At 57.7% G+C, this 57,671-nt stretch carries 49 protein-coding genes and 1 tRNA gene (2 of these 50 running past the window's edge); 29 read left to right on the plus strand and 21 right to left on the minus strand.

Translation table 11 applies throughout. The features are described 5' to 3' along the window. The 5 genes from K5D32_RS08865 to K5D32_RS08885 all read left to right on the plus strand — a co-directional run. Nucleotides 1–583 carry the final stretch of a diguanylate cyclase gene (locus tag K5D32_RS08865; protein WP_221599924.1) on the plus strand. Its footprint begins 899 nt before the window's first position, so the window shows 583 of its 1,482 coding nt (coding positions 900–1,482); the start codon falls outside the window, past its left edge; it ends in the stop codon at nt 581–583. Continuing rightward, nucleotides 580–810: a cysteine-rich CWC family protein gene (locus tag K5D32_RS08870; RefSeq protein WP_221599926.1), complete on the plus strand. Its 231-nt coding sequence runs from the start codon at nt 580–582 to the stop codon at nt 808–810. Before K5D32_RS08865 ends, K5D32_RS08870 begins: the two co-directional genes overlap by 4 nt. A 41-nt stretch (nt 811–851) precedes the next feature. Beyond that, nucleotides 852–1,544, plus strand: coding sequence for a pseudouridine synthase (locus K5D32_RS08875; RefSeq protein WP_221592521.1), 693 nt, complete (start codon nt 852–854; stop codon nt 1,542–1,544). Nucleotides 1,545–1,851: 307 nt separating this feature from the next. Continuing rightward, on the plus strand, nt 1,852–2,733 hold the full coding sequence (locus K5D32_RS08880) for an alpha/beta fold hydrolase (protein WP_221576143.1): 882 nt from the start codon (nt 1,852–1,854) through the stop codon (nt 2,731–2,733). Nucleotides 2,734–2,891: 158 nt separating this feature from the next. Then, nucleotides 2,892–2,965: transfer RNA gene (locus K5D32_RS08885), tRNA-Gly, on the plus strand. A gap of 2,136 nt (nt 2,966–5,101) precedes the next feature. On the opposite strand, the gene K5D32_RS08890 is transcribed toward K5D32_RS08885, so the two are convergent. Together K5D32_RS08890 and K5D32_RS25925 are read right to left on the minus strand one after the other, a co-directional pair. Next, the gene (locus K5D32_RS08890) at nt 5,102–5,362 is read right to left on the minus strand and encodes a DUF6429 family protein (protein WP_221599928.1); all 261 of its coding nucleotides are present in this window, start codon (nt 5,360–5,362) and stop codon (nt 5,102–5,104) included. 75 nt (nt 5,363–5,437) lie between these two features. Beyond that, nucleotides 5,438–5,563: a hypothetical protein gene (locus K5D32_RS25925; RefSeq protein ID WP_260407314.1), complete on the minus strand. Its 126-nt coding sequence runs from the start codon at nt 5,561–5,563 to the stop codon at nt 5,438–5,440. Between the two features lie 177 nt (nt 5,564–5,740). Between K5D32_RS25925 and K5D32_RS08895 the strand changes: the two genes are divergently transcribed. After that, on the plus strand, nt 5,741–6,802 hold the full coding sequence (locus K5D32_RS08895; protein WP_221576145.1) for an SDR family oxidoreductase: 1,062 nt from the start codon (nt 5,741–5,743) through the stop codon (nt 6,800–6,802). A gap of 111 nt (nt 6,803–6,913) precedes the next feature. Here K5D32_RS08895 and K5D32_RS08900 read toward each other — a convergent pair whose 3' ends face one another. The 4 genes from K5D32_RS08900 to yiaY all read right to left on the minus strand — a co-directional run bounded on the left by K5D32_RS08900 (nt 6,914) and on the right by yiaY (nt 11,175). Next, nucleotides 6,914–7,948: a DUF4118 domain-containing protein gene (locus K5D32_RS08900; RefSeq protein ID WP_221599930.1), complete on the minus strand. Its 1,035-nt coding sequence runs from the start codon at nt 7,946–7,948 to the stop codon at nt 6,914–6,916. A gap of 115 nt (nt 7,949–8,063) precedes the next feature. Further along, complete coding sequence (locus K5D32_RS08905; RefSeq protein ID WP_221599932.1) at nt 8,064–9,578, minus strand: sensor domain-containing diguanylate cyclase; 1,515 nt, start codon at nt 9,576–9,578, stop codon at nt 8,064–8,066. Nucleotides 9,579–9,692: 114 nt separating this feature from the next. Then, on the minus strand, nt 9,693–10,016 hold the full coding sequence (locus tag K5D32_RS08910; RefSeq protein ID WP_025261606.1) for a DUF2025 family protein: 324 nt from the start codon (nt 10,014–10,016) through the stop codon (nt 9,693–9,695). 10 nt (nt 10,017–10,026) lie between these two features. After that, entirely contained in the window at nt 10,027–11,175 is a 1,149-nt protein-coding gene (yiaY, locus tag K5D32_RS08915; protein WP_221599933.1) for an L-threonine dehydrogenase, read from the minus strand. A 237-nt stretch (nt 11,176–11,412) separates the two neighbouring features. On the opposite strand from yiaY, the gene K5D32_RS08920 reads away from it, so the two are divergent. Beyond that, nucleotides 11,413–12,312 carry a DMT family transporter gene (locus K5D32_RS08920; RefSeq protein ID WP_221576149.1) on the plus strand — a complete coding sequence of 300 codons (900 nt, stop codon included), beginning with the start codon at nt 11,413–11,415 and terminating at the stop codon, nt 12,310–12,312. On the opposite strand, the gene K5D32_RS08925 is transcribed toward K5D32_RS08920, so the two are convergent. The 3 genes from K5D32_RS08925 to K5D32_RS08935 all read right to left on the minus strand — a co-directional run bounded on the left by K5D32_RS08925 (nt 12,305) and on the right by K5D32_RS08935 (nt 14,975). After that, a complete protein-coding gene (locus K5D32_RS08925; RefSeq protein ID WP_221599935.1) occupies nt 12,305–13,522 on the minus strand; it encodes an SAM-dependent methyltransferase in 1,218 nt (405 codons plus the stop codon). The two genes, K5D32_RS08920 and K5D32_RS08925, sit on opposite strands and share 8 nt — an antisense overlap. Nucleotides 13,523–13,633: 111 nt before the next feature. Next, complete coding sequence (locus K5D32_RS08930) at nt 13,634–14,251, minus strand: TPM domain-containing protein (RefSeq protein ID WP_025261610.1); 618 nt, start codon at nt 14,249–14,251, stop codon at nt 13,634–13,636. Nucleotides 14,252–14,264: 13 nt separating this feature from the next. After that, nucleotides 14,265–14,975, minus strand: coding sequence for a YgcG family protein (locus tag K5D32_RS08935; RefSeq protein WP_221576151.1), 711 nt, complete (start codon nt 14,973–14,975; stop codon nt 14,265–14,267). 260 nt (nt 14,976–15,235) lie between these two features. On the opposite strand from K5D32_RS08935, the gene bglX reads away from it, so the two are divergent. From bglX to K5D32_RS08975, 8 genes are all read left to right on the plus strand, one after another. After that, the gene (bglX, locus tag K5D32_RS08940) at nt 15,236–17,542 is read left to right on the plus strand and encodes a beta-glucosidase BglX (RefSeq protein ID WP_221599937.1); all 2,307 of its coding nucleotides are present in this window, start codon (nt 15,236–15,238) and stop codon (nt 17,540–17,542) included. A gap of 77 nt (nt 17,543–17,619) precedes the next feature. Then, nucleotides 17,620–19,389 carry an ATP-binding protein gene (locus tag K5D32_RS08945; RefSeq protein WP_221599939.1) on the plus strand — a complete coding sequence of 590 codons (1,770 nt, stop codon included), beginning with the start codon at nt 17,620–17,622 and terminating at the stop codon, nt 19,387–19,389. Continuing rightward, nucleotides 19,383–20,705 (plus strand): sigma-54 dependent transcriptional regulator, encoded by a 1,323-nt coding sequence (locus tag K5D32_RS08950; RefSeq protein WP_221599941.1) that lies wholly within the window; start codon nt 19,383–19,385, stop codon nt 20,703–20,705. The genes K5D32_RS08945 and K5D32_RS08950 overlap by 7 nt, the downstream gene beginning before the upstream one ends. Nucleotides 20,706–20,783: 78 nt before the next feature. Further along, nucleotides 20,784–22,478: a molecular chaperone HscC gene (locus K5D32_RS08955; protein WP_221599943.1), complete on the plus strand. Its 1,695-nt coding sequence runs from the start codon at nt 20,784–20,786 to the stop codon at nt 22,476–22,478. Nucleotides 22,479–22,483: 5 nt separating this feature from the next. Next, nucleotides 22,484–24,082: a J domain-containing protein gene (locus K5D32_RS08960; RefSeq protein ID WP_221599945.1), complete on the plus strand. Its 1,599-nt coding sequence runs from the start codon at nt 22,484–22,486 to the stop codon at nt 24,080–24,082. Between the two features lie 183 nt (nt 24,083–24,265). Beyond that, nucleotides 24,266–25,594 carry an MFS transporter gene (locus tag K5D32_RS08965; RefSeq protein ID WP_025261617.1) on the plus strand — a complete coding sequence of 443 codons (1,329 nt, stop codon included), beginning with the start codon at nt 24,266–24,268 and terminating at the stop codon, nt 25,592–25,594. Between the two features lie 355 nt (nt 25,595–25,949). Then, complete coding sequence (locus tag K5D32_RS08970; protein WP_221592510.1) at nt 25,950–26,498, plus strand: phage infection protein; 549 nt, start codon at nt 25,950–25,952, stop codon at nt 26,496–26,498. A gap of 106 nt (nt 26,499–26,604) precedes the next feature. Then, nucleotides 26,605–27,228: a flavin reductase family protein gene (locus tag K5D32_RS08975; RefSeq protein WP_221576158.1), complete on the plus strand. Its 624-nt coding sequence runs from the start codon at nt 26,605–26,607 to the stop codon at nt 27,226–27,228. Here the strand turns inward: K5D32_RS08975 and K5D32_RS08980 are convergent, their stop codons facing one another. After that, nucleotides 27,229–27,468 (minus strand): hypothetical protein, encoded by a 240-nt coding sequence (locus K5D32_RS08980; protein ID WP_025261621.1) that lies wholly within the window; start codon nt 27,466–27,468, stop codon nt 27,229–27,231. It abuts the gene before it with no gap. A 175-nt stretch (nt 27,469–27,643) separates the two neighbouring features. On the opposite strand from K5D32_RS08980, the gene K5D32_RS08985 reads away from it, so the two are divergent. Together K5D32_RS08985 and K5D32_RS08990 are read left to right on the plus strand one after the other, a co-directional pair. Continuing rightward, a complete protein-coding gene (locus tag K5D32_RS08985; protein WP_162883700.1) occupies nt 27,644–27,814 on the plus strand; it encodes a hypothetical protein in 171 nt (56 codons plus the stop codon). Nucleotides 27,815–27,954: 140 nt separating this feature from the next. After that, entirely contained in the window at nt 27,955–29,403 is a 1,449-nt protein-coding gene (locus K5D32_RS08990) for an MDR family MFS transporter (protein WP_260407323.1), read from the plus strand. Between the two features lie 3 nt (nt 29,404–29,406). Here the strand turns inward: K5D32_RS08990 and K5D32_RS08995 are convergent, their stop codons facing one another. Next, on the minus strand, nt 29,407–30,537 hold the full coding sequence (locus tag K5D32_RS08995) for a DUF3396 domain-containing protein (RefSeq protein WP_221576160.1): 1,131 nt from the start codon (nt 30,535–30,537) through the stop codon (nt 29,407–29,409). A gap of 469 nt (nt 30,538–31,006) precedes the next feature. Next, nucleotides 31,007–31,639, minus strand: coding sequence for a TetR family transcriptional regulator (locus tag K5D32_RS09000; RefSeq protein WP_221576161.1), 633 nt, complete (start codon nt 31,637–31,639; stop codon nt 31,007–31,009). Nucleotides 31,640–31,876: 237 nt separating this feature from the next. Here K5D32_RS09000 and K5D32_RS09005 point away from each other — a divergent pair, with 237 nt between their 5' ends. The 3 genes from K5D32_RS09005 to K5D32_RS09015 are packed head-to-tail and all read left to right on the plus strand — an operon-like array spanning nt 31,877 to nt 37,632. Next, nucleotides 31,877–33,037 (plus strand): efflux RND transporter periplasmic adaptor subunit, encoded by a 1,161-nt coding sequence (locus tag K5D32_RS09005; RefSeq protein WP_221576162.1) that lies wholly within the window; start codon nt 31,877–31,879, stop codon nt 33,035–33,037. A 3-nt stretch (nt 33,038–33,040) separates the two neighbouring features. After that, nucleotides 33,041–36,175: an efflux RND transporter permease subunit gene (locus K5D32_RS09010; RefSeq protein WP_221576163.1), complete on the plus strand. Its 3,135-nt coding sequence runs from the start codon at nt 33,041–33,043 to the stop codon at nt 36,173–36,175. Beyond that, entirely contained in the window at nt 36,172–37,632 is a 1,461-nt protein-coding gene (locus K5D32_RS09015; protein WP_221576164.1) for an AdeC/AdeK/OprM family multidrug efflux complex outer membrane factor, read from the plus strand. The genes K5D32_RS09010 and K5D32_RS09015 overlap by 4 nt, the downstream gene beginning before the upstream one ends. Before the next feature lie 58 nt (nt 37,633–37,690). Here the strand turns inward: K5D32_RS09015 and K5D32_RS09020 are convergent, their stop codons facing one another. From K5D32_RS09020 to pcaR, 5 genes are all read right to left on the minus strand, one after another. After that, complete coding sequence (locus tag K5D32_RS09020) at nt 37,691–38,995, minus strand: MFS family transporter (RefSeq protein ID WP_221576165.1); 1,305 nt, start codon at nt 38,993–38,995, stop codon at nt 37,691–37,693. A gap of 85 nt (nt 38,996–39,080) precedes the next feature. After that, nucleotides 39,081–40,292: a 3-oxoadipyl-CoA thiolase gene (gene pcaF, locus K5D32_RS09025; RefSeq protein WP_221599949.1), complete on the minus strand. Its 1,212-nt coding sequence runs from the start codon at nt 40,290–40,292 to the stop codon at nt 39,081–39,083. Continuing rightward, nucleotides 40,289–41,068: a CoA-transferase subunit beta gene (locus K5D32_RS09030; protein ID WP_232924482.1), complete on the minus strand. Its 780-nt coding sequence runs from the start codon at nt 41,066–41,068 to the stop codon at nt 40,289–40,291. The genes pcaF and K5D32_RS09030 overlap by 4 nt, the downstream gene beginning before the upstream one ends. Continuing rightward, nucleotides 41,068–41,925, minus strand: a complete 858-nt coding sequence (locus K5D32_RS09035; protein WP_221576167.1) for a CoA transferase subunit A — start codon at nt 41,923–41,925, stop codon at nt 41,068–41,070. The genes K5D32_RS09030 and K5D32_RS09035 overlap by 1 nt, the downstream gene beginning before the upstream one ends. A 151-nt stretch (nt 41,926–42,076) precedes the next feature. Continuing rightward, a complete protein-coding gene (pcaR, locus tag K5D32_RS09040; RefSeq protein ID WP_221576168.1) occupies nt 42,077–42,919 on the minus strand; it encodes an IclR family transcriptional regulator in 843 nt (280 codons plus the stop codon). 796 nt (nt 42,920–43,715) lie between these two features. On the opposite strand from pcaR, the gene K5D32_RS09045 reads away from it, so the two are divergent. Both K5D32_RS09045 and K5D32_RS09050 read left to right on the plus strand, forming a co-directional pair. Then, nucleotides 43,716–43,913, plus strand: coding sequence for a hypothetical protein (locus tag K5D32_RS09045; RefSeq protein ID WP_025261633.1), 198 nt, complete (start codon nt 43,716–43,718; stop codon nt 43,911–43,913). A 210-nt stretch (nt 43,914–44,123) separates the two neighbouring features. Continuing rightward, nucleotides 44,124–45,596, plus strand: a complete 1,473-nt coding sequence (locus K5D32_RS09050) for an inorganic phosphate transporter (protein WP_216703940.1) — start codon at nt 44,124–44,126, stop codon at nt 45,594–45,596. Nucleotides 45,597–45,638: 42 nt separating this feature from the next. Here the strand turns inward: K5D32_RS09050 and K5D32_RS09055 are convergent, their stop codons facing one another. The 3 genes from K5D32_RS09055 to purU form a co-directional block, all read right to left on the minus strand. Then, nucleotides 45,639–47,117: a helicase HerA-like domain-containing protein gene (locus tag K5D32_RS09055; protein ID WP_221599951.1), complete on the minus strand. Its 1,479-nt coding sequence runs from the start codon at nt 47,115–47,117 to the stop codon at nt 45,639–45,641. 111 nt (nt 47,118–47,228) lie between these two features. Next, nucleotides 47,229–47,405, minus strand: a complete 177-nt coding sequence (locus K5D32_RS09060; protein ID WP_221576170.1) for a hypothetical protein — start codon at nt 47,403–47,405, stop codon at nt 47,229–47,231. Nucleotides 47,406–47,476: 71 nt separating this feature from the next. Next, the gene (gene purU, locus K5D32_RS09065) at nt 47,477–48,328 is read right to left on the minus strand and encodes a formyltetrahydrofolate deformylase (protein WP_025261636.1); all 852 of its coding nucleotides are present in this window, start codon (nt 48,326–48,328) and stop codon (nt 47,477–47,479) included. Between the two features lie 347 nt (nt 48,329–48,675). Here purU and mvaT point away from each other — a divergent pair, with 347 nt between their 5' ends. Then, nucleotides 48,676–49,053 (plus strand): histone-like nucleoid-structuring protein MvaT, encoded by a 378-nt coding sequence (gene mvaT / locus K5D32_RS09070; RefSeq protein WP_025261637.1) that lies wholly within the window; start codon nt 48,676–48,678, stop codon nt 49,051–49,053. 79 nt (nt 49,054–49,132) lie between these two features. On the opposite strand, the gene sbcB is transcribed toward mvaT, so the two are convergent. Next, nucleotides 49,133–50,569, minus strand: a complete 1,437-nt coding sequence (gene sbcB / locus K5D32_RS09075; RefSeq protein ID WP_221576171.1) for an exodeoxyribonuclease I — start codon at nt 50,567–50,569, stop codon at nt 49,133–49,135. 128 nt (nt 50,570–50,697) lie between these two features. On the opposite strand from sbcB, the gene K5D32_RS09080 reads away from it, so the two are divergent. The 6 genes from K5D32_RS09080 to hmpA all read left to right on the plus strand — a co-directional run. Continuing rightward, a complete protein-coding gene (locus K5D32_RS09080; RefSeq protein ID WP_221599953.1) occupies nt 50,698–51,423 on the plus strand; it encodes an RDD family protein in 726 nt (241 codons plus the stop codon). Further along, nucleotides 51,420–52,400 (plus strand): stage II sporulation protein M, encoded by a 981-nt coding sequence (locus K5D32_RS09085; RefSeq protein ID WP_221599955.1) that lies wholly within the window; start codon nt 51,420–51,422, stop codon nt 52,398–52,400. Before K5D32_RS09080 ends, K5D32_RS09085 begins: the two co-directional genes overlap by 4 nt. After that, a complete protein-coding gene (locus K5D32_RS09090; protein WP_221599957.1) occupies nt 52,387–53,976 on the plus strand; it encodes a DUF4129 domain-containing protein in 1,590 nt (529 codons plus the stop codon). Before K5D32_RS09085 ends, K5D32_RS09090 begins: the two co-directional genes overlap by 14 nt. Next, on the plus strand, nt 53,973–55,202 hold the full coding sequence (locus K5D32_RS09095; RefSeq protein WP_221599959.1) for a DUF4350 domain-containing protein: 1,230 nt from the start codon (nt 53,973–53,975) through the stop codon (nt 55,200–55,202). The genes K5D32_RS09090 and K5D32_RS09095 overlap by 4 nt, the downstream gene beginning before the upstream one ends. 244 nt (nt 55,203–55,446) lie before the next feature. Next, on the plus strand, nt 55,447–56,367 hold the full coding sequence (locus K5D32_RS09100) for an Abi family protein (protein ID WP_221592505.1): 921 nt from the start codon (nt 55,447–55,449) through the stop codon (nt 56,365–56,367). Between the two features lie 283 nt (nt 56,368–56,650). Beyond that, a protein-coding gene (hmpA, locus tag K5D32_RS09105; protein WP_221599961.1) for an NO-inducible flavohemoprotein crosses the window boundary here: on the plus strand, nt 56,651–57,671 show its 5' portion. The gene runs 167 nt beyond the window's last position; only the first 1,021 of its 1,188 coding nucleotides appear in the window; it begins with the start codon at nt 56,651–56,653; the stop codon falls past the right edge of the window.

Consider the following 57,671-nt stretch of genomic DNA (forward strand, 5'->3'; position numbering starts at 1 on the left):
CATCTGCCTGATCGTGACGCTGGTGATTGTCGGGCTCCTGCATCGCATCATCATCAGCTACCAGCAAAAGCTTGAAGCCCAGGCCACCCTAGACAGCCTGACCGGTCTGCCCACTCGCCGGGGCTTCAACCTGCTGGCCGTGAATACCCTCAAGGATACCCAGCGCGAAGCCATCCCCTTGACTGCATTGTTACTGGACCTGGATCGCTTCAAGCGGCTCAATGATACGCACGGCCATCTGGCAGGCGATGAGGTGCTGGCCGGTTTTGCCAATGACCTGAAAAGCTGCCTGCGCCAGTCAGACATCATTTGCCGCTGGGGTGGTGAAGAGTTCATCATCCTGCTCAAGGGCAGCGACACCAAAGGTGCCCAACGCATCGCCGAAAAAATCCGCGAACTGGCCGAGCAGCATGTGTATGTCTTTTCCGGCATGCCGTTGCAGATTACGGTCAGTGTCGGGCTGGCCGAACTGCAAAGCGATGATAACCTGCAAAGCCTGATCGCCCGTGCCGACCTGGCGCTCTATCGCGCCAAGCTCAACGGCCGCAATCAAGTCTGTATAGAGAACCCTGTCCCGGCATGAACACAGCAACGACAAATACAAACCCTGGCCTGTGCCCGGCATGTGGCTTCAGCAATAGCTGCACACTGGCGGACCCGCGCACGGTTGATCAGGCATGCTGGTGCTTTTCGCAAAGTATCGACCCGGCCGTGCTCCAGGCCCTGCCAGCCGAACTCCGCAACAAGGCCTGCCTATGCCCGCGCTGCGCCGGCGTCGCAGACAGCCTGCAGGCCAAACCGCTTCGATAGGCGTACCATGCGCGCTCCTTGCCCATCGCACCCTCCTCGTCATGCGCCTTGATCGCTTCCTCAGCAACCTGCCCCGCTTCAATCGCCAGCATGTACGCCTGGCGCTGGCCAGTGGGCGAGTCAAAGTTGACGGCCAGGTGACTGGCGACCCGCATCATGAAGTGCGCGAATTCAGCCGTGTGGAGTTCGACAGCGAGTTATTGCAGGCCGGCAAGGCAGCGCGTTATTTCATGCTGCACAAACCGCGTGGTTATGTGAGTGCAACGGTCGATGCACAACACCCGACCGTGCTCGACTTGCTGGATGAACCCGACAAGCATGAACTGCACATCGCCGGTCGGCTGGACTTCAACACCACCGGCCTGATGCTGATTACCAATGATGGTCAGTGGTCACGTCGCCTGACCCAGCCGCAAACCAAACTGCCCAAAGTGTATTACGTCGAGACAGAGCAACTTATCGACGAACGGTACATAGCGAAATTCGCCGAGGGTTTTTACTTTGCCTACGAGAACATCACCACCCAACCTGCCACTCTGACACTGCTCGGACCTCGCTGTGCCAGGCTCAGTATCGTGGAAGGCCGTTACCATCAGGTAAAACGGATGTTCGGTCATTTCGACAATAAAGTATTGATTCTGCATCGAGAAAGCATGGGGCCTCTGGCCCTGAACCCCGAGCTAGAGCCCGGCAGCTATCAGGCATTGAGCAGCGCACAAATTCACTCGATCTGAAAAAGTCACTACCATTCGGCGGAACGGCCCGATCAATTACGAACGGCACTTGCGGGTTCCCGGATCCCCTGCTTGAATCCAATCGTCAGTCCACATGTGACTGGCAAGTCAGCAACGCATTCTAAGAAACCTTTTGCCGTCTCGAACCCTCGGGTTCACGACAAATTGCCCGCCAATAACAATACCTGTCGAACAGATCGTTCGGATCGACATGGGCCTTCAAGGCTAATGCCTACCTGTCACCAAACCGTGCAATTTTTTATTTGCGCTAGCGCATACGCATATCTGTAAGTCAGGAGACATACATATGAGGCCAGAAATCGCCGTGCTTGATATACAAGGACAGTTTCGGGTTTACACGGAGTTCTACCGCGCAGACGCCGCGGAAAAAACCATCGTCATGGTTAACGGCTCGCTGGCCACTACCGCTTCTTTTGCCCAGACCGTTCGCAATCTGTATCCACAGTTCAACGTCGTGCTTTACGACCAACCCTATGCGGGGAAATCCAAGCCGCACAACCTGCATGAAAAACCCCTGACCCGGGAAATGGAAGGCCAGATCCTGCTGGAGCTGATCGACCACTTCAACGCCGAACACGTCATGTCGTTTTCATGGGGCGGAGCCGCCGCCATGGTTGCCCTGTCGCACCGGCCAAAACGCATCGAGAGCGCCATCATCAGTTCGTTCTCACCGATCCTCAACGAACACATGCGTGACTACCTGAACCGCGGCGTGAAGCACCTGGGCGCCCACAACCGCTACGAAGTGGGCCACCTGATCAACGACACCATCGGCAAACACCTGCCATCGCTGTTCAAACGCTTCAACTATCGTCACGTCAGCAGCCTGGACCTGCACGAATACGATCAGATGCATTATCACATCAGCCAGGTGCTGGAACTCGACCCGAGCAATTACCTGACCGCTGCGAAAAACATCAACGTACCTGTGTTGTTCATGAATGGAGCCTGGGACGAATACACTGCAGCGGATGACGCGGTGCTCTTCGCCAAGTACGTGCAGAACTGCAGCTTCAGCACCATCGAAGCCGCCGGGCACTTTCTGGACATGGAACACAAAGCCGCCTGCCGCGACTCCAAAAAGGCACTGATGAGTTTCCTGCAACCTGTCGTAGAACCCGCTCGCCACGCCTACAGCCAGACTCAACACCATGCCTTCGCCTTCTGAGCCCGGCGCTCGACAGAGCCGAGGAACCATTCGCCAACGCAGGGAAAGCAGCAACTGGCGAATGGTCTCCCTGGGCGCAGTGCAGCCACAAAGCGCGGCTGGATGAATTTAGCGCTTTAACTCGCCCCGAGCATCTGGTACAAAGTCAGCCGCTCAGAGCGGGTATAGTTTAGTGGCAAAACGAAAGCTTCCCAAGCTTTAGTTGAGGGTTCGATTCCCTCTACCCGCTCCATTTTTCTTCAGTATTTCCGGGCTTTTTTGCCGACTTCCCTCTACATTCTTCAAGCTCGTCAATCCCTGCTCGCCCCTGCTCCATTACCTCCCAAAAGCCCCAAAAATTTGGTGCCCTCCGACTCCGCCCACATGACGCCTTGGGACACATATCTCCCCGGTGGCCATCCAATCCCCCCTAAAAACTCACAGTGCAATGCCCTACGAACTCAAAGTCACTCAGATTTCATGATGATGTCAGGCTTGAGAGATCAGGATATTGAAGAGGGAGTGAGCGGACTGGCCCCCTAGGAGTAAGCGAAACCGAATGAACTGAGCCGGGGATTACTAGCCCAGCCTCGCGAGCCGAGGGAGAACTCCCCCTCGACTTATGCAGCGTTAGAAATCAAATACCAACTGGCCAGGGTAGTTACGGAAGTGGGCACAAACATCCTCCCATCTGCCGAACCTAAACCGCTGGTATTGATGGACGAACACTCGGTCAGTTTGAGCACGATGCATGCGTCGGAAGCGCCTCATGAGCGCCCCTCCTTCTTACGTCTTACCCGCAATCGCCAAGCCTTCAGACCATACGTATGGGCATGGGCATCCAGCACACGCTTGCCACAGCGTCGGTACCAGCAGAAAAAACCCTGCTCGGCATCCTCATCCGTCGCAGCAATTTGAGGCTGTATCTCTTTGTCCATCGTGTAACCCTTTTACAAGAGTCAGCGGACAAGGTAGGGCCTTAGATATAACCGGTACAACTTGACCATTTAGCCGAACAGGCCTAAAACATTTGTGCGTCTGCATACCGGTGCGTACACTCGCGCCCCACCTCCTGTCCTAACCGACTTGTGGTAATGCAACCTTCAGTTTTCAGTTTCTCAGGCCGGATCTGTAGGTCGCGTCGAATGCCTCACCACTTATGTGGTGGGGCGTTTTTTTGCTGTCTAAACATACAGCGATCGCATGGTATCCGACTTTATCCACAACGCACAAGCGGATGATCTGTGGATATCTTTAGATATCTAAAGATATCCGTCAGAAAACACAAGATATGCTATGCATGGTAAAAAATGCAACTCCACTAAACGTGTATATTTTTCAACTTCTTGTGGATAACTTAGGAAATCCAAATCTGCAACCCCCTGTTTACAGGCAAACTGTAAATACATGATCAAAAATTGAGCACCACCCTCCTGAGCTTACGCCTTCGTTAAAAACACTATATGTTGTGTTCGTTCGTGTTGTCTCATGTTCGTTCATGTTGCTTTGTGTTTGCCACACTCAACCCGTAGCGGCTGGAGGCGCATGTTGGGCGAACGCCGCTCAATCGCGTCTCGAGCGGGCTCCCAAAAGAGGCGCATTGGCTGATGACCTTCAACTATTGATAGCGATCAATGATGTGTCGCTTGAAAGCAAAGTGAAGGACCGCTCGTTTTTCTCAGTACCGGCAGTTACTCCTCTGCACGTGACAAGCCGATACACCTTAAGCTGCCTATTCGCCTAACCTGTTCATTGCAAGCTACACTTGGGTTAGCGCTCAAAGAAAGCTGATGAAACAGAAGATCCGCTCACAAAAAATTTATTAATATAATCCCCCCAAATAGAGTATTACGTTACTACACAACACTAATTCCATCGACCGGAGTAAAGTTCCCCCCCTCTAACGACTCCACTTCTCTCCAGTGCTTTCGGTTTTCTTACCAAACTCCCATCTTAGCTCTAAACCCTGAAAACAGAGCCTAATAATTTGCACGCTGAAAGCACTGTATTATGTTTTTCGTCTGCTTCCGATGGCGAGAAAGCCTGGTTCAAGGATAGAAAACGGATTGGCTGAAGACTTGATTTAATTTTCCTCACAAATTGAAATCCGTAAAACTGGTGGGTATACTCATTTCAAATTCAAAGAATTTTACAATAATTATTAAGCTTCCATAAAAAATTAACATCATGAATTAAAAAGATTTTCTGTAGGAGCGCGCTTGCCCGCGATCGAGTGCGAAGCGCTCCCAAATCTACGACTGCTAACGCAGCCGGTCGCGGGCAAGCGCGCTCCTTGTGTTTGCTGCGCTGCAGCGCGGTGTCAGAGACACGGCGGAGTCTCTTACGAAAATTCCATTTAATTCATGATGTTGTGTTTTTTTGATGAGGGTCAAGTTTCAGGGCTTGATATCTGCCCCGCTTCAACACTCCCCCCAAATAACCGGTCAGCTATCTGCCGACCTCTCTCCAAGCCTTCAACCGTCAACCAGATCGATTTATTCCTGTTCACCGGATTACTGATGAAACCGTGTTCATGCAATCGATTCATAACATCGAAATCGAACCCTTTCCATGCATTACCGTGATCGAAACTGAAAGTTGCCAACAGGGCAAGCACGGCGTCCTCAATCAGTTTTTCATCGTACTTCATGATCGTTGCTCCGCTCATATTCAAAAATAATATCGAGTGTGTGACGGGCATCTATCTGCTGGCACAACAACGACCTCAGCATGCCCCAGGCGGAATGCCGTTCTTGTTGAAGTCCTTCAGTCGTTCCCTTTCCTCCTCAGTGGAATGCGCGGGGGTGTCGTTCTCGGGTTTTTCCTGTTGTTTCTGCTTCTCGTCGCTCATGATTTGATCTCCTTTAGCCATCAGTCCAGACAGGTTTTACGCTTGGTATTCAAAAGAGCCTGACAAGTGGATAACAGTTCCTGCGGATTGCCCCGTTACAGAGAAACCGACGGGTATCGCCTTTGAACTTTTCCGGAACGATGGGTTTCAGACACCTGAATTCTTGGAGAAAACCTTATGACCCAGACAGCATTGGTCGTCGGTGCCAGCGGCATCGTCGGTAGCGAAACCACTCGACTCCTGATTGAAAACGGCTGGCAGGTTGCGGCGCTTTCGCGCAATCCATCCCCCGAGAAAGGCGTGATCCCGGTCGCAGCAGACCTTCAGGACCCCGCATCGCTGCGCTCGGCGCTGGCAGACCTGAAACCCACGCATGTATTCATCACGACCTGGTCACGGCAAGCGACCGAAGCCGAGAACATTCGGGTCAACGCTGCCATGGTCCGCAATGTGCTGGATGCCGTTCGCCCAGCCGCAAGCGTGAAGCACGTGGCGCTGGTCACAGGCCTGAAGCATTACCTCGGCCCTTTCGAGGCCTATGGCAAAGGCAGCCTTCCACAGACGCCATTCCGTGAGGATCAGGGTCGTCTGGACATAGAGAATTTCTACTACGCGCAGGAGGATGAAGTGTTCGCCGCCGCCGAAAAGGACGGTTTCACCTGGAGCGTACATCGCCCGCATACAGTCACAGGTGTCGCCGTGGGCAACGCGATGAACATGGCGACAACCCTCGCCGTCTACGCCACCATCAGCAAACACACCGGACGCCCGTTCGTGTTTCCCGGCTCACGGGTGCAATGGGACAGCCTCACTGACATGACCGACGCCCGGCAACTTGCCAGACAGCAGCTCTGGGCCGCGACTACACCGGCGGCGGCCAATCAGGCGTTCAATATCACCAACGGGGATGTCTTTCGCTGGAAATGGATGTGGGGCCAGATCGCCAGCTACTTCGGCCTGCAACCGGCCGACTTTCCATCAGCACCAGCCCCGCTCGAAACACAAATGGCCAACGACCAGAGCGCCTGGAGCCAGATCGTTGCCGAACATGATCTGCGAGAAGCCGATATCAACCGCCTGATATCGCCATGGCACACCGATGCAGACCTTGGACGCCCCATCGAAGTGGTGACCGACATGTCGAAAAGCCGGGCGTTGGGCTTCAGCGCCTACAAGGCCAGTGATCAGGCCTTTTTCGATGTCTTCGACAGATTGCGTGCGGAGCGTTTGATACCCTGACTGATAAGTTAAGGCGTACATATCACATTGTGGGAGGGGCCTTGGGCGCCACTTTCTTGCTGTCGTGGCGCAGGCCCCCCCCACACAGTGGAACCGCCATCACTGCCTGCATCAACTCTCCACCACCGGAAAACTCAAGACTGTCGTAACCCCGGTCTGATTCCCTGTGCCCACTACAAGCTCGCCACCCAATTGCGCTGCCAAAGCCCTGGTGAGTTTGCGCCCCAATCCTTTGCGTTGCGACGCGGGATCGCTGGTTTCGTCAGGCAAGCCGATGCCGTCATCTGAAACCGTCAGTACAAACTGTTGGTCAGTACGACAAAAATCCACTGTGATTTTACCTGCGCGCCCATCCGGAAACGCATGCTTCAAGGCATTGGTAATGAGTTCATTGGTGATGAGCCCCACAGACCCGGCACGATCCAGAGGCAGCCTGAGGGGCTGAGCCTCAACGGACATTTCAACGGGCCGGGTTTCGGCCATGCTGTAATTCACCCCGGCGACCAGGTCCTGGAGGTATTCATTCATGTCTACGGACATTTCACCATCGTGGTGAGCCAGGCGATCATGCATGGAGGCGACGACGTTTATCTGACCGGCCGCCTGCCTGAGGGCCGAGGCGACGTCGGGAGCCGAGTGGACGGCTTGCAGGTGCAGGGTGGCGATGGTGCGCTGCATGTCGTTTTTAACCCGATGCCCGAACTCGACGAGCAGCAACTGCCGTTCGCGCTCACCTTTCTCGGCCAGGGCACGCGCCTTCTCTGCATCCTCATGGGCGATGGCCGTCTGACGTTGTAATTGCTCGCTTCGCAGGTAGGCATTGCGCAGTGCCGAGCCCATTACCGTAATAAGCACGCTGGTCAGGATGAACAGCGCGAGGCTGAAGGCGGCATTGGGTGCAGCAATACCCAGATTGCCAATCGGAGGAAGGAAGAAATAAGCAGCGATAACTGAACTCAGGGCTGTGGCAAAAAAACCGAAACGCCGTCCGAAAAAAATCGCCGAGAACAGAATGGCCGGCAAGAAAAACAATATGGGCAACGGTGGAACAGCGGTGAATACTTTTGCTCTCAACAAATAAGCGACCCATACGATCAGCAACGTGACTGCCCATTTAAGGGGCTGGGGCACATCCAGACGAATCAATGCGTGTACATCAAACCGGGTAACAGACATTACGTGTTCCTGAATAACCTGACTGACAAAACTCCCTTTCGTGACCGCTCAAACAAAGACTGAGCACAGCGCCATGATGCAAGGATCACCCTGTTTCAACCCGATTACGTCCCTGACTCTTCGCCCGATACAACAACCGATCCGCCATGCCCAGACTTGCAGCATAGCTTTCACCCTCAGCCAACCGTGAAGCAACCACACCGCCACTGATGCTGACGACATTCAAAGGGCTGCCCGAATGTTCAATGCCCTCGGCAAATATGGCTAACCGTATGTTTTCGGCCACATTCAATGCACCTGCCAGGTCTGTATCCGGCAGCAGGACGACAAACTCCTCACCGCCATAGCGTGCGAGAAGATCGGCAGGGCGGCGGATATTGGCTTGTATAAGGCGCGCAACCTGTTTCAGGCATTGGTCGCCTGCGACATGGCCGTAGGTGTCGTTGTATTGCTTGAACCAGTCGATATCGAGAAGAATCAGCCCGATACTTTGTCCGCTGCGCCGGGCCTGGGCTTCTTCTTTCTGCAACGCTGCATCAAAACATCGTCTGTTGGCCACATTGGTGAGGCTGTCTGTTTGCGCCAGGATTTCAAGTTCGCGGCGGGCGATATTCAGCTCTTTTTCAGCGTTCAGCAGTTTCTGAACCTGGCTGTAAAGTACAACCCCCAGCAAAGTCAGTGCTGAAGTGATCAAGCCGACAATCGCGAACGAGCGATAGGCGTATGTCCACCAGTTGGCGAAGACGTAATCGTACGAAAAGCCCGCAGCCGCCACCATGGGCAGGCCTTGAAGACGCCGATAAGCATATATGCGCTCTATATCATCCACTACGGAAGTCATGATGGCGGTGCCACTGTCGCTTGTGCTCAAGTACTTGCTGAATATTTCACCCTTGGAAATATTGGTCACCACCAGGGTGCCAACGGCCGGGCGACGGGCCAGCAAGTCGCCATTTTCAAGGGCGAGAAAGATGACGCCTGTGTCATCAACTTCCATACGCTCGAAAAAACGCTGGAAATAAGCGGCTGAAATCGTGGCCAGTGCAACGCCGGCAAAACGACCATCCGGGTACTGGATACGGCGACTGACCGGAATCACCATTTCTCCGGTCGTGCGACTTGTGATGATCGAACCGATATGAATCGAGTCGTCGTTGTTTTCACGGTGATAGATGAAGTAGTCGCGGTCGCTGTTATTTTTCTTGCTGACATTTGGCGAAAAGGAGTTGGCAACCCAGTTTCCGTACTCGTCGTAGATGAAGAGCCCCTGGATGCTCTTCATGACGGCAGTGTCCTCGGACATGAGCTTGTGCAGGCGCAGTTGCTGAGCCCGGTTCATGTCCTCGCTTTCTACCCGTTCAACGATATCGCGCAGCTTGTAGTCAGCCTGACGAATGGTGTCCTGAGCCTGTTGCTCGGCAGCATTCACGATATTGGCAACGTCCATTTCTGCATCGGCCAGACGTTCATCAGCCGATTGTTTCATCTGCCAGGCAGTGGCCAACATCAGGGAAGAGCAGACCAAAACGATGAAACCTATGAGTGCTGCCGACAGGCCTCTAGGTGTAAGTCGTGCCGATACGAAAGGTATGGGCTTCATGGTTTCTCGTCATGTTTTTGGCACATCCGTGCTTTCTTGCACATTTCGTACCGAAGGTAATGACGAAAATCGTAGGACACGACCCTGTCGCTGGCAAGCCGCCGACCTCAGCCACTACACCTTCACCCAGCGCTCCACCTTGATCTCCGGTAAATCCTGGCGGCGCATGTAAACCCGCAGCGGTTCGGTGATGTTCAGGCGGCTGTCGATGTTCTGGTCGAGCAGCAGTTGCAGGCGCTCGCGGCTAAGGCTCATTTGTGCGCCGCTGCCCACGCTCCAGACGAACTCACTGGTTGGGGTAATGCTGTCTTGCGTGACGTCCATGCCGAAGGCGTCTTCGCTGAAGCGCACGATGAAATGCTTGTGCTTGTGGTGGTAGCCCACAAAGCCTTCAAGTTGCTCGGCCGCCGCGCAAATATCGCTGGAAGTGGTGCTCATCGTGGTGTCCTCAAAGAGCCTGACGGAAGATGCCTTCAATCTGTTCCTGAGTAGCCGGGCGCGGGTTGGTGAGGCCGCAGGCGTCTTTCAGGGCATTGGCGGCGAGCGTCGGTATGTCCTCCTCTTTCACACCCAAGGCCACGAGGCCCGAAGGGATTTCCACCGAAGTGGACAGCTTGCGGATCGCCGCAACTGCCGCACGCGCGCCATCCTGTGGGGACAGACCGCGAATGTCGGCGCCCATGGCATGGGCCACATCGGTCAGGCGAGCGGCGCTGACCGTTGCGTTGAAGCTTTGTACATGAGGCAGCAATACGGCGTTGCAGACGCCATGGGGCAAGTCATAGAAACCGCCTAACTGGTGCGCCATGGCATGCACATAACCCAGCGAAGCGTTGTTGAACGCCATGCCCGCCAGGAATTGCGCATAAGCCATGTTTTCCCGGGCGACGATATCCGTACCGTCAACGACCGCCTTGTACAGGTTGCCCGCGATCAGGTTCATGGCTTTGATCGCACAGGCTTCGGTGATCGGGGTTGCGGCAGTCGACACGTAGGCTTCGATGGCGTGGGTCAGTGCGTCCATGCCAGTGGCGGCGGTCAGGGATTTGGGCATGCCGACCATCATTTTCGGGTCGTTAACCGACAGGATCGGCGTAACGTTGCGGTCGATGATCGCCATTTTCACGTGGCGCCCTTCGTCGGTAATGATGCAGAAGCGAGTCATCTCGCTGGCCGTACCGGCAGTGGTGTTGATCGCAATCAGCGGCAGTTGGGGTTTTTCCGAGCGGTCCACGCCTTCGTAGTCGCTGATATGCCCGCCGTTGCTGGCGCACAGAGCAATGCCCTTGGCGCAGTCATGGGGTGAGCCACCGCCGAGGGAAATCACGAAATCGCATTGGCGCTCTTGCAGCAGCGCGAGGCCTTTTTCCACGTTGCTGATGGTCGGGTTGGGCTTGGCACCGTCGTACACCACCGCATCGATGCCCTGCTCCACCAGCAGACCCGCGACCTGAGCTGCGATACCGGCCTTGGCCAGCCCGGCGTCGGTGACAATCAGAGCCTTGAGGAATCCGTATTTACGGATGGCTTGCATGGCTTCCTCAATACAACCGGAGCCAATGATGTTCACGGCGGGAATGAAAAAGGTGCTGCTCATGGCTGATCCTCGTCTCTGGCTGGCTCAGATGAAGGGGTCCTGAGCCTTGGGTTTGCCAGTAGCTTCGGCCTTCCGGCAGACGGCAGCCTTGATCCAGCTCAATGAAGCTCAACTGCAGGCTACCGGTGGTCGCAACTGTACGGTTGAATCAGTGCATAGCTGTAGCCGTACGATCCGGCTGACCTGTGGCTATATGCCCATTCTGTATACAAAAAACATTAGAAATGGATTGGGATCATGTCTTCTCGTGAAAACACCGGTATGGCTCTGGGCCTGCTGGGCGTCATCATTTTCAGCCTGACGCTGCCGATGACTCGCATCGTGGTGCAGGAACTTCACCCACTGCTCAACGGCATCGGTCGTGCGCTGCTGGCGGCGATTCCGGCGGCGGCCCTGTTGTACTGGCGTCGTGAAAAATGGCCGACCCGGCAACAGCTCAAAGGCCTGGCCCTGGTCGTTCTGGGCGTCATCATCGGCTTTCCGGTGCTGTCGGCCTGGGCCATGCAGACCTTGCCCGCCTCCCACGGTGCGCTGGTCAACGGTATACAACCGCTGTTTGTCGCGATCTATGCGGCGTGGCTTTCCCATGAGCGTCCATCCAAGGCATTCTGGGGCTGCGCGGCACTGGGCAGCGCCTTGGTGCTCGCTTATTCACTGATGAGTGGCGCTGGCGGCATTCAGGTCGGGGACCTCTGGATGCTGGCTGCCGTTGCTGTGGGCGGGCTGGGTTACGCGGAAGGTGGCCGACTGGCCAAGGAAATGGGCGGCTGGCAGGTGATCTGCTGGGCCTTGGTGCTGTCGAGCCCCTTGCTGATCGGCCCCTTTATCTATTTCGCCGCACAACACCAAGGGCCCGTGTCTAGCGGAACCTGGTGGGCCTTTGCATATGTGGCGTTTTTCTCGCAGTTCCTGGGCTTCTTCGCCTGGTATTCAGGGCTGGCGATGGGCGGGATTTCGCGGGTCAGTCAAGTTCAACTGCTGCAGATTTTCTTCACCATCGCCTTGTCGGCGATGTTCTTTGGCGAGCATGTCGAACCCATTACCTGGGTCTTCGCCGCTGCCGTCATTGCCACGGTGATGCTGGGGCGCAAGACCTCGGTCATTGCGCCGCCAAAACCGGCCACGTCGCTCAGCTGAGAAATCCGTCTGCCTGGAGCAAGGTTTCCAGGCAGTGCTCGGTAATGCTGTAGAACGCCTTGAGTTCCTGGATGCGCGCCAGCAACTGCGCCGGGTCAACAGGCTCAGCGCGCTTGACCGCCAGGATCATCTTGTTCTTGTTGGTGTGCTCCAGCGAGATGAACTCGAACACCTTGGTTTCGTAGCCACAGGCCTCAAGCAGCAAGGCGCGCAAACTGTCGGTGACCATTTCAGCCTGCTGCCCCATGTGCAGGCCGTATTGCAGCATAGGGCGCAGCAAGGTCGGGCTCTGGATCTGCAGGCGGATCTGTTTGTGGCAGCACGGCGAACACATGATGATCGACGCACCGGAGCGAATGCCCATATGGATGGCGTAGTCGGTGGCAATATCGCAGGCGTGCAGGGCAATCATCACATCCAGGGCGCTGGGAGCCACGCTGCGAACGTCGCCATGCTTGAACACCAGGCCTGAATGCTCAAGGCGCTCGGCAGCGGCATTGCACAGGTTGACCATGTCTTCGCGCAGTTCAACGCCGGTCACCTGGCCCTGGGCCTGCAAGGTGTTGCACAGGTAGTCGTGTATCGCGAACGTCAGGTAACCCTTGCCGGAACCGAAGTCCGCCACCTTGACCGGCTGATCGAGCTTGAGCGGCGATGAAGTCAGGGCGTGGGAAAACACTTCGATGAACTTGTTGATCTGCTTCCACTTGCGCGACATGGCCGGGATCAGCTCATGCTGCTTGTTGGTCACACCCAGATCGGTGAGAAAAGGCCGGGTCAGCTCAAGGTAGCGTTTCTTTTCCCGGTCATGACCGGCCGATGGGGCTTCACGCTCCTGCTGGGCCTTGCTCTTGAACAGCGTGCTCTTGCCCTTCTTGCCGAACTCCAGTTGTACCTCATCGGTCAGCGACAGCAAATGTGCATTCTTGAACGACTCAGGCAGCAGGCCAGCAATGACATCCACGGCCTCGCGCAACGGGAAATTCTTGGTGATGTCGCGGGTTTTATAGCGATACACGAACGACAGGCAGGGCTGATCCTTGACCGTCAGCGGCTTGATGATGACCCGCTGCAACTCGGTTTCGGAGCCCACGTATCTGGCCAGAACCAGCTTGATGAGGGAGTTCTGGGAAAGGCTGGTATCCAGCAAACCCAGAAACTGCGCGCGATGATCCGGCGCGGGTTTGGAGGAAGTGACAGTGGCTGACATCGAAAAACGCCTCGGGCGGCTGGAGCTGAACAGGAAGCGGGCTATTTTAGGCGGGTTGAGCGCTCAGGGTTAAGAAATATGTAGGCCACCGGCACTCATGTACCAGCGGCCTTATCCCAGGACCACCAGCCGGTTGGTCAACTCGCTGCGTTCACGGGTCACCGGCACATGATCGGCCAGTAATTCGCCGCAGGCATGAATACAGCCCAGGAAGCCCTGCAATGCCTGCCCGTCCCTGATCTGCTGGGTAAAGACATCGACCATCGCTTTCCAGGTGTCGCTGTGCAGGCGAGTGGCAATGCCGTGATCCACCAGAATTTCGACGTAACGCTCGGCCTCGCAGACGAACACCAGGATCCCGGTGCCTCCCGTCGTCTTGTGCAGGTTCTGTTCGAGAAACAACCGACGTGCCAGATTCCCCGCCCGCCAGCGCCGGACCGAAGTGGGAACAAGATGACTGGTCACCGCCGGAATGCGGCACAGCAGGGCCACAAGAATGAAAGTGCTCATCTGCGCCAGCAACAGTTCGTTGGCACTCAGCATATCGGTGAAGAAATTGATGATGCCCGGCAGCAGCAAACCGATCAGCCCGGCCCATACCAGCGGCATGTAGGCGTAGTCGTCGGCCCTGGCCGCCAGGACCGTGACCAGCTCGGCATCGGTGCGCAGTTCAAGGCGGTCGATTGCTTCTGCAACCTGCTGTTGTTCGTCTGTATTGAGTAAAGCCATTTCCAGAGTCCTGTTACCAGTTGCCCGAGGCGCCGCCGCCAAATCTGCGATTGCCGTTTGCCGAACCTTCACGCGAGCTTGCGCAGACAAGCACTGCCCGTCTCAGGCAGGCGAACACGATGAGCAACACCACGACAATCAATCCACCGGCAATCTGCCAGGCCACATCGCTGCTGGCCTGCACATCATAGACACTGAACTCGGTGGATGGCTCGGGCTCTTCGGGCACATGCCCGCCCAGCGCCATGACCATGGCCCGGGCGCCGCGCTCGATGCCCGTGGCAAAACGGCTGCGGTTGAACTCCGGCAGGATCAGCATGTTGATGATGAGCGAAGCCTGGGCGTCGGTCAGACGATCGTCCAGAGCGGAGCCCGCCTCGATCAGGACACTGCGCTTGTCGCGCACGACGATCAGCAGGGCACTGTCGTCCCGGCCATTGCTGCCCAGGCCCCAGGCGCTGCCCAGTCGTGAACCGAAGTCCGCGAGGGTCGTGCCTTGCAGGTCGACCACAGTCACCAGCACGACCCGTTCTCCGGTCGCCTGCTCATGGGCCTGGAGCATTTTCGCCAGACGCACCGTGGCCTGACTGTCGAGCATCTGCGCCGAATCAACCACATTGCCGGTCATGGGCGGGAACACAAGAGCGACCTGTTCCGCCTGGGCCTTTAATACGACGCCCCACAACACCACTGCATAAAACACATGCTGTAACACAAGCTTCAACACCTGACCTCCGGTGATTTTTGTTCTATTGGATGGCCACTCCTTAGCCAAAATAGAAGTTCCCCGGCATAATCCCTCGCCAACGCCCAGGCAAGTCGAATCTGAAAGGATTCGATATGCTGCAGGCCACGAAACGAACAGCGTCTACCTGCGTCTATCCTTCGCGCTGTTCGCACAATAAATGCCAAAGGTCTAAAACCCAAAATATGGCTACCCGGTATTAAACGCGAGTTACTGGCAAAAGCCTTGAGAAATCATTCATGAATAAGCTGTGTTTATTAGGTCTGCTGGTCGGTCTGGCCAGTCAATCGGTAATGGCCGATACCACTTCCACTACCGCTCCATCCGCCCAAGCCACACTGCAAGCCAAGAATGCCTTCATCTCCAAGCTGATGAAACAGATGACCCTCGATGAGAAGATAGGCCAGTTGCGCCTGATCAGCATCAGCGGCGATATGCCTCAGCCAAAGATTCTCAAGGAAATTGCCGCAGGCAGAATCGGCGGAACGTTCAACTCCATTACACGCGCAGAAAACCGTCCATTGCAAGAAGCGGCTGTAGCTCATAGCCGTCTGAAGATTCCGATGTTCTTCGCCTATGACGTGATTCATGGCCATCGCACGATTTTCCCGATCAGCCTGGGCATGGCTGCCAGCTGGGACATGGATGCCATCGCACTGACTGGCCGGGTTTCGGCGAAAGAAGCCAGCGCCGATGGCCTGGACATGACCTTTGCGCCGATGGTCGATATCTCCCGTGACCCACGCTGGGGCCGCAGTTCCGAAGGTTTCGGCGAAGACACTTATCTGGTGTCGCGCATCTCCGAAGTGATGGTCAAGTCCTTCCAGGGCAAGAACGTCGCCGCGAACGACAGCATCATGGCCGCCGTCAAACACTTCGCCCTGTATGGCGCAGTCGAAGGCGGACGTGACTACAACACCGTGGACATGAGCATGACGCGCATGTACCAGGATTACCTGCCGCCTTACCGCGCAGCCACCGATGCCGGTGCGGGTGGTGTCATGGTCGCCCTCAACTCGATCAACGGCGTTCCCTCCACCTCCAACATGTGGCTGATGCAAGACCTGCTGCGCAAGGACTGGGGCTTCAAGGGCGTGACCATCAGTGACCACGGCGCCATCAAGGAATTGATCGAGCACGGCGTGGCCAAGGACTATCGCGAAGCGGCCAAGCTGGCAATCAAGGCAGGCGTCGACCTGAGCATGAATGACGTGGCCTACGGCGAGCAATTGCCGGGGCTGGTGAAGGATGGCGAGGTTTCCATGAAGGAAATCGACAACGCCGTACGCGAAGTGCTGGGCGCCAAGTACGACATGGGCCTGTTCGCGGCACCTTACGGTCGTATCGGCGTTGCTGCCGATGATCCGGCCGACACCTATTCCGATGATCGTCTGCACCGCGCAGAAGCCCGTGATGTGGCTCGCAAGACCCTGGTCCTGCTGAAAAACCAGAACGAAACCCTGCCGCTGAAGAAGGAAGGGACCATCGCCGTGATTGGCGGCCTGGCGAAAAGTCAGCTCGACATGCTGGGCAGCTGGTCCGCAGCTGGCCGGCCGAACCAGTCGGTTACCGTCTTCGACGGTCTGGCCAATGCCGTCGGCGACAAGGCCAAGCTGGTTTATGCCCGTGGCGCGAACGTCAGCGACAACGAACACATCCTCAACTACCTGAACTTCATCGAACACGAAGTGGAAGTCGATCCACGTCCTGCCCAGGAAATGATCGACGAGGCCGTGAAAGTGGCCGAGCAGTCCGACGTGATCGTGGCCGTTGTGGGTGAATCCCGTGGCATGTCCCACGAGTCCGCAAGCCGCAGCAGCCTGAACATTCCGGGCAAGCAACGCGATCTGATCAAGGCCCTGAAAGCCACCGGCAAGCCGCTGGTGCTGGTGTTGATGAATGGCCGTCCGCTGGTGCTGGTCGACGAACAGGAACAGGCCGATGCCATGCTCGAAACCTGGTTCCCGGGCACCGAAGGCGGTAACGCCGTGGCTGACGTACTGTTTGGCGACTACAACCCGTCGGGCAAACTGGCCATGTCCTTCCCGCGTTCGGTTGGCCAGTTGCCGGTCTACTACGCACACCTGAACACCGGTCGTCCCTACACGCCGGGCAAGCCGGGCAACTACACCTCGCACTACTTCGAGGAAACCAACGGCCCGCTCTTCCCGTTCGGTTATGGCCTGAGCTACACAAGCTTCGACGTGTCCGACGTCAAGCTGTCGGACAACAAAATGGCCCGCAAAGGCAAGCTGACCGCCAGTGTCACCGTCAAGAACACCGGCAAGGTCGCTGGCACCACCATCGTGCAGTTGTACTTGCGTGATGTCGCGGCGTCGATCAGCCGTCCGGTAAAAGAGCTGAAAAACTTCGAAAAGGTCACGCTTGAGCCAGGCGAGGAAAAAGTCGTTAACTTTACCCTCAGCGAGGACGACCTGAAGTTCTACGACTCGAAGCTGAAATACGCTGCCGAGCCGGGTGAATTCAAAGTCATGATCGGTCTCGACTCCGAGGCAGTGAAACAGGCGAGCTTCAACCTGCTGTAAATGCCGATAACGGCGTATTCGCGAGTGCAAGCGCTTGCGAATACGCTGGTTTTGAAACCCCAGGCAGCCCACGCGATATGATTTTCAAACATCGCAACTTGCGTATTTCCCTCTATACCCTCCTGATTCTGGCTGGCGCCGCCTTGTCTGCCGGCGTGGCCATGCTGCAGGCTCAGCGACATGCCCTGTCACAGGAAGCCACCCGTGCCAGCGGGCAAATGGTGCTGTACGCCAACACCCTGCATACCCTGATCGAACGCTATCGCGCCCTGCCCTCGGTGCTGGCGCTCGATGCTGAAATTCGCGCAGCCGTGAGCGGCCCGCTCACCGAAGGCGCCCGGCTTTCGCTCAACCTCAAGCTGGAAAAAATCAACGAGGCCGCCCACTCTTCCTCTCTGGAACTGCTGGATCGAAACGGGCTGGCCGTAGGTGCCAGTAACTGGCGACACCCCAACAGCTATGTCGGCCACAACTACGGGTTTCGTCCCTACTTTCAACAGACGAAGACCCAAGGCATCGGGCGCTTCTATGCCGTGGGTGTCACCACCGGTATTCCGGGCTATTTCCTGTCCAATGCCGTGCGCGATGACGAGGGTAATTTCGGCGGCGCCATGGTGGTGAAGCTGGAATTTCCCGATATCGAGCAGGAATGGAGCCAGGGCGACGATCTGCTGCTGGTCAGCGACAACAAAGGCATTGTGTTTATCGCCAGCCGCAGCGAATGGCGCTATCGCGAGCTGGAACCCATTTCCCTCGAAAACCGTGCAGAGCTGCTGCGCACCCGACAGTACGACAAGAAGCCGCTGTCACCGCTGCGCAGTCGCCTTCTCGATCAGGTCGGGCCGCAAAGCCATTTGAGCCGGGTCGACGGCCCCGATGGCACGACTGATTACCTTTGGCAGTCCATGCCGCTTCCCGACGAAAACTGGACATTGCACCTGCTGCGCAAACCACAGTTGGTCAATGACGATATCCGTAATGCCGCACTGGCGGGCGCCGGTATCTGGCTGACGCTGGTGTTTCTGGGGCTGTTCCTTTATCAGCGCTGGCGCTTGTCGAAACTGCGCGAACGCAGCCGCGACGAACTGGAACGTCAGGTTCAGGAACGCACCCGTGACTTGCGCACCGCCCAGGAGGGCCTGGTGCAATCGACCAAGCTGGCGGCGTTGGGACAAATGTCTGCGGCACTCGCCCACGAGATCAACCAGCCGCTGACGGCCCAGCGCATGCAACTGGCAACCTTGCGCCTGCTGCTCGATCAGGGCCGCATCGAGGATGCCTGCAAGTCCCTGGACCCGCTGGATCAGCAACTGACCCGCATGAGCGCACTCACGGGCCATCTGAAAACCTTCGCCCGCAAGAGCCCCAGCGGCCTGCGTGAGCGACTGGATCTGGCGACCGTGGTCGATCAGGCCTTGCTGCTGCTGGACCCGCGCATTCGCGAAGAGCGAGTCAGTTGCGTGTTGCATATATCCCGTCCGGCCTGGGTACGTGGTGATTCCATTCGCCTGGAACAGGTGCTGATCAACCTGCTGCGCAACGCCCTGGACGCCATGCGCGACAAACCCCTCAAGCGTCTGGAGGTACGCATCGATGCCCAGGCGCAGCACTGGCAACTGAGTGTCATCGACAGTGGCGGTGGTATTGCGCAAGAGCATCTGGGCAATATCTTCGATCCATTCTTCACCACCAAACCGGTGGGCGACGGTCTTGGTCTCGGGCTCGCGGTGTCTTATGCGATCATTCACGAACTCGAGGGTCGCCTGACAGCAGAAAACCGGGATAACGGTGCGGTGTTCTGGTTCAGCCTGCCCAATGACCTCATAGAGACTCAAACCCCATGCTGAACTCGGTCATCGTTGTCGACGACGAAGCCCCCATCCGCCAGGCCATCGAACCCTGGCTGACGCTGTCGGGCTTTCAGGTGCAGGTCTACAGCCGCGCCGAAGAATGCCTGGAGCATTTGCCCGAGCACTTTCCCGGCGTGATCCTCACCGACGTGCGCATGCCGGGCATGGGCGGCCTTGAGTTGCTGGCCCGCCTGCAAACGCTCGACAAAGACCTGCCGGTCATCCTGCTCACCGGTCACGGCGACGTGCCCATGGCGGTCGAGGCCATGCGTGAAGGTGCCTACGACTTTCTGGAAAAACCCTTCAGCCCGCAGACCCTGCTCACCAACCTGAGCCGAGCCATGGAAAAACGCCAGCTGGTCCTGGAAAACCGCCGCCTGACCGAACAGGCCGACGCCCGCACCCAACTGGACACCACGCTGCTGGGTGTGTCGCCCAGCCTGCAAGTCTTGCGACGCAATGTGCTGGAGCTGTCGCAACTGCCGGTCAACGTGATCATCCGTGGCGAAACCGGCAGTGGCAAAGAACTGGTCGCCCGCTGCCTGCATGATTTCGGGCCGCGAGCCAGCAAGCCTTTTGTTGCTCTCAACTGCGCCGCCATTCCCGAGCATTTGTTTGAAGCCGAACTGTTCGGCCACGAAAGCGGAGCCTTTACCGGCGCACAGGGCAAGCGCATCGGCAGGCTGGAATACGCCGACGGCGGCACGCTGTTTCTCGACGAGATCGAAAGCATGCCCATGGCCCAGCAGGTCAAACTGCTGCGGGTGTTGCAGGACAAACGCCTGGAACGGCTGGGCTCCAATCGCAGCATTGAAGTGGACCTGCGGATCGTCGCTGCAACCAAGCCGGACTTACTGGAAGAGGCACGGGCCGGACGCTTTCGCGAAGACCTGGCCTATCGCCTGAATGTCGCGCAACTGCATCTGCCGCCACTGCGCGAACGGCGCGAAGACATCGTGCAGCTCTTCAATCACTTTGCCCGCACGGCTGCAGCCCGAATGGGTCGCGAAGCGCCCGCCCTCAGCGCCTTGCAACTGGGGCAGTTGCTCAGCCATGACTGGCCGGGCAATGTTCGCGAACTGGCCAACGCTGCCGAGCGTCAGGCATTGGGGCTGGATATCGAGCAAGTCCCGCAACAGTGTCAATCCCTGGCGGCGCAACAGGAGGCGTTCGAAGCTCAATGTCTGCGCGCTTCCCTGACCCGTCATAAAGGCGATATCAAATCCGTGCTCAATGAGCTGCAACTGCCGCGTCGCACCTTCAACGAAAAAATGCAGCGTCACGGGCTGGTGCGAGAAATGTTTCTGGCATGAAACTATTCATGGAATCGACCGATCAACCTTATCCCCCTTTAGAATCCGGACAGTGAACACGCAAGGAGAAAGCATCACATGATCGTCGGTATAGATTTGGGCACGACCAACAGTCTGGTCGCCGTCTGGCGCGATGGTAAAACCCAACTGGTTGCCAATGCACTGGGCGAAATGCTGACGCCCAGCGTGGTAGGGCTGGACGACGATGATCAGATCCTGGTGGGAAAAGCCGCACGCGAGCGCCTGCAGACTCATCCTTCCAGAACAGCGGCACTGTTCAAGCGCCACATGGGCAGTGCGCAAAAGGTCAGCCTGGGAGCAAACGCTTACCGGCCCGAAGAACTTTCGGCACTGGTCCTCAAAAGCCTCAAGGCCGATGTGGAACGGGCTTTCGGAGAAACCGTGACCGAGGCCGTGATCAGCGTGCCCGCCTACTTCAGCGATGCCCAACGCAAGGCCACTCGGGTAGCAGGCGAACTGGCAGGCCTGAAAGTCGACAAGCTGATCAACGAACCCACCGCAGCAGCGCTCGCATACGGCTTGCATCAGAAGGAAGGCGAAACCTCGTTCCTGGTGTTCGACCTGGGTGGCGGCACCTTCGATATCTCGATTCTTGAACTGTTCGACGGCGTGATGGAAGTACGCGCCAGCGCCGGTGACAACTTTCTGGGAGGCGAAGACTTCGACCTTTCGCTGGTCGATCACTTCATTGACCTGCATCGCAACGAAACCGACTTTCCGCCCAAGGCCAGCATCGGCCCGTCTTTGCGCCGCGAAGCCGAGCGCGTGCGCAAGGCGCTGGGGCAAGACAGCAGTGCCGAATTCGTACTGCGTCATGCCGACCGTGAATGGCGCAAGACCATCACTCAGGAGCAACTGAGCGAGTTGTACGCGCCGCTGCTATCACGCTTGCGCGCGCCCATCGAGCGAGCCCTGCGGGACGCGAAAATCCGCGTGGCCGACCTCGACGAAATCCTGCTGGTGGGCGGCACGACGCGCATGCCGCTGATTCGCAAACTCGCGGCCGGGCTGTTCGGGCGTTTTCCGTCCATCACCCTCAACCCCGATGAAGTCGTCGCCCAAGGCGCTGCCATCCAGGCGGCGCTCAAGCAAAGAGACGCAGCGCTGGAAGAGATTGTCCTGACCGACGTGTGCCCTTACACCCTGGGCATCGAAACCTCCAATCGCTTTGGCAACTCCATCGAAGGCGGTCATTACCTGCCGATCATCGAGCGCAACAGCGTGGTCCCGGTCAGTCGCGTCAAAACCGTGCAGACCCTGAGCGACAACCAGAAGCATGTGCTGGTGAAGATCTATCAAGGCGAAAGCCGTCTGGTGAAAGACAACATTGCACTGGGTGAACTGGATATTCCGATCCCGCCTGCCAAGGCCGGTGAAGTCGAACTGAATGTGCGCTTCACCTACGACAACAATGGCCTGCTGGAGGCCGATGTACAGATCCCGATGACCGGCCAGAGTCACAAGCTGGTGATCGAGAATAACCCCGGCGTGATGACCCCCGAGGAAATCCAGGAACGCCTCCAGGTGCTGGCAGCGCTCAAGGTTCATCCACGCGAGCAACAGGTCAATACGCACCTCAGCGCCCGCCTGGAACGGCTGTATCAGGAATACCTGGGTGAAGCCCGGGAAATGATCGGCTATTGGGCCAGCCAGTTTCAGCGTGTGCTGGAAACCCAGGATGATCGCCAGATCAGCGAAATGCGCAAAAGCCTCGAACAAGAGATCGATCTTTTCGAGCGGGGCGAGAGGTAACAGGGATGAATTGCTGGAGCGTCCTTGAGCTGGACAGAAATGCCGACGAGCGCAGCATCAAGCGTCAGTACGCCAGGCTGTTGAAAGTGAACCGGCCCGATGAGGACCCGGACGCCTTTCAACGATTGCGGGACGCTTACGAGCAAGCGCTGGATCAGGCTCGCAATCGCTATGAAGCGGATGAAGACGAGTATCAGGAAATCGATGCGAGTCCTGAACCGTTCATGCCCGTGCTACTCCTCGAAACGGTACTGGCTTCAGAGCCAACAGTTGTCAGCACGCCTCCGCCTGTGGAGCAGAGCTGGTACGAAGTGGCACACAGGACCACAGCGCAAAACCTGCACTCACAACATCAGTTGGCCAGGGACCTTGGAGCGGATGCTCAGTTTCAGCAGCATCTGGTGCAGCGTTGCCTGATCGACACCGACGACAATCTTCAACTGCTCAAGGCGGCTGTAGCCCAGCTGCAATGGCTGACGCCCTGGCAAAAGGTGACGCTCAGTGCCCATCAGGAAAAACGCCTGACCCAGGCGCTGCTCGATGAAACCCTGCCCCGCCTGCAAGCCCTGCTGGAAAGCCAGCAGGAGCGCCAGTTCCTGGACGAGCTCAAAGCCCTTGAACAACAACCCTGGCTGGAAAAGCTGGAACATCGTGAGCACTTGCAACGCTGGACCATGACCCTTCTGATCAATACCCGGGACTGGACACCGGCCTTGTTCGAGCGCATCTGCCAGCTCTTCGACTGGGATCAGAAGCATTACACTCCGACCGACCCGCCGTCGCTCTGGCAGCGGCTTGTCGAGCGCTGTGAGCGATACGGGTTTGCCAAACGCCTGGAAGAGCTGCTGACCGAGAACAGCCATCACGGCGATGCGGCGAAGCTACTGCTCGAACCGCCGCCACTGGACAGGCAACTGCGCATGGCCAGAAACAGCGACCCGGCGGTCTGGGAAGGTTGCGAGCAACTGTCCGAGGACCTTACCTATCGCTACCCCGAAGCACTGAAGCAGTACCCGGACGCCGACCTCACGAGCTGGCGAAAGCTTTATGACCAGGTCCACTTCAACGCTTACCTGAGAGCTTATCTGTTCGGGTTCGTATTCATCCTGACAGCCGGCATCGTTCCTACGTCCCGGGCCGGGAAATTCGACCTGTTCTATACGATTTTCACGGCACTCAGCTTGCCGGTAGTGATTCTTCTGGTGTTCTACGTGTTCATGTCGTTCTGGAAGCCGGTTTCCGCCTCCTTTGCGTCTGTGGATGAATACCTGAGTGAACGGCTGCTGCCTCGCTGGCTGAGCTGGCCGGGACATCAGGCATTACTGCTGCGTCATGGCATCCCGCTAGGCGTCGCAATCGCCGCCTTCTCCAATAGCGGACCGGTCGCAGTGGCCACCTGCCTCATCATGCTGGTGGCCTGGATAGTGCTTTCTCCTTACCGGATATCCAGGTTTCAAAGCCATTGCGCTGAAAAGACCGGGGGATGGCAACACGTGAAGCGCTACTGCTCGGAGAATATCGGCAAGGGCGTAATGATCATCCTGGGTCTGATGTTCGCCTTTGTGCTGGCCGTGCTGATTTTCGGTCCCGGCCACCCTCGATAAACCGGCGTTTCGCTGATATCGGCAATTTTCCGCTTATCCAGAAATGCTAGATAGGCGGATTTCCGCTCATTCTATTCCCTCATCCCCTCTGGAACGGGCCTCTCGGGCCTGGCACAACTCCTGCTATAGCTCAGGTCAGGCTGCGTGCAGCTGCCTTCTAAAAATAATGACTTAAGGAACACCATGGATACCTCCAACACTCTCTCGAAAGAGTCGGCTGGCGCACCCGCCGCTGAAAAGTCCACCTCCAGCCGTCTCAAGTCGATCTTCAGCGGCTCGGTCGGCAACATGGTCGAGTGGTATGACTGGTACGTCTATGCCGCTTTCTCGCTGTACTTCGCCAAAGTCTTCTTCCCCAAAGGCGACAGCACTGCCCAACTGCTCAACACCGCCGCGATCTTTGCCGTAGGCTTTCTGATGCGTCCGATCGGTGGCTGGCTGATGGGTCTGTACGCCGACTACAAAGGGCGCAAGGCCGCCTTGATGGCCTCGGTACTGCTGATGTGCTTCGGCTCGCTGATCATTGCCCTGACACCGGGCTATGAAACCATCGGCGTCGGCGCTCCGATCCTGCTGGTATTTGCACGCCTGCTGCAGGGCCTGTCGGTGGGTGGCGAATACGGCACCTCGGCAACCTATCTCAGTGAAATGGCCACCAAGGAACGTCGCGGCTTCTTCTCCAGCTTCCAGTACGTCACCCTGATTTCCGGCCAGCTCATAGCACTGGCTGTACTGATCGTGCTGCAACAGGTCCTGACCACCGAAGAGCTGCACAGCTGGGGCTGGCGTATTCCGTTCGCCATCGGCGCGCTGTGTGCCGTCGTGGCGCTGTTCCTGCGTCGCGGCATGGAAGAAACCGAGTCCTTTACCCGCAAACAGAAAGACGACAAGCCCAAAGAAAGCCTGATGCGCACCCTGATGCGTCATCCCAAGGAACTGATGACCGTGGTCGGCCTGACCATGGGCGGCACCCTGGCCTTCTACACCTACACCACTTACATGCAGAAGTATCTGGTGAACACGGTAGGCATGAGCATCAGTGACTCGACCACCATTTCGGCAGCGACGCTGTTCCTGTTCATGCTGCTGCAACCGGTCGTTGGCGGTCTGTCCGACAAGATCGGTCGTCGTCCGATCCTCATCGCCTTTGGTGTCCTGGGTACCCTGTGTACGGTGCCGATCCTGACCACCTTGCACACCATCCAGACCTGGTGGGGCGCGTTCTTCCTGATCATGGCCGCACTGATCATTGTCAGCGGCTATACCTCGATCAACGCCGTGGTCAAAGCCGAACTGTTCCCGACCGAAATCCGCGCCCTGGGCGTAGGCCTGCCTTACGCACTGACCGTATCGATCTTCGGCGGCACGGCTGAATACATCGCTCTGTGGTTCAAGAGCATAGGCATGGAAACCGGCTACTACTGGTATGTCACGGCCTGTATCGCATGCTCGCTGCTGGTGTATGTATTCATGAAGGACACCCGCAAGCATTCGCGTATCGAAACCGACTGATCTCGCGTTTCATTGATGATCAAGGGCAGCCAGCGTCATGGGCTGCCCTTTTTCATGGGCAAGCGAACATGACAAGTTGTTTCAGGCTGGTGCGTTTTTTAGCCTGAGTTTGCATGCAAGCCCTTAAATCTATTTATGTTTTAATTTGTCAAGAGCCTTTATTACAAAGTTTTTCAGGAAACGCACCAAAAACACCCCTTTCCCGCTGAAAGGCCCGAAAACCGGGCGATGCGACTTACTATCATTTTTAGCGATGGTGGGTAGCAATCCGATTAACTTCTTAATAATCACCAGCCCCGTAACATTGCCTCCATACCGGGATGACAACTCACCCGCCCCAAACTGGAGACACACCATGAAAACCACCAAACTGATTTTCGGCCTCGCTTTCTCTGTTCTGGCTTCGTCTGCTTTCGCACTGCCGGCCATCAATGCCAACGATTCATTGAACGCCCCTGTCGTTGCTGAAGGTGGTTCGAACAACACCAATATCGGCCCGAATCGTCAGACCTCCGATGGTGCCGACCGTGTTGGTGCAAACCGTCTGGCTGCGGATGGCGCTGATCGCGTCGGTGCAAACCGCCTGACTTCCGATGGTGCCGACCGCGTTGGTGCAAACCGTCTGGCTGCTGATGGCGCTGATCGCGTCGGTGCAAACCGCCTGACTTCCGATGGTGCCGACCGCGTTGGTGCAAACCGTCTGGCTGCTGATGGCGCTGATCGCGTCGGTGCAAACCGCCTGACTTCCGATGGTGCCGACCGCGTTGGTGCAAACCGTCTGGCCGCTGATGGCGCTGACCGCGTCGGTGCAAACCGCCTGACTTCCGATGGTGCCGACCGCGTTGGTGCAAATCGTCTGGCTGCTGATGGCGCTGACCGCGTCGGTGCAAACCGTCGGGTGTGATAGCCACCTGTGACACCCAAGCCCGGCCAGTGCCGGGCTTTGTTGTTTTTGGGCCCGGGTCTACTATGAGCGACTCCCCGAAATCGTGGTTATCAGGAATCAAGCCATGTCAGACGATATTCACTCCTACGAGCCAGCCAAAGGCCATGGTCTGCCGCACGATCCGTTCAACGCTATCGTAGGTCCGCGCCCGATTGGCTGGATCTCCTCTCAGGACCGCGAGGGCAGGCTGAATCTCGCGCCTTACAGCTTCTTCAACGCGTTCAACTACATTCCGCCGATCATTGGTTTCTGCAGTGTCGGGCGCAAAGACAGCCTCAACAATATCGAGCAGACCGGCGAGTTCGTCTGGAACCTGTCCACCCGCGCCCTGGCCGAAGCCATGAACCAGAGCTGCGCGGCCGTGCCGCCGGATGTGAATGAATTCGAGCTGGCCGGCCTGACGCCACTGGCCTCGAAGATCGTCGCCGTGCCTCGTGTGCTGGAGACGCCAGTATCATTTGAATGCAAGGTCACCCAGATCGTGCAACTGCAGCGTGCCGACAAGGAGCTGGTACCCAGCTGGCTGATCCTGGGCGAAGTGGTGGCGGTGCATATCGCCAAGTGGCTGCTCAAGGATGGCGTCTACGACACCGCAGCCGCCGAACCCATCCTGCGCGGTGGCGGCCCGGCGGACTACTTCCAGCTGGGGCCGGAAGCACTCTTCAAGATGCACCGTCCAAAGGTCTGATTACGCGCCCGCCCATACCAGTTCACCTTCGCTATCCACGTCGGTCAGCCGCTCCAGTTCCTGAGTGGCGGCCTGATCGGCGTCATGGGCGGTCTTGAATTTTTCTCCCGGCAAGACCGGATGAAAACGGGGCGCACCGCCTGCCTCCAGAGCCTTTACCGCAATCGCCGCGCTGTAACCGCCCTCACCCGGAATCACGGCGGAAACCGCCTCATATGCATTGAATGCCTTGCGTGCCATGAATAGCTGACCTGTCTGATGAATAAATCGAAGGGGCGTATTCTAATGCTGCGGCACCCAGGAGCGAATTCATTCAAACCGTGTTCGCGAATAAATTCGCACCTGCCAGTTGACGTGCAATTCTTGTCCTACAATTTCCTTATGCCCTTTCTGTAGTGGGAATGAGGAATGCACCATGAACGTAAAAATAAAAAAATGCATGGCTGTATTGGGTGTACTCGCAGTGGTCGGAATGTACGCGGTGGGTGCTTATCGTATTGAGATGGCTCGCCAGGCGCCCAAGGTTGCGGCCTGCAGCTTTGGTCATTGCGTACCGACCTCTGCAACGCTCAGCGCGTTGCGATGAAAGCCGCGGTTAAACAAAGTCAGCTATCGATTAGCAGGCTATCGGACTAGACTGGTCAAATTTCCCTCCCGGCTTTCAGGTTTACCTTGACCAGTCTTGCGCACACTACTGTAAAGATCCGCAGCATCTTGTCCGCACTGATGATGGCTGTATTTCTCAGTGCTCTGGACCAGACGATCGTGGCCGTCTCGATGCCGGCGATCTCCGCTCAATTCAAGGATATCGGCCTGCTGGCCTGGGTGATCGCTGCCTATATGGTAGCGCTGACCGTTGCCGTGCCCATCTACGGCAAGCTGGGAGATTTGTATGGACGCCGCAGGCTGATGCTGTTCGGCCTTGGGCTGTTTACCCTCGCATCGCTGTTTTGCGGGTTTGCCCAAAGCATGGAACAACTGGTGCTGGCACGGGTGCTTCAAGGGATAGGCGCTGGCGGCATGGTGTCGGTCAGCCAGGCCATTGTCGCCGACATCGTCCCGCCTCGCGAACGGGGACGTTATCAAGGTTATTTCAGCAGCATGTACGCCGTCGCCAGCGTGGCCGGGCCGGTGCTGGGCGGGCTGATGACCGAATACCTGTCCTGGCGCTGGGTGTTCCTGATCAATCTTCCTCTGGGCCTGCTGGCACTGGTCGTGGCTTATCGCTCCCTGAATGGCCTGCCCATACCGCAACGCAAACCGGTCATCGATTACCTGGGGACGGTGCTGATGATCATCGGCCTGACCAGCCTGTTGCTGGGCATCACCGAAATCGGTCAGGGTCACGGCCTGGGCAATCCGCGAATTCTGATCATGCTCGGTATCGCCCTGTTCACCCTGTCGCTGTTCGTCTGGTACGAACGCAAGGTTCAGGAACCGCTGCTGCCCATGCACCTGTTTGCCAATCGCAGCGCCGTGTTGTGCTGGAGCGCCGTGTTCTTTACCAGCTTCCAGGCCATCTCGCTGATCGTGCTGATGCCGATGCGTTACCAGACCGTCACCGGCGGCGGTGCCGACAGTGCAGCGTTGCACCTGCTGCCACTGGCAATGGGCATTCCCATCGGCGCCTATTGCGCAGGTCGAAGGACCGCCGTGACCGGCCAGTACAAGCCCCTGATCCTGACGGGCGCAGTGCTCATGCCCATCGCCATTCTGGGAATGGCGTTCACTCCCGCGCACTCGATCCTGATCACAAGCCTGTTCATGGTCCTGACCGGCATTGCCAGTGGCATGCAGTTCCCCACCTCGTTGGTGGGTAGCCAAAGCGCAGTGGCAATAAAGGATATTGGCGTGGCGACCAGCACCTCCAATCTGTTCCGCTCACTGGGCGGCGCAGTGGGTGTGGCGATGATGTCGGCACTGCTGCTGGCCATGCTGCAAGACACAGGGATCGGCCAGCTCGAACCCGGCTCGCTAGGTGGCGAAGGCGGTACTGGCAATGCCTTGATCGACAGCCTCAATACCACCAGCGGTCCGGCCCTCGAAGCCTTGCGTGCAGAACTGGCGGTGACCTTTCGTCACTTGCTGATGATCAGCGCGGCGGTTTCGCTGCTGGGTCTGGCGACAGCACTGATCATGCCCAACCAGATGCTGCGCGGCGCAGAAAGGAAATAAAGCTCAGTCGTCCTGCTGCGCCCAGAACCACTGAGTTCGGCTGGCCTTGATATGGGCGAATGCAGGCATGATTTCACCCTGAGTGAAAAAGCGTCGGGAACGCACCTTGGCATTGCTGAACCAGTAGCCGGATCTGGGGCAGGCATCGCCTGCATTGACAGGCGGGACAGGCTTCTCGTCGAAACGGGCGTACCACTGCGCAGTGGTTTCCTTGGTAAAGCCCACACCAGGAACCAGATAAGGGTGAAGACAGCCGGTGTCCTGCAGGCGGATCGGTTTGATGACCTTGTTGACCTCCCGGTAGACATCGGGAGCCACTCCCCGGCTGCCCAACTGCGGCACAGCGCCTGCACGAATCATCAAGCCGTTGCTGTAGGTATGGAAAACGATATCGCTGCAGCCACTCAACCGGCCACGCACCGTATCGCTACCGCCCAGCCGCTTGACGAATGACTCGCCCAATACGGTGTACCAACCGACGCCCTTGATGCGCTCAAGCAGACGCAGGCTTTCTATATGCGGGCCAGGATCGACCATCAATCCGGGGTACTCCTGAGCAAACTGATACTCCAGCGGCAGGTAATGATGGCCGTCCCCTGGCAGCACACAGGCCAGACTGCCAAACCCGTGATCGGCCTGGACCTCACTGCACAGGTATCTGATCCAGTCCTCATAACGCTTCAAGCCATCGGGCTCGGCCAGGTATGACCAGGGCAAAACCATTTTCAGACAGGAACGGTCATTGTCGGCCTGCCCTTGCGAGGTGTTCATCACAAACAGGCTGTAGGTGGCGACTTCCGCCTGGGTAGCACTGGCCAGGGACCACGCAAACTGCACATCCGGAGAACTTTGCAGAACCTGACGTCTGCACGACGCAAATCCCGAGGCCGTAAGACGTCGCATCCGGTTATAGAGCTGCCATTTGAGCATCGGTTTGAAGGCGCCATAGAAGCGCGAGAAACAGGCCTCGACACGGCGCTTGGCCTCCGGCGTATGGCCTTCCTTGAAATACAGGGTCGTAATAAGGCCAAGACGGACAACCGGGACGCCTTCGGAACAATCCACTGCCAGATGTTCAGATTGAGCGCCAAGCCGGGCCAATAACCTCACAGGGTCAGATACGGTTTCTGACATGACCGGTCCTCCCGATGATCCTTCGGATCAGGGTGGCGTCCATGCCGTACACGCAAGGCTCTGCCGTGACCCGAGCGGCTGCTCTCCTGCCACAGCCAGAACGGGCTATTTCGATAGTGGTGAAGTTGCTGCCGACTTCAGAGCATATGGGCGCAAGATTCAATAAAAACATGCAACCTCCCTCCCGTTTGTTGGTTAAGGGACGAAGATTGAAGGGAGTTTGAGAGCGGAGCAATACACGGAAATCAGTTTGGGAAATCAGCTACATGCTTCGAGAAAAGTCCTACTCGACTCCTACAAGACGATTGTCATCCCGAGGCATCTATATAGCGCTGGCGAGACTGTGCCGACACCGCAAAGGTAAACAATAAGTAAACACCCTACCCAAAACGTGGAGAACTCGCGTTAGATACTGGCCTGTACGTGCAAGTCAGGACTATATTGACCTACCGCACAGCAGGGTTCGTACTCATGCCCGCAAGGCCGGGCTGTACTGCAACATATCCATGCAACTATCGACCAGCCGCTCGGCGTCTCCGGACAGCGAAAAACTGTCAGGCACCAGCAGCCATTGATAGATGATGCCGTTGATATACGAAAACAGGCTGATCGAGGCGCGCTTGACGTCCAGAGAGGCAGGCAGTTGTCCCCGGCGTACGGCATTGCTCAGTGCCCGGCCGATTCGTTCATGGCACAGGGTTGCATTATCTTGACGCTGACGTCGGAAATCACACATTTCATCCGTGAACTCGCATTTATGAAAAAGGATTTCATTGATGCGACGGGTCTGCGGATCCAGTGCAACGTCATGAAACAAATGAATCAGCAGTTTTCTCATCCAGCCAAGCGGGTCAGCTTCAGTTTCACTTTCGCTGGCCTGGGCCATGTCTTCGAGCGGCTCACGGAGGCTGTCGAGCATTGCCTGCACCAGTTCGGCCTTATTGGTGAAATGCCAATAAATAGCACCACGTGTCACGCCTGCAAGCGTCGCAATGTCAGCAAGCGTCGTGCGGGCAACCCCGCGATCATCAAACGCTTGTTCGGCGGCCTGCAGAATCTGGCTGCGAGTGACCTGGGCTTCCTCTTTGGTGCGGCGGACCATGGCAATAAACCTCAAAAAATTCTTCAGGGTCGTTTATCAAGACCTGAAAACGGGCACGGGCGGCATTTGTATGACCTTGTCCCGAGCTTGCAATCACCGGCGTCTGAACAGGTAAGAAGATGTTTACAAACAACCATGAATGTAAGTATATTCCTTAGCATGCTACTTATCTAGCCGAAATATTTTTTTACATCTCCAACTCCCTTGCGTAAACAGGCTCCTGCCCCGAGGATCTTCATGCAATTCAAGCCAGCTGTTACCGTTCTGGTCACTGCCGTCGCCCTGGCAACACTGCTCAGTGGCTGTAGTAAGAAGGAAGAGGCGGCGCCGCCGGCTCAGATCCCTCAGGTCGGTGTCGTCACCCTCAAAGCCCAGCCTTATGCACTGACCACAGAGCTTCCTGGCCGGACCACCGCCTTCCGTGTGGCCGAAGTACGCCCACAGGTCAACGGCATCATCCTCAAGCGCCTGTTTACTGAAGGTGGCGATGTCAAAGCCGGTCAGCAGCTGTATCAGATCGACCCGGCGCTTTATGAAGCAACCGCCACCAGCGCCCAGGCAACCTTGCAGTCGGCCAAATCCCTGGCTGATCGCTACAAGCAACTGGTCAGCGAACAAGCGGTGAGCCGTCAGGAATACGACACGGCCTTAGCCTCCAGCCAGGAAGCCCAGGCTGCCCTGCAGACCGCCCAGATCAACCTGCGCTACACCAAGGTGCTGGCGCCGATCTCCGGTCGCATCGGTCGTTCCGCAGTTACCGAAGGTGCGCTGGTCAGCAGTGCCCAGACCGAAGCCATGGCTACCATCCAGCAACTCGACCCGATCTACGTCGACGTGGTGCAGTCATCGGCCAACATGCTCAAACTGCGGAACGACCTCGAGAGCGGCAAATTGCAGAAGGCAGGCGACAACGCCGCCAAGGTCAAGCTGACTCTGGAAGACTCCAGCGCTTACCCACTGGAAGGCAAACTGGAGTTCTCGGAAGTCTCGGTTGATCAGGGTACAGGCTCCGTGACCCTGCGCGCTGTCTTCCCGAACCCCGATCATCGTCTGCTGCCAGGCATGTTCGTTCACGCCCAGTTGCAAGCCGGTATCAGTGCCCAGGCCATCCTCGCGCCACAACAGGGTGTGACCCGCGACCAGAAAGGCACTCCGACTGCCCTGATCGTGAACAAGGACAACAAGGTCGAGCTGCGTACCCTGGTTGCCAACCGCACCGTAGGTAGCGAGTGGCTGATCGAAGAAGGCCTGAACGCCGGTGATCGTGTCATCACCGAAGGCCTGCAGTACGTAAAACCGGGCGCGGAAGTGAAAGTCGCAGAAGCAACCAACGTCAAAGGAGCTAACCCGGCGCCTGCCCCGGCCACTGAAAAAGCCGCAGGCAGCAAAGGGGAGTAACCCATGTCGAAATTTTTTATCGATCGCCCGATTTTCGCCTGGGTAATCGCCCTGGTGATCATGCTGATCGGCTCCCTGTCGATCCTCAGCCTGCCGATCAACCAGTACCCAAGCATCGCACCGCCAGCCATCGCGATTCAGGTGACCTACCCGGGCGCTTCTGCACAGACCGTGCAGGACACCGTGGTGCAGGTCATCGAGCAGCAGCTCAACGGTATCGACAACCTGCGCTATGTCAGCTCGGAAAGTAACTCCGACGGCAGCATGACCATCACTGCGACCTTCAATCAGGGTACCAACCCGGATACGGCGCAGGTTCAGGTGCAGAACAAGCTGAACCTGGCCACACCGTTGCTGCCTCAGGAAGTACAGCAACAAGGCATCCGTGTAACCAAGGCAGTGAGAAACTTCCTGATGGTTATCGGCCTGGTGTCCGAAGATGGCAGCATGGGCAAGGAAGACCTGGCCAACTACATCGTGTCGAACATGCAGGACCCGATTTCCCGGACATCCGGCGTGGGTGACTTCCAGGTCTTCGGTGCCCAGTACTCCATGCGTATCTGGCTTGACCCGGCCAAGCTGAACAACTTCCAGTTGACCCCGGTCGATGTCAGCAACGCGATCACTGCCCAGAACGTTCAGGTGTCTTCCGGTCAACTGGGTGGCCTGCCCGCCATCAGCGGCCAGCAACTTAACGCAACCATCATCGGCAAGACCCGTCTGCAGACCGCAGAACAGTTCGGCAATATTTTGCTGAAGGTCAACGCCGATGGCTCTCAAGTGCGCGTCAAGGATGTCGCCACCGTGGGCCTGGGCGCAGAAAACTACAGCGTCGACTCCCAGTTCGACGGCAAACCCGCTTCCGGCCTGGCGATCAAGCTGGCACCCGGCGCCAACGCTCTGGACACTGCCAAGGCCATCCGCAAAACCGTGTCATCGCTTGAGCCGTTCTTTCCGCCTGGCATGAAAGTCGTCTACCCGTATGACACCACCCCAGTGGTCAGCGAGTCGATTTCCGGGGTGGTTCATACTCTGGGCGAAGCGATTGTCCTGGTGTTCCTGGTGATGTACCTGTTCCTGCAGAACTTCCGTGCCACGGTCATCACCACATTGACTGTTCCGGTGGTATTGCTGGGTACTTTCGGCATCCTCGCGGCCTTCGGCTTCACCATCAACACCCTGACCATGTTCGGCATGATCCTGGCCATCGGCCTGTTGGTGGACGACGCCATTGTCGTGGTGGAAAACGTCGAACGAGTCATGGCAGAAGAGAAACTGTCCCCCAGACAGGCAACCATCAAGTCCATGGAGCAGATCCAGGGTGCATTGGTGGGTATCGCACTGGTTCTGTCGGCGGTTCTGTTGCCAATGGCGTTCTTCGGTGGTTCAACCGGGGTGATCTACAAACAGTTCTCGATCACCATCGTATCGGCGATGGCGCTTTCGGTGGTGGTGGCCCTGATCTTCACCCCTGCCCTTTGCGCCACGATGCTCAAGCCCATCGATCACGAGAAGCATGGCCAACCCAAGCGCGGGTTCTTCGGCTGGTTCAACCGCACCTTCGACCGCAGCGTAGAAAGCTACGAGCGCGGCGTGGGCAATATGCTCAAGCATAAATTCCCGGCGTACCTGGGCTATGTCCTGATCTGCGTTGGCATGATCTGGATGTTCACCCGTATTCCGGCTGCGTTCCTGCCAGAAGAAGATCAGGGCGTACTCTTCGCCCAGATCCAGACGCCGGCCGGTTCGTCGTCGGAGCGTACACAGCAAGTCATCGACAATATGCGCGATTACCTGCTGACCAAGGAAAGCGGCGCCGTCAAATCGGTGTTCTCGGTCAACGGCTTCAACTTCGCCGGTCGCGGCCAGAGCTCTGCGATTGCGTTCGTGATGCTCAAGCCATGGGATGAACGTTCGGCTGAAAACAGCGTTTTCGAGCTGGCCAAGCGTGCCCAGGCACACTTCTTCAGCTTCCGCGATGCCATGGTGTTCGCCGTAGTCCCTCCATCGGTTCTGGAACTGGGTAACGCCACCGGTTTCGACGTTTACCTGCAAGACCAGGGTGGTGTGGGCCATGAAAAACTCATGGAAGCACGTAACCAGTTCCTGGGCATGGCGTCCCAGAGCAAGGTTCTGGCAGGCGTACGTCCCAACGGTCTGAACGATGAACCGCAGTACCAGTTGATCATTGATGACGAACGGGCCAGCGCCCTTGGGATCACGCTGTCGGACATCAACAACACCCTGTCCATTGCCCTGGGTGGTCGCTACGTCAACGACTTCATCGATCGTGGTCGCGTGAAGAAGGTGTACCTGCAAGGCGACTCGGGCGCCCGGATGACTCCGGAAGACCTGAACAAATGGTACGTGCGCAACAGCGCGGGCGAGATGGTGCCGTTCTCGGCATTCGCCAGCGGCAAGTGGGTCTACGGCTCGCCTAAACTGTCGCGCTACAACGGCGTGGCGGCAGAGGAAGTTCTCGGTACACCGGCTCCGGGCTACAGTACCGGCGAGGCCATGGCCGAAGTAGAAGCACTGGCGAAGAAACTGCCACCAGGCATCGGCATCTCCTGGACAGGCCTGTCCTACGAGGAACGTCTGTCCGGGTCGCAGGCACCTGCGCTGTATGCACTTTCCCTGCTGGTGGTCTTCCTCTGTCTGGCGGCATTGTATGAAAGCTGGTCGATTCCGATCGCGGTCATGCTGGTGGTTCCACTGGGCGTCATCGGTGCGTTGATCGCAACCAGCATGCGCGGCCTGTCGAACGACGTGTTCTTCCAGGTAGGGTTGCTGGTGACAATCGGTCTGGCGGCGAAAAACGCCATCCTCATCGTGGAGTTCGCCAAAGAACTCCACGAGCAGGGGAAAACCCTGACGGACGCTGCAATTGAGGCTTGCCGGATGCGCCTGCGTCCGATCATCATGACCTCCATGGCCTTCATCCTGGGTGTTGTCCCACTGACAATCTCCACGGGCGCAGGCTCGGGCAGCCAACACTCGATTGGTACAGGCGTCATTGGCGGTATGATCACCGCCGTCGTCCTGGCCATCTTCTGGGTGCCACTGTTTTTCGTATCGATATCGGCGCTCTTCAAGAGCAAGCAGAAACCTATCTCTCACGATGAGGCTGGCCAATGAGCAAGTCCCTGATTTCTCTGGCAGTTACCGCGTTCATTCTCAGCGGCTGCTCCTTGATTCCTGACTACAAGCAACCGGAATCACCGGTTGCAGCGCAGTACCCGCAAGGTCCTGCGTACCTGCCAGCCGAGAACGCCGAAAGAGCGGCCGCCGAGCAAGGCTGGCGTCAGTTCTTCCGTGACCCGGCACTGCAACAGCTGATCCAGACGGCACTGGTCAACAACCGTGACCTGCGGGTCGCGGCACTGAACATCGACGCTTACCGTGCGCAGTACCGCATCCAGCGTTCCGACCTGTTCCCGGCCGTATCGGCCAATGCCACAGGCTCACGCCAGCGGGTGCCAGCCAACATGTCCACCAGTGGCGAAGCCGGCATCACCAGCTCCTACTCGGCCAACCTGGGTATCAGCTCCTATGAGCTGGACCTGTTCGGTCGGGTTCGCAGCCTCAGCGATCAGGCCTTGCAGACTTACTTCGCCAGCGAAGAAGCACGCCGCAGCACCCAGATCAGTCTGGTGGCCAACGTCGCCAACGCTTACCTGACCTGGCAGGCCGACAAGGAACTGCTCAAGCTGACGCAGGAAACCCTCAAGACCTACGAGGAAAGCTATCGCCTGACTTCGCGCAGCAATGAAGTGGGCGTTGCTTCGGCACTGGACCTGAGCCAGTCGCGTACCTCGGTTGAAAGTGCCAAGGCCAGACTGGCCCAGTACCAACGACTGGTCGCACAGGATCAGAACAACCTGACCCTGCTGCTGGGCTCTGCCCTGCCTGACAACCTTCCAGAAGCGCAGCCGCTGTCTGCCGACCTGCTGACCGAAATGCCGGTTGGTCTTCCGTCCGACCTGCTGCAACGCCGCCCGGATATCCTGCAGGCCGAACATAACCTGATGGCAGCCAATGCCAACATCGGAGCAGCACGCGCAGCGTTCTTCCCGAGCATCAGCCTGACGGCCAATGCCGGTACGGCCAGCCCGGATCTGTCTGGTTTGTTCAAGGGCGGCTCGGGCACCTGGTTGTTCCAGCCAAGCATCAACCTGCCGATCTTCAACGCCGGTAACCTGCGTGCCAGCCTGGACTACTCCAAGATCCAGAAGGAAATCAACGTCGCCAACTACGAGAAGGCGATTCAGACCGCATTCCAGGAAGTCTCCGACGGCCTGGCCTCGCGCAAGACCTATAACGAGCAGCTCCAGGCGCAGCGTGATTTCGTCACTGCCAACCAGGACTACTACCGTCTTGCCGAGCGTCGCTATCGCATCGGGATCGACAGCAACCTGACGTTCCTCGACGCACAGCGCTCGCTGTTCAGCGCGCAACAGACGCTGATCACTGATCGCCTGTCCCAGCTCACCAGCGAGGTCAACCTGTACAAGGCCCTCGGTGGCGGCTGGTACGAGCAGACCAGCAGTGCGCAACCGATTGCCAAAGAGAAACCGTCAGTCCAGCTGTTCTGATCGGCCTTCACAAAAAAACCACCGTAACAGGTGGTTTTTTTGTGCCCGCAAAACGCGATCAGTGATCGTGATGCAGATACGCTGGCTGCTTCGGCAAGCGCAGGCTGAACAGGAAAGCCACCACCATCATGGCGGTCACATACCAATAGAAGGTGTTTTCCATACCGTTGCTCTTCAGGCTCAAGGCAACGTACTCAGCCGAACCGCCAAACACAGCGTTGGCGACCGCATAAGCCAGCCCGACACCCAGCGCCCGCACCTGTGGCGGGAACATCTCGGCTTTTACCAGACCGCTGATGGACGTGTAGAAACTGACAACCGCCAGCGCCAGGGTAATCAGCACGAAGGCAAAGAACGGGCTGGTGTTGCTTTTCAACGTCATCAGAATAGGCACGGTACAGATTGCACCCAGAGCGCCAAACCACAACATCGAGTTACGCCGCCCGATCCTGTCAGCCAGCATGCCGAAGAACGGCTGCATGCACATGTACAGAAACAGCGCACCGGTCATGATGTAACTGGCGGTCTTGGGCTCCATGCCGCCGGTATTGACCAGGTACTTCTGCATGTAAGTGGTGAAGGTGTAGAAAATCAGCGAGCCACCGGCGGTGTATCCCAATACCGTAATGAATGCTGCCTTGTGATGTTTGAACAGCGCCGCAATGCTGCCGGCGTCCTTGTCCTGGCGACTTTCGGCCGTGGTGGTTTCATTGAGGGTGCGGCGCAGCAGCAAGGCAATCACTGCGGCACAGGCACCGATCACGAACGGGATACGCCAGCCGTAATCGCGTAGCTCTTCAGTGGTGAGAAATTGCTGCAGGATCACCACTGTCAGTACCGCCAGCAACTGGCCGCCAATCAGGGTCACGTACTGGAAAGATGCATAGAAACCACGCTTGCCGCGCAGGGCGACCTCGCTCATGTAAGTGGCCGTGGTGCCGTACTCACCGCCCACCGACAACCCTTGCAGCAGACGCGCCATCAACAACAGAGCCGGAGCCCAGGCGCCAATCGACGCATAGGTCGGCAAACAGGCAATGATCAGCGAACCGGCACACATCATGGTGACCGAGATAAGCATCGAATTCTTGCGGCCATGCTTGTCAGCCACACGTCCGAACAGCCAACCGCCGATCGGACGCATCAAGAACCCGGCTGCGAATACCCCGGCGGTATTGAGCAACTGAACTGTCGGATCATCGGAAGGAAAAAACGCAGGAGCGAAATAAATGGCGCAGAAGGCGTAGATATAGAAGTCGAACCACTCGACGAGATTGCCGGAAGAGGCGCCCACGATGGCGAAGATGCGCTTGCTGCGCTCTTCGCCGGTGTAAGGGGTGTGAGTTGTATTTGTCGTTGTCATTGTTCCCATCCTGGTCAGGCGACTTAGAAACAATCTGTAACACTCAAGCTCGACAAGTACAACCTTCCTCTCGCGAATGAATTCGCTACGCGGGTTGTACTTCGATTGCCAATGCCAATCCCTGCCCGACTCCCACGCACATGGTCGCCAGCCCTTTGTGACCGCCGGTTTTTTCCAGATGATGCAAGGCCGTCAACACCAACCGTGCGCCGCTCATGCCCAAGGGATGACCCAAAGCAATCGCGCCACCGTTGGGGTTGACCTGAGGCGCATCGTCGGCGAGCCCCAGCTCACGCAATACCGCAAGCCCCTGGCTGGCGAAGGCTTCGTTGAGTTCGATGACATCGAAATCGGACACCGCCAACCCCAGCCGCTCGACCAGTTTGCGCACCGCCGGGACCGGGCCAATGCCCATCACTCGCGGCGCAACACCGGCGCTGGCCATTCCCAGAATCCGTGCCCGAGGGGTCAGGCCGTGCTTCTTGACCGCTTCGGCCGAAGCCAGGATCAAAGCTGCCGCGCCGTCGTTGACGCCCGACGCATTGCCAGCGGTAACGGTCTTTTCAGGACCATTGACCGGTTTGAGTTTGCCCAGGGTTTCCAGGCTGGTATCGGCGCGTGGGTGTTCATCCTTGTCGATAACGATTTCACCCTTCTTGTGAGCGACCCGCACCGGCACGATCTCTTCCTCGAAAAAACCCGCAGCCTGGGCAGCGGCAGTGCGCTGCTGGCTGCGCAGGGCGAAAGCGTCCTGATCGGCTCGAGAAATCCTGAAGTCATCCGCCACGTTGTCGGCGGTTTCAGGCATGGAGTCGACGCCGTACGCCGTCTTCATGGCCGGGTTGACGAAGCGCCAGCCGATGGTGGTGTCTTCCAGCTTCATGCTGCGCGAGAAAGCGGCATCGGCCTTGCCCATGACAAACGGCGCACGGGACATCGACTCGACACCACCGGCAATCGCCAGCTCCATTTCGCCTGCTGCAATGGCCCGGAAGGCAGTGCCGATAGCGTCCATGCCCGAAGCACACAGGCGATTGAGGGTTACGCCGGGAATGCTCGGCGGCAGGCCGGCCAGCAGAGCGGCCATGCGAGCAACGTTGCGGTTGTCCTCACCGGCCTGGTTGGCGCAGCCGAGGAATACTTCGTCCACTTCGTCCCAGTTGACCGACGGATTGCGCTCCATCAGGGCCTTGATCGGCACCGCCGCCAGGTCGTCGGCACGAACCGAAGACAGGCCGCCGCCAAAACGCCCGATGGGGGTACGGATTGCATCGCAGATAAAGACGTCACGCATCATGCTTCTCCTGCAACCTGACCGTGAGCCGCCGCCGTCCGTGCTTCCAGCTCACGCAGGGCGTTGAGTTCCACATCAGTGGGCTCTTCGGAGTAAACGACCTGCTCGGCAAAACGGATTTCCCAGCCAGTGGCCGCAATGACCTGTTCACGGGTCACGCCCGGATGCAGAGCGGTCACGACAAACTCGTTGGTACCGGCTTCCGGCTCCATGATGCACAGGTCCGTGATGATCCCCACAGGCCCGGCGCCGGGCAGGCCGAGACGCTTACGCGAGTCGCCGCCTTCGCCGTGACCGACCGAGGTCACGAAGTCGAGTTTGTTGACGAACGAACGGGCCGACTGCTTGAGAATGATCAGCACCGACTTGGCAGAACCGGCGATTTCCGGCGCGCCACCGGCACCCGGCAAACGGACTTTCGGGTTGTGGTAATCGCCCACCACCGTGGTGTTGATATTGCCGAAACGGTCGACCTGGGCTGCGCCCAGAAAGCCCACATCCACACGTCCGCCTTGCAGCCAGTAGCGGAAGATTTCGCTGGTCGCGACCACGGTGTCGGCAGTTTCAGCCAGCTCACCGTCACCAATGGACAGCGGCAGTACCGTGGGTTTGGCACCGATCGGACCCGATTCGTAGATGAGAACCACATCCGGCGAAGAGGTCAGGCGCGCCAGGTTCGCCGCCTTGGAAGGCAGGCCGATGCCGACGAAGCAGACCGCGCCATTGCGCAAGCGACGAGCGGCGGCGATGGTCATCATTTCACTGGTGGTGTAAGTCATTATTTTGCCTCCGCAGCGCTGACCAACTTGCTCTGGAACTCACTGAAATCCGCTGTGCCATGAATGTATTCGGCAATCCACGCGCTGAAGGTTTCGCGGTCCCGGGCAATCGGGTCCCAGGCCTGATAGAAAGGATTGTCCCGCTCGTAGTAACCATGGGCGTAGGACGGATGCGCACCGCCGGGCACCAGACAGACCGCGCTCAAGGCCCAGGTCGGCAAGACGCAGGAGTTCATCGGCGCCTTGAGGTCGTCGACGATTTCCTCGACCGTCACGATGCAGCGTTTGGCAGCCAGTGCCGCTTCTTTTTGTGCGCCGAGAATCCCCCACAGCAGCACGTTGCCCTTGCGGTCGGCTTTCTGGGCATGAATCACCGTGACATCCGGGCGTACCGAGGGCACGGCAGCCAGCACTTCACCGGTAAACGGGCAGGTTACGGTCTTGATCAGCGGGTTGACCTTGGGCAGGTCGGAGCCGGCATAAGCGCGCAGCACCGCGAACGGCAACCCCGAGGCACCGGCTACATAGGCGTTGGCCAGATCGGCATGGCTGTGCTCTTCGATTTCAATGGAATGGGGCCACTGTTTTTCGACGGCGTCCCGCAAGCGATGCAGAGAACCCACCCCCGGATTGCCGCCCCACGAAAAAATCAGCCGTTTCGCACAACCGGCACCGATCAATTGGTCGTAGATCAGATCCGGCGTCATGCGCACCAGCGTCAGGTCCTTTTTGCCCTGACGAATGATTTCATGGCCTGCTGCCGTGGGGATCAGATGCGTGAAGCCTTCCAGTGCAACGGTATCGCCATCGTTGACCAGTTGCTTCACTGCATCGCGTAGAGAAAGAATTTCAGCCATGAGGTGCTCCCGAACCCAACATCACGTTCAATGACCGGCGCGAAGAGCGCCGCAATGAAAATGAGGTTATGCCTGAGCACGAGCGCAAACAATCCGATAATCGACTAAGCGTTCGATAATCGAACGCATTAAAAAGTGGCTGCTCCGCCCGTCAGGTAAACAGCTGTGTGCTCAGATCCCGACTCGCATCGAGCATGATCGGCAGGAATCGCTGCTCCAGTTCGCTGCGGGCCACGCGCCCGGCACTGGTACTGACATTCAGCGCGGCCAATACCTGACCCGATGCGTCATAGACAGGCACGGCAATCGAGCGCAGCCCCTGCTCCAGTTCCTGATCGACGATGCACCAGCCTTGCTGACGAACCAGTTGCAGGCACTCCAGCAGCGCTTCGGTGCTACGGATGGTACGGCTGGTCTTGGGCTGCAAATCCACATGATCCAGATATTCACGCAGCGACACATCGTCCAGTGCCGCCAGCAGGATACGCCCCATGGACGTGCAATAGGCCGGCAGCCGACCACCGACCGAAAGGTCGACGGAGATAAGCCGCTGAGTGGTCGCCGAGCGGGCAATATAAAGAATGTCGTCGCCTTCGAGGGTCGCCATGTTGCAGGCCTCGTGCAACATATCGCTCATGCGGTCCAGATAAGGCTGCGAAGAAACCGCCAGCGGCGTCGAAGACAGATAAGCGTGCCCCAGAGTAAGAACCTTGGGTAATAACGAATAGGTTCGACCGTCCGTCGTCGCGTAACCCAGTTTGATCAGAGTGTGCAGGCAACGACGAACGGCCGCCCGGGGAATTTCCGTGCGGTGGCTGATCTGGGCAATAGTCAGGTGTCGCTTACGCTCCTGGAAGGCATGAATCACGGCCAGGCCACGCGCCAGCGAGGTCATGAAATCGGGGTCGCCTGTCAGCGCCTGGATACGCTTTGCAGGCGAAGCCACGATGGGCGGTGCCAGCGATGCAAAAGAATTACGCAGTTCATCATTCATTGCCAACACCTCTGTAACAGCTCTCAGGCCTTGTAAACCGCTGGCTTCAGCCCTTTTTCAGGACGTTTTGAGAAACCCGGCTTGTGCGATTATCGAACCAATGGCCGATAATCGCAATTGACCCATCGCAAATATACTTATACCTTTACCTCTGCCATGAAGTGGCTTCTTGGAAAATCCTGGTCAGGTACCCACTAAGAAGTCCATGGCAGCGGCCTTGCCCACGAAGCAAGGCCGTTTTCATTAGGGCAATCACAACTGCGACATTCTGACGCACCCTCCGATGATTGCCGATTAATCGCCCTGCCGAATTTCATTTGAATTTTGTCGTCAGTATTCTGTCCATGGATGCCGGACTTTCGATGATGAAAGTTCTGTCATATTCATTACTCACCAAAACTTCGGAAGAGTCTCACAAAAAAAACATTATTCATGAAATCTCCCGGCAACCAGACAACGCCTATAGTTGACGAGACTGTACTTCTTGGAGATAGTATCGATCACTTGATTGGCGATACCTTGCCCTCCTGCGCAATATGCAGTTAGTTTTTCGGTGCAAGGACCAGTCAATGTCAGCCCTAGTGCTTAACCCAAAAAACGAATGTCGCTACGACAGCTGTTTTTTCTGGTGCCCGTAGCCGCGAGCAGCAACGTGTCAAAGGCCTTGTGAAAAAAGCCGGAAGCCCTGCGTGGCAAGACAGCCACGAATGTATTTCGCCGGTCAGCTCACACGAGCGAACACTTTTGCGTGCTCAGCGTTATCACCAGACTCAATTGACTTAGATCAGGTAACTCAGTGACTAAAGATGAACTGCGCGCGGAACTTGAGCGCCAGGAACAACGTTACAAGGATGTCTACGGCGGGGAAGTCACCACCTACGCCGCGCAGCCCGAACCGGAACGCAAGCCCTGGCGTAAAAGAGCCAGTCTGCTGGATCAGGCTTTCAAAGAAGAGCTGCAGAAAATGGAAAAAGGCCTGAAAGAAGAAACATGACAAACTCCAGGGTCTGAACGGCTTCAACCGTTCGTGCAGGCCTTGAGAATGCTGGCAGCAAAGGCGTCACCGTCCCATTTGAGCGATCAACCGGGCGCCCCCGTCATGCCTTTTTTTTGACTTTAAGTGATACCAATCAGCGGCTGGCAAGTCGATCCGTATTTTTTCTGTCATAATCGCGCCCCCTTCAGACCGGGTCAGAAAACCTACATGATCGATTTATTCAGCGGGCTAGATGCTTGGGTGTTAGTGAGCCTGTTGCTCGCCCTGGCATTCGTCCTAACGTTCGAGTTCATCAACGGCTTTCATGACACCGCCAACGCGGTGGCGACAGTCATTTACACCAAGGCAATGCCGCCTCATCTGGCCGTGTTCTTCTCGGGTGTCTTCAACTTCCTCGGCGTCCTGCTGGGCGGTGTCGGCGTGGCCTATGCCATCGTCCACCTGCTTCCGGTGGAAATGCTGATCAACGTCAATACCGGACACGGGCTGGCGATGGTGTTCTCGCTGCTGGCCGCGGCGATCGCCTGGAACCTGGGTACGTGGTACTTCGGTATTCCGGCATCGAGCTCCCATACGCTGATCGGCTCGATCCTGGGTGTGGGCCTGGCCAACGCCCTGATCAACGACATCCCGTTGAGCGATGGCGTCAACTGGCAGAAAGCAATGGATATCGGCGCATCGCTGGTGTTCTCGCCACTGGCCGGCTTCCTGATTGCAGGCCTGGTGCTCGTCGCTCTGAAATGGTGGCGCCCACTGTCCAAGATGCACAAGACGCCTGAACAGCGCCGCAAGATCGACGACAAGAAGCACCCGCCGTTCTGGAACCGTCTGGTGCTGGTCATCTCGGCCATGGCCGTGAGCTTTGTACACGGCTCCAACGATGGCCAGAAAGGCATCGGCCTGATCATGCTGGTGCTGATCGGTATCGTGCCAAGCCAGTTCGTTCTGGACCTCAACAGCACGACCTACCAGATCGAACGTACCCGGGATGCAACCCTGCACCTGAGCCAGTTCTATCAGCGCAACAGCAGCACGCTGGGCGAATACCTGGCCATGGGCAAATCCCTCAAGGGTGACCTGCCGTCCAGCTCCGCCTGTAATCCTGAGCAGACCGAGCCGACGATCGATGCACTGCTCGACACCCTGAAGGGCGTTGCCGATTACCACTCGCTGTCTGCGGAACAACGCATCGAAGTGCGCCGTTACCTGCTGTGCCTGGATGACACTGCACGCAAGGTCGGCAAGCTGCCGCATCTGGGCGCCCGTGAAAAATCCGACCTGGAAAAACTGCGCAAGGACCTGACCGGTACGACCGAATACGCACCGTTCTGGGTAATCCTGGCCGTTGCACTGGCGCTGGGTATCGGCACCATGGTTGGCTGGAAGCGCGTGGTACTGACCATTGGCGAGAAGATCGGCAAGCAGGGCATGACTTACGCCCAAGGCATGTCGGCCCAGATCACCACAGCCTGCGCCATCGGCATGGCCAACATCTTCAGCCTGCCTGTTTCGACCACCCACATTCTGTCGTCGGGTGTTGCCGGAACCATGGTTGCCAACCGCAGCGGCCTGCAAGGCGGCACTGTACGTACGATTCTGCTGGCCTGGGTTCTGACCCTGCCCGCCACTGTCGCACTGTCGGCCTGCCTGTTCTGGCTCGCGTCCAAGGCACTGGCCTGATCCACCTGACAAAGGCGGTGCGCCCGCACCGCCTTTGAGGCCTTACCTGCGCTTCTTGCTGCCCAGCAACGACCCCATCAAACCCCGCACCAGCTCACGCCCCAACTGAGTCGCCGCCTGACGCATGGCATTTTTCACGGCTTGCCCTGCAACGCTGCCCAGAAACTCACTGGCCTTGTCACCAAAACTTTCCGATTCCTGCGCAGGCACATCGGCCTGACTCGTCTCGCTTGCCTTGCGGGTCACGAGCATTTCGTAGGCTGATTCCCGGTCGATGGGCTTGTCATAGCGCCCCGCAAGCGGTGACTGGCTGATCAGGCCTGCGCGCTCGGCATCGCTCAGAGGCCCGATGCGTGACTGAGGAGGAGCAATCAGCACGCGCTGAACCATGGCCGGCGTGCCCTTGTCCTCCAGAGTGCCCACCAGCGCTTCGCCGATCCCAAGTTCAGTCAGCACACTCAACGCATCGAACGCGGGATTGGGCCTGAAACCATCAGCCACCGCCCGCAGCGACTTCTGCTCCTTGGCCGTGAACGCTCGCAGCCCGTGCTGAATGCGCAGCCCCAACTGCGCCAGAATGTCGTCCGGCAAGTCTCCGGGCGATTGAGTGACGAAATACACACCGACGCCCTTGGAGCGAATCAGGCGCACAACCTGCTCAAGTCGTTCCTGCAAAGCCTTGGGCGTATCGGCAAACAACAGATGCGCCTCATCGAAGAACAGGGCCAGCAGCGGCTTGTCCGCATCGCCACGTTCAGGCAATTGCTCAAAGAGCTCTGCCAGCAACCACAGCAGGAAAGTGGCGTAGACCTTGGGCGCTTCGTGTACCAGACGGCTGGCATCCAGCAGATGAATGCGCCCTCGCCCATCGCTGGCGGGCCGCAGAATATCTTCCAGTTGCAAGGCCGGTTCGCCAAACAAGGCTTCTGCGCCCTGCTGCTCAAGGACAGCGAGACGCCGCTGCAAGGCCTGGCTGGACCCGGTGGTCATCAACGCGCCATCTTCGCCCAGCAATTGCGGGTTATCGCGCAAATGGTTGAGCAGCGCCTTGAGGTCCTTGATATCCAGCAACAGAAGACCTTCGCGGTCAGCTACCTTGAAGGCTGCATACAGTGCCGATTGCTGGCTGTCGCTCAATTCAAGCAGGTTACCCAGCAGCAACGGCCCCATTTCACTCAAGGTCGTGCGCAAGGGATGGCCGGACTTGCCGTCGATATCCCATAGCGTGACCGGATAAGCCTGGGGACGATGATTGAGCCAGGGCATGCCGGCAATTCGTTCGGCAATCTTGCCTTGGGGATTGCCCGCAGCGCCGAGGCCACAGAGATCGCCCTTGATGTCGGCGGCGAAAACCGCAACGCCCGCATCGCTGAAGGCTTCAGCCAGACGCTGCAGCGTGACGGTCTTGCCGGTCCCGGTTGCACCGGCCACCAGACCGTGGCGATTGGTCAGGCGTAACGCCTGAAAGACAGGTTGGCCACCAAGGTCGGCCCCCAATGCAATTTCCTGAGAATCGGGCATTTCATCACCTGTTCAATACGACATGCACGGCTGTGGGAAGCCGCTGATCGGCAGCCAGCAGCCCTTGTGGAATGCTTAGTATTGATCAGTTTGCGCCGAACGGCTGAATACTCAAGCGTCGCTGTCGGGCTCGGGAGATTGTTGCTGAAGTTGACGCCACAATCTGGCGGCTTCGGAGAAGTCGGCACCGTTTTCGGGTGTCAGTTCATCGGGGTCGTAACGGCTCAGACAGCCTTCGCCCAGGGTGGGAGGTGCGGTGGAGGTGGCTTTGTCGAGGGGGTCATTCATGGGGTTCGCGAATGAATTCGCTCCTACAGAAGAGGCGTAGGAACGAATTTATTCGCGAATGGCTTAAATGATCAATCAAAAACTACGGTCTTGTTGTCGTGCACCAGCACCCGGTCTTCCAGGTGAGCGCGCAGACCACGGGCCAGGACCATTTTTTCCACGTCACGACCGAAACGCACCATGTTTTCGATGCTGTCGCGATGACTGACGCGCACCACGTCCTGCTCGATGATCGGGCCGGCGTCCAGCTCTTCAGTGACGTAGTGACACGTGGCACCAATCAACTTCACGCCACGCAGCGAAGCCTGATGGTAAGGCTTGGCACCGACGAACGATGGCAGGAAGCTGTGGTGAATGTTGATCACTTGGTGAGCGTATTCGCTGCACAGTTGCGGCGGCAGGATCTGCATGTAACGCGCCAGCACAACGACGTCAGCCTTGTGATGCCCCACCAGACGCGAGACTTCGGCAAATGCCGGCTCCTTGTCCTTGGGGTCAACAGGCACGTGGTAATAAGGGATGTCGTGCCACTCGACCATGCTGCGCAGGTCCTGGTGATTGGAGATCACGCAGGCGATGTCGCAGTCCAGCTCATCGCTGTGCCAGCGGTGCAGCAGGTCGGCCAGGCAATGGGATTCGCGGCTGGCCATCAGTACCACGCGTTTTTTCTGCGCGGAGTCGGTGATGCGCCAGTCCATCGAGAACTCTTCGGCGATAGGTGTAAATGCCTCGCGGAAACCATCGAGGTCAAAAGGCAATGTATCGGCACGGATCTCGTGGCGCATGAAGAACCAGCCACTGAGATTGTCCGAATGGTGGCTCGCTTCGGTAATCCAGCCATTATGGGATGCCAAAAAGTTACTGACTTTGGCAACGATGCCAACACGGTCCGGGCAAGCAATCACCAGACGAAAAGTGCGCATTTAGGGAAACTCCAGAACTTCGCAAAGGCGCTATTCTAGCGACTGTGCGGCAAAACTGCAGTATTCCCTTTGCCCTTGGCCAGAAGAAAAACGGTGTCCCGGGATTGCACCCTGCCATCATCCCGTTTTCAGCGTTCAAGCCTCAAACAAGCCCTCTATTTAGAGGGGGTTTAATAGGGGCATCTTTGGTGATCCCGGACCTCATCGCTAGTTCCATGAATCTGTAGAAGGGGTGCTGTATTCTAAATAATTCAATAAAACTTTTATTTAATGTTTACTTGCTCAATTCCTCTGACTATTATTGCGTGACTGTCCCCTGAAACCCATCACAACATAAGGTCCCCCTCATGTCCCTGATCAACGAATACCGCGCCACAGAAGAAGCAATCAAAGAACTGCAAGCCCGTTTGAAAAATCTGTCGCAAGACGACAAACTGCAAACCGAGCTGGAATTCGAAGGTAAACTGCGCACGCTGATGGGCGAATACCAGAAATCGCTGCGTGACATCATTGCACTTCTGGATCCAGAATCGAAAGTTAAAGCGCCTCGTGGCGGTGCAGTGAAAACTACCGGCACCAAGCGTGCTCGTAAAGTCAAGCAATACAAAAACCCGCACAACGGCGAAGTCATCGAAACCAAAGGTGGCAACCATAAAACTCTGAAAGAGTGGAAAGCCAAGTGGGGCGGTGACGAGGTTGAAAGCTGGGCCACTCTGCTGGGCTAAGCTTCATGGGGCTGCACAACTGCACCCTTTAAAAACGCCAGCTTGCTGGCGTTTTTTATTAGTCCGATTTCCTTCAGCCTTATCCTTTTACGCCCAATCGCTCACTTAAATGTTGTACATAATCCTGCCACTGACTCAACACCTCTAGCTGCTCTGCGGTGGCATTAAGGGACAACTCCACCAGCGCCTTTGTAAAACCTTGTAATGTGTTGGGAGCCCCTGCCTCAGGGCTGCGCAGCCTTGTCTGACAAAAACTGCGCCAGCGGTGTTGCTCTTCGCTATTCAAGGTTTCCGGAAAGTTGCGGGCACGATAACGAAACAGCAACTCGGGCAGACGCCCATCGTCAAAAGGCCACGCATCATGGGCCAGTTGTTCTGGCTCGGCACAGCGCACTTGCTCACAAAGACGACGGTCACGATCACCAATAAAGCCATCATACAATTGCTGCTCGGGATCTTCAGAGGCCGTGAAGTCATCCTTGCCATACAAGGCAGGCAATTTGTTCTGCCAAAGTTCACGGCTCTCGTTCAGCTGTGCCACTCGTGCCTGACAGGCCGCCATATCCAGCTGCAAGCGCTGTTGATCTTCACTGCGCAAGACAGACAGCGGCGCAATCACCGGACAGCGGTTTATATGCAGCAACTTGAGCGGCACCGGCAATTCACCTTCCGCCAGCTCCTCACGACGTGTATATAAACGCCGTTTCAAAACTTCGGCATCTTGATCCAGCAATGGCGAATGATCCAGATGCAGGTCGCACACAATCAGTGCATTGCGATTATGAGGATGCCAGGCCAGGGGTAATATGACGCCCAGATAATTACGAGCCGCCGAGAATCGTCCTGAGATATGTACCAGCGGTTGCATCAGACGAATCTGTTCCTGAACCTTCTGTTTACTGCGCAGCGCGAAGAGATAATCATAAAGCCGCGGTTGTTTATCCCGCACAAGACGCGCCAGGGCAATCGTTGCCCGTACATCCGACAATGCATCGTGGGCATGACCGTGGTCGATACCGTTGGCCGCAGTCAGACGCTCCAGCTTGAGCGTCACCCTTCCCTCTTCCTGCGGCCAGACAATCCCGTCGGGGCGCAGCGCATAGGCCGCCCGCACCACATCGATCAGGTCCCAGCGGCTGTTACCGCCCTGCCATTCCCGGGCATAGGGATCGAAAAAGTTTCGGTAGAGGCTGTAACGAGTCATTTCGTCATCGAAGCGCAACGTGTTATAGCCAGACCCGCATGTCCCGGGCGCTGACAACTCAGCGTGTACCCGCGTCATGAAGTCTGCTTCGCAGAGCCCTTTCTCAGCCAGACGCCCGGGCGTGATCCCCGTAATCATGCACGCGGCAGGATGTGGCAGGATGTCGTCGGCGGGCTGGCAGTACAGGTTTACCGGCGCGGCGATTTCATTGAGGTCGAAGTCGGTACGAATGCCGGCCATCTGCAATGGACGATCATTGCGTGGATTGATACCGGTGGTTTCATAGTCGTACCAGAAAATGCTGGAAGTCACGGGCTGATCCTGAACAAAAGACCAACAAAGTGTAGGTCTTCGGGCATGCCTGTGGCGAATGCCTTGTTGCGCACCACTGCCGTGCTCGATAGCATCACAAATCGCTTTCAGGTGCCCTGCCCCCGACAATGTCATCGCCTCCAGCCTCGCCAAGGAATGCAGCGCCGCCCGCGCCCCTGGATACCCGCATCGGGATCGAGACCCCGGAAGGCATCGATCTGGTCATGCGTCCGGCCGGCCTTATGCCCCGCGCACTGGCCTTCGGGATCGACCTGAGCATCCGCGTGCTGCTTATCGGCGCGCTCCTCCTGTTTTTTCAGCTGTTCGACAAGCTCGGCACAGGCCTGAGCTCCATCGCCATCTTTCTGGTGACCTGGTGGTACATGGTACTGTTCGAAGTCCTAGACCAGGGCTGCACGCCGGGCAAGCGCATCATGGGGCTGCGGGTGGTTCATGACGACGGCACGCCCATCGGCTGGGGAGCGTCGCTGATCCGCAACCTGCTGCGCGTGGTCGACATGCTGCCCTTTGGCTACAGCGTCGGAGCCATCAGTTGCCTGAGTCATCCCCAGTTCAAGCGCCTGGGCGATCTGGCAGCGGGAACCTGCGTGATCTATCGCGATGTACCGGTCCAGCGCCCGGTCCTGCCGCAGGCCGATCCGGTCATCGCACCCTTTACACTGACGCTGGACGAACAGCGTGCCGTGCTGGGTCTGGCAGAACGCCAGGGCGAACTCTCCGCCGCCCGCACCGCTGAACTGGCCAGTATTCTCGCCGAGCCCTTGCACGTCGCTCCCGAGCAAGCGGTTACCCATATCAATGGCCTGGCCCGCGGCCTGCTGGGGCCGACATGAAACAGAGCCAGTTTGAAGCACGACACCAGCCACACTGGCAGCTCTTCGGCGAGCGACTGGATGCACTCGAGCGTGGCAAGCACGATCCCGAAACCGGCGGGACCTTTGCCAGCGATTACCGGCGCATCTGCCATCAATTGGCGCTGGCCAGAGAGCGTGGCTACAGCAGCCACCTGATCGACCCGTTGCAGCAATTGGCAATGCGTGGCCATCAACAACTCTATCGCCATCGCAGCAGCCTCGCCGCGCAGTTCCTGAGTTTCATCCTCGCCGGATTCCCGCGTCTGGTGCGCGAGCAATGGCATTTCGTGCTGGTCGCCAGCCTGCTGTTCTTCGCCAGCCTGATCGGCATGGGCGTGCTGGTGTATTTCTTTCCGGACCTGATCTACAGCATCGTCAGCCCGGCGCAGGTCAGCGACATGGAAAGCATGTACGACCCCGCCGCCCGGCGTATCGGACAGACACTGGAGCGAGAGTCCAGCTCGGACTGGATGATGTTCGGCTACTACATCATGAACAACATCGGTATCGCGTTTCAGACCTACGCCAGCGGGTTGCTGTTCGGCCTGGGCAGCCTGTTCTTCCTGCTGTTCAACGGCCTGATGATCGGCGCAGTCGCCGGGCACCTGACACAGATCGGCTTTGGCCAGACATTCTGGTCATTCGTGGTCGGTCACGGAGCCTTTGAACTGACGGCGATTGCCCTGGCGGGCGCGGCGGGGCTGAAACTGGGTTGGGCCTTGTTGGCTCCGGGTCGCCTGACGCGCACCGAAGCCTTGCGTCAGGCCGCCCGAGTCAGTGTGCAACTGATCGGCGGTGTCATTCTGTTCCTGTTGATTGCTGCCTTTATAGAAGCCTACTGGTCATCCATGACCTGGCCCACGCCGCTGATCAAATACCTGGTGGGCGCTGCGCTCTGGGCCTTGGTGATTGCCTATCTGACTCTGGCAGGACGGACAACCAATGCGCCTGACTGACGCCAGCGTCACCATACGCCCACGCAATCCCTGGGAAGCCATGGACCTGGGCGTATTGCTGGCTCGCGAGCACCGGGGCCTGCTGATGAGCAGTTGGGCCATCGTCACCCTGCCATTCTTCGCACTGCTGACGCTGCTGCTGTGGGATTACCCTTCGCTGGTGTTCTTTGTGTTCTGGTGGCTCAAACCGGTTTATGAACGCCTGCCACTGCTGATTCTTTCAAAGGCATTGTTCGGCCCGGCGCCCACACTCAAGCAGGCACTCAAGGGCTGGCCTGCCACCCTCAGGAACGAGTTGCTTCCCAGCCTGGTTTCACGGCGCCTGAGCCCGAGCCGCAGTTTCCTGTTGCCGGTGCAACAACTGGAAAACCTGTCAGGTATCGAACGAAGCCAGCGCATCGCCCTGCTCAGCCAGAAAGACATGCGCGCCGCCCGATGCCTGACCATCCTCGGCAGCCACCTGGAGTTTGCGCTGTGGTTCGGCCTGATCCTGCTGTTCTATGCCTTCATTCCCCAGCATATCGAACTCGACTGGCGCTGGTACAGCATGCTCAATGCCAACGGCAGCTGGAACTGGCTGGAACACCTGAGCAATGCGCTGTATGCCTTGATGCTGGTGTTCTGGGGGCCGATCTACGTTTCCTGCGGATTCACCCTGTACCTCAATCGCCGCACCACACTGGAAGCCTGGGATATCGAACTGGTCTTCAGACGCCTGCGCCAACGCCTGACCGGCAGCGCCTATGTGGTGCTGATCGCTGCCGGCCTGGCCCTGTCAGCCTTGCCAACGTCGAGCAGGGCAGACGAACCCCAGAGCTACAGTTGCCCGCTCCCGGAGCCGGAACAAGACAGCAACGCCCAATCCTCCGCCGCCCCCGATACGCCCCGCCTGACGCTTCAGGACCTGACCAGCGAAGAAGCCAGAAAAGACATCCGGGACCTGTTGCAACAGCCGCCGTTCAAGAACCCCAAGACCGTCACCGGCTGGCGTTTCCCGGAGCACAAGGATCCGGCTGCCCAGGCAAAAGCAGGCAACGAGACCACCCTGCTCAAATGGCTGAACGGCTTGCTGAGATCGGCCGGCGTCATCGCCAACGTATTGGAAACCGTGCTCTGGGCAACCGCCATCGCCCTGACCGGCTGGCTGATCTGGCGTTATCGCCTGTGGTTCAAGACCTTCGTCAGCCGTGACAGCAACAAACGCAAAACCCTGCGCGACAAACCCGAGCAACTGTTCGGTCTGTCCGTCACGGCCCAAAGCCTGCCTGACGACATCGCCGCCCACGCGCAGCGACTCTGGGCCAGCCAGCCGCGAGAGGCCTTGAGCCTGCTGTATCGCGGCCTGCTCAACCGCTTGCTGAGCGACTATCACCTGCCCCTCAAGAATGCCGACACCGAAGGCCAGGTGCTGGATAAGGTCGCAAAACTCAACCAGCCACTGTTGAGCGAGTTCAGCCGCAGCCTGACCACCCACTGGCAAAACCTCGCCTACGGCCATCGACTGCCACCTGCACATCTGCAACAGGAACTCTGCGACGGCTGGCGTCGACTGTTCGATGCCGGGGCAAAACGATGAACCGGCGCAAGCAGATACTGATCGGCCTGCTGGTGCTCATGGCGCTGGTGCTGGGCGGCGTCTATGCCTACAAGCATCTTGAGCCCTATGAGGAAGTCATCGATCAGGGGCCTTCGCCGGAGGTCGCGGCCAACCCGTATCTGGCGGCCGAGCACTTCCTGCGCCAGCGCTCACCTCTGGTCAACACCACCCGCAACCTGCTTGAGTTGCCCGATGTCAGCCAGCAGTCACAGACGCTCTTGCTGCTCGACAGTCGCGAAAACATGACGCCAGCCCAGGTCGAACGGCTGCTGGACTGGGCCAGATCCGGCGGTCACCTGCTGTTCGTCGCCGAGCAGATATGGGATGAGAAAAAGAACCGCAGCGGCGACCTGCTGCTGGACCGGGTCGAGATCCGCCAGTACTTCACACGGGACATCAAGCTGCAGGATCGCGAAGAGGAACGACTGGAAAACGAAACGCTCCCCAAGCCGTCTATTCCACTGATCGCGCCCAGAACCACCAAGCCATCCATACGCTGGCCTGAACTGACGCGCCTGTATCTGGAAAACGAAAAAGAACCGGCCTACATGAGCTTCAACCCGGCCTTCCACCTGGAAGACCCGCAGGATCATGCCCAGTCCTGGGCCAACAGCGCCGATGCCACGCACATGATGCAAATGGTCTACGGCAAGGGGCTGATCACCGTGGTCACGGATTCCGATCTGTGGAAAAACCGCGCCATCACCCGATACGACAACGCCTGGCTGCTGTGGTACCTCACTCAGAACAGCGCGGTGACCATGGTTCTGGAAACCGGACATGACAACCTGGCGAGCCTGTTGCTGCGCAACTTCCCCCTGGCGCTGGTGACACTTGCGCTGCTGCTCGGCCTGGCGCTATGGCATACGGGCTTGCGCGAAGGCCCGTTGCAAGCGCCCGCGGCACGAGGCCGGCGTCAACTGGCCGAACACCTGCGCGCCAGTGCCGACTTTGTACGCCGACGCAGCGGCCATCTGGCCCTGATCAAAAGCCTGCAAACAGACATCCTGCGCCGCGCCCGCCAACGTCATCCCGGCTTCGACCGACTGGGCGTAACCGACCAATGGCAAGTCCTGGCGCGCCTGACCCGCCAACCCACCAGCGCCATCAGCGACGCCCTGCGACCAAGGCCCAGCCAGCGCATGTCCAGTGCCGAATTCACCCGGCAGGTTGCTCATCTGCAGAGTGTCAGGAATGCATTGTGAGTCATTGGTCCCAGGCTTTGTACCAACCGGTCTGTCTGTCATTTTCGAGCCGGGAAGGCCGCTGGCCACATGTATACAGGGGAGCTTGATCAGATTTGATCAACCAATAGGGTCGTGTTAGCATCCGGCCCAAGAATAGCCCCCACGCCTCGGGCAGGTCTCTGACCTGTACTGCGCACCAGGGGGTTAGTTATTTCTAGCCTCGCAAAATCCTTCCTCAAAATGCCCAGCAGGATGCCATGGCATGCCGCGTGTCCCGATCAACTTCCATAAACCTGCCAAATCGCCCAATGCCCTGCTGCGTCACATGCAACTCAAAGGCTTAGACACCCAGAAACAGAAAACTAAAGCCCTGCAAGCTCTTGAGTTCATAGGCTATCACCGGTTGCTCATTTATATGCGACCGCTGCAAGATCCGCAGAAGCGTTTCTTTGCCAACGTCCAGTTCGACGACATCCTGCAACTGTACGACTTCGACCGGCGCCTGCGCCTGGTTTTTCTGGATGCTATTGATCGCATCGAGGTCGCCTTTCGTTCTGCCATAATCAACACCTTGGCCTTGGACAAGGCATGTGGCCCGCACTTCTATCAAGATGCCATTCACTTCAAGGATGGCCAGGCCCACCGCAACCTCCTGAAACAGGTGCTAGGACTCCGTGACAAAGGCAATGCGTCACTCAAGCATTACTATGACACGTACAACACACCCGCTCTGCCGCCGGTGTGGACCGTGCTCGAAGCAATGACTATTGGCCAGCTGTCTTGCCTGTTCAGCGATCTGCACCTGGACCATCGCAAGACGATTGCAGCTAAATTCAGCTACGATGAATCCGTATTATCGACGTGGCTGCAGAGCTTGACCCTACTGCGCAACGTATGCGCCCATCATGGCCGACTATGGAACGCTTCGATCACGGCAGGCGCGCCAAAGTACGCGAAGGTCATCGCTAGTGAGTTTCCTTCCCACAATGATAGGGGCCGTTTTTTTGCCAGAGCAGTGGTCGTTCAGGCCTTGCTCGCGAAGATAGATCAGACCTCCGATTGGAAATCTCGATTCAAGCACCTGATGGCGAGCCTGCCCATGACTGCACTGGCCAAGGCTGGCCTGACCACGGCTGATCTTGGCATTGTCGCTGGCTGGGAAACACGCCAGTTCTGGTCTTGAATCTGCTCCGCTAACCAACTGACGGTACTTTGGCCAAACGCTCTTGGTTGCACTGCTTGAACTTAATGACAGATAAAACAGATTTAACGGTTAACAGGGCTCCAGAACTTATGAGCAGCCCCCGGCAGCAAAAGAGTCAAATTGACCCGCCTCGCCATTAATGAGTCTTTTTAACCAGGTCATAAAGACTCCAACCCCTATCTTTCACCCCGGTTTTACACGGTTTTTCTGCTGGCATAGCTGTTGCTATGTCAGTCACACCAACCGAATGACTGGAGTCCACATGCTCACCCAATCGCAGCGCGACATCATCAAGGCGACCGTTCCTCTCCTGGAAACGGGTGGCGAAGCACTGACCACGCACTTCTACACCATCATGCTGGCCGGGCACCCGGAAGTACGCCCTCTGTTCAATCAGGCCAATCAGGCAAACGGAACGCAGCCCCGGGCGCTGGCGAACAGCGTTCTGATGTATGCCAAAAATATTGATCGCCTGGAGAACCTGGGGCCGCTTGCAGGCCAGATCGTGAACAAACACGTGGCTCTGCAGATCCTTCCTGAACACTACCCGATCGTCGGCGCCTGTCTGTTACGCGCTATCCGGGAAGTGCTGGGTGAAGAAATCGCCACTGATGAGGTGATTGCGGCATGGGCGGCGGCCTATCAGCAACTGGCCGATATCCTGATCGATGCCGAAGAGGGAATGTACAAAAGCATCGCTTCGGCTCATGGCGGCTGGCGTGGGGGCCGACTGTTCAAGGTGTCCGCGAAGATTCCGGAAAGCAGCGAGATCACATCGTTTTACCTGGAGCCGGTCGACGGCAAGCCTGTCGTGGCACACAAGGCAGGCCAGTACATTGGTGTTCGCCTGAACGTGGACGGCACGGAAGTTCGCAGGAACTACTCGTTGTCGGCACCAACCAGCGGTTCCGGTCTGCGCATCAGCGTCAAACGCGAGCCCGGCGGCGTCGCGTCCAGCTATCTGCATGATCAGGTGGTTGCCGGAGCGGTACTGGAGCTGTTTCCGCCTGCGGGCACTTTCACCCTGGCTGAAGGCAGCAAACCCCTGGTGCTGATCAGCGGTGGCGTCGGGATCACCCCAACCCTCGCTATGGCTGAAACGGCGCTGAACGACGGTAACAGGCAGGTCGTGTTTCTTCATTACGCACGTAATGCCAAAGCCCAGGCGTTCCAGAAGGTGCTGGAAGACTGGCAACAACGCTTCCCGCTTTTCAAGGCTCATGTGGTCCACAACGAGGTGGATACCGAAGCCGAAAACCGCCCGAGCGCCGTGGGCATGCCTT

It is taken from the genome of Pseudomonas cichorii, assembly GCF_019719005.1.
Taxonomy (GTDB): domain Bacteria; phylum Pseudomonadota; class Gammaproteobacteria; order Pseudomonadales; family Pseudomonadaceae; genus Aquipseudomonas; species Aquipseudomonas cichorii_E.

Bases quoted from the DNA above. Each gene is read 5' to 3' on its own strand.
- K5D32_RS08990 (WP_260407323.1), top strand. From the start codon at position 27,955: ATGATGGCTGTATTTCTCAGTGCTCTGGACCAGACGATCGTGGCCGTC.
- K5D32_RS08995 (WP_221576160.1), bottom strand. From the start codon at position 30,537: ATGTCAGAAACCGTATCTGACCCTGTGAGGTTATTGGCCCGGCTTGGC.
- K5D32_RS08950 (WP_221599941.1), top strand. From the start codon at position 19,383: ATGCTGAACTCGGTCATCGTTGTCGACGACGAAGCCCCCATCCGCCAG.
- K5D32_RS08975 (WP_221576158.1), top strand. From the start codon at position 26,605: ATGTCAGACGATATTCACTCCTACGAGCCAGCCAAAGGCCATGGTCTG.
- yiaY (WP_221599933.1), bottom strand. From the start codon at position 11,175: ATGAGCAGCACCTTTTTCATTCCCGCCGTGAACATCATTGGCTCCGGT.
- K5D32_RS09030 (WP_232924482.1), bottom strand. From the start codon at position 41,068: ATGACTTACACCACCAGTGAAATGATGACCATCGCCGCCGCTCGTCGC.
- K5D32_RS25925 (WP_260407314.1), bottom strand. From the start codon at position 5,563: ATGAGCGACGAGAAGCAGAAACAACAGGAAAAACCCGAGAACGACACC.
- K5D32_RS09000 (WP_221576161.1), bottom strand. From the start codon at position 31,639: ATGGTCCGCCGCACCAAAGAGGAAGCCCAGGTCACTCGCAGCCAGATT.
- K5D32_RS09035 (WP_221576167.1), bottom strand. From the start codon at position 41,925: ATGGCTGAAATTCTTTCTCTACGCGATGCAGTGAAGCAACTGGTCAAC.
- K5D32_RS08965 (WP_025261617.1), top strand. From the start codon at position 24,266: ATGGATACCTCCAACACTCTCTCGAAAGAGTCGGCTGGCGCACCCGCC.
- K5D32_RS09050 (WP_216703940.1), top strand. From the start codon at position 44,124: ATGATCGATTTATTCAGCGGGCTAGATGCTTGGGTGTTAGTGAGCCTG.
- K5D32_RS09095 (WP_221599959.1), top strand. From the start codon at position 53,973: ATGAACCGGCGCAAGCAGATACTGATCGGCCTGCTGGTGCTCATGGCG.
- K5D32_RS08895 (WP_221576145.1), top strand. From the start codon at position 5,741: ATGACCCAGACAGCATTGGTCGTCGGTGCCAGCGGCATCGTCGGTAGC.
- K5D32_RS08905 (WP_221599932.1), bottom strand. From the start codon at position 9,578: ATGAAGCCCATACCTTTCGTATCGGCACGACTTACACCTAGAGGCCTG.
- K5D32_RS09085 (WP_221599955.1), top strand. From the start codon at position 51,420: ATGAAACAGAGCCAGTTTGAAGCACGACACCAGCCACACTGGCAGCTC.
- K5D32_RS08870 (WP_221599926.1), top strand. From the start codon at position 580: ATGAACACAGCAACGACAAATACAAACCCTGGCCTGTGCCCGGCATGT.
- K5D32_RS09080 (WP_221599953.1), top strand. From the start codon at position 50,698: ATGTCATCGCCTCCAGCCTCGCCAAGGAATGCAGCGCCGCCCGCGCCC.
- K5D32_RS08970 (WP_221592510.1), top strand. From the start codon at position 25,950: ATGAAAACCACCAAACTGATTTTCGGCCTCGCTTTCTCTGTTCTGGCT.
- K5D32_RS09015 (WP_221576164.1), top strand. From the start codon at position 36,172: ATGAGCAAGTCCCTGATTTCTCTGGCAGTTACCGCGTTCATTCTCAGC.
- K5D32_RS08955 (WP_221599943.1), top strand. From the start codon at position 20,784: ATGATCGTCGGTATAGATTTGGGCACGACCAACAGTCTGGTCGCCGTC.
- K5D32_RS08875 (WP_221592521.1), top strand. From the start codon at position 852: ATGCGCCTTGATCGCTTCCTCAGCAACCTGCCCCGCTTCAATCGCCAG.
- K5D32_RS08925 (WP_221599935.1), bottom strand. From the start codon at position 13,522: ATGTCAGCCACTGTCACTTCCTCCAAACCCGCGCCGGATCATCGCGCG.
- K5D32_RS08920 (WP_221576149.1), top strand. From the start codon at position 11,413: ATGTCTTCTCGTGAAAACACCGGTATGGCTCTGGGCCTGCTGGGCGTC.
- bglX (WP_221599937.1), top strand. From the start codon at position 15,236: ATGAATAAGCTGTGTTTATTAGGTCTGCTGGTCGGTCTGGCCAGTCAA.
- K5D32_RS09055 (WP_221599951.1), bottom strand. From the start codon at position 47,117: ATGCCCGATTCTCAGGAAATTGCATTGGGGGCCGACCTTGGTGGCCAA.
- K5D32_RS08890 (WP_221599928.1), bottom strand. From the start codon at position 5,362: ATGAAGTACGATGAAAAACTGATTGAGGACGCCGTGCTTGCCCTGTTG.
- purU (WP_025261636.1), bottom strand. From the start codon at position 48,328: ATGCGCACTTTTCGTCTGGTGATTGCTTGCCCGGACCGTGTTGGCATC.
- pcaF (WP_221599949.1), bottom strand. From the start codon at position 40,292: ATGATGCGTGACGTCTTTATCTGCGATGCAATCCGTACCCCCATCGGG.
- K5D32_RS08960 (WP_221599945.1), top strand. From the start codon at position 22,484: ATGAATTGCTGGAGCGTCCTTGAGCTGGACAGAAATGCCGACGAGCGC.
- K5D32_RS09090 (WP_221599957.1), top strand. From the start codon at position 52,387: ATGCGCCTGACTGACGCCAGCGTCACCATACGCCCACGCAATCCCTGG.
- K5D32_RS08985 (WP_162883700.1), top strand. From the start codon at position 27,644: ATGAACGTAAAAATAAAAAAATGCATGGCTGTATTGGGTGTACTCGCA.
- K5D32_RS09100 (WP_221592505.1), top strand. From the start codon at position 55,447: ATGCCGCGTGTCCCGATCAACTTCCATAAACCTGCCAAATCGCCCAAT.
- K5D32_RS09010 (WP_221576163.1), top strand. From the start codon at position 33,041: ATGTCGAAATTTTTTATCGATCGCCCGATTTTCGCCTGGGTAATCGCC.
- K5D32_RS08910 (WP_025261606.1), bottom strand. From the start codon at position 10,016: ATGAGCACCACTTCCAGCGATATTTGCGCGGCGGCCGAGCAACTTGAA.
- K5D32_RS09060 (WP_221576170.1), bottom strand. From the start codon at position 47,405: ATGAATGACCCCCTCGACAAAGCCACCTCCACCGCACCTCCCACCCTG.
- pcaR (WP_221576168.1), bottom strand. From the start codon at position 42,919: ATGAATGATGAACTGCGTAATTCTTTTGCATCGCTGGCACCGCCCATC.
- K5D32_RS08930 (WP_025261610.1), bottom strand. From the start codon at position 14,251: ATGGCTTTACTCAATACAGACGAACAACAGCAGGTTGCAGAAGCAATC.
- K5D32_RS08880 (WP_221576143.1), top strand. From the start codon at position 1,852: ATGAGGCCAGAAATCGCCGTGCTTGATATACAAGGACAGTTTCGGGTT.
- K5D32_RS09005 (WP_221576162.1), top strand. From the start codon at position 31,877: ATGCAATTCAAGCCAGCTGTTACCGTTCTGGTCACTGCCGTCGCCCTG.
- K5D32_RS08980 (WP_025261621.1), bottom strand. From the start codon at position 27,468: ATGGCACGCAAGGCATTCAATGCATATGAGGCGGTTTCCGCCGTGATT.
- K5D32_RS08945 (WP_221599939.1), top strand. From the start codon at position 17,620: ATGATTTTCAAACATCGCAACTTGCGTATTTCCCTCTATACCCTCCTG.
- K5D32_RS09020 (WP_221576165.1), bottom strand. From the start codon at position 38,995: ATGACAACGACAAATACAACTCACACCCCTTACACCGGCGAAGAGCGC.
- mvaT (WP_025261637.1), top strand. From the start codon at position 48,676: ATGTCCCTGATCAACGAATACCGCGCCACAGAAGAAGCAATCAAAGAA.